The 57,671-nt window shown below is 76.0% G+C and carries 22 protein-coding genes and 2 pseudogenes (1 of these 24 running past the window's edge); 7 read left to right on the plus strand and 17 right to left on the minus strand.

Translation table 11 applies throughout. The features are described 5' to 3' along the window. The 13 genes and pseudogenes from OP18_RS62765 to OP18_RS53950 all read right to left on the minus strand — a co-directional run. Positions 1 to 3,032: pseudogene (locus OP18_RS62765) on the minus strand (type I polyketide synthase); the annotation flags it as partial. Positions 3,033 to 3,617: 585 nt separating this feature from the next. After that, positions 3,618 to 6,906, minus strand: a pseudogene (locus OP18_RS62770) (type I polyketide synthase); the annotation flags it as partial. A gap of 52 nt (positions 6,907 to 6,958) precedes the next feature. Further along, positions 6,959 to 18,835: a type I polyketide synthase gene (locus OP18_RS61405; protein ID WP_169788991.1), complete on the minus strand. Its 11,877-nt coding sequence runs from the start codon at positions 18,833 to 18,835 to the stop codon at positions 6,959 to 6,961. Then, positions 18,832 to 21,081, minus strand: coding sequence for a type I polyketide synthase (locus tag OP18_RS59330; RefSeq protein WP_063745753.1), 2,250 nt, complete (start codon positions 21,079 to 21,081; stop codon positions 18,832 to 18,834). The genes OP18_RS61405 and OP18_RS59330 overlap by 4 nt, the downstream gene beginning before the upstream one ends. Before the next feature lie 86 nt (positions 21,082 to 21,167). After that, on the minus strand, positions 21,168 to 24,179 hold the full coding sequence (locus OP18_RS53945; protein ID WP_052388234.1) for a non-ribosomal peptide synthetase: 3,012 nt from the start codon (positions 24,177 to 24,179) through the stop codon (positions 21,168 to 21,170). A gap of 164 nt (positions 24,180 to 24,343) precedes the next feature. Then, on the minus strand, positions 24,344 to 25,324 hold the full coding sequence (locus OP18_RS43890) for a Gfo/Idh/MocA family protein (protein ID WP_245635745.1): 981 nt from the start codon (positions 25,322 to 25,324) through the stop codon (positions 24,344 to 24,346). Positions 25,325 to 25,338: 14 nt separating this feature from the next. Further along, positions 25,339 to 26,127, minus strand: a complete 789-nt coding sequence (locus OP18_RS43895) for an FkbM family methyltransferase (protein ID WP_033365295.1) — start codon at positions 26,125 to 26,127, stop codon at positions 25,339 to 25,341. 25 nt (positions 26,128 to 26,152) lie between these two features. Then, positions 26,153 to 27,346: a macrolide family glycosyltransferase gene (locus OP18_RS43900; protein WP_033365296.1), complete on the minus strand. Its 1,194-nt coding sequence runs from the start codon at positions 27,344 to 27,346 to the stop codon at positions 26,153 to 26,155. A gap of 3 nt (positions 27,347 to 27,349) precedes the next feature. Next, positions 27,350 to 28,195, minus strand: coding sequence for an ABC transporter permease (locus tag OP18_RS43905; protein WP_033365297.1), 846 nt, complete (start codon positions 28,193 to 28,195; stop codon positions 27,350 to 27,352). Next, on the minus strand, positions 28,192 to 29,085 hold the full coding sequence (locus tag OP18_RS43910) for an ABC transporter ATP-binding protein (RefSeq protein ID WP_033365317.1): 894 nt from the start codon (positions 29,083 to 29,085) through the stop codon (positions 28,192 to 28,194). The genes OP18_RS43905 and OP18_RS43910 overlap by 4 nt, the downstream gene beginning before the upstream one ends. Then, positions 29,069 to 32,086, minus strand: a complete 3,018-nt coding sequence (locus OP18_RS43915) for a non-ribosomal peptide synthetase (RefSeq protein WP_052388235.1) — start codon at positions 32,084 to 32,086, stop codon at positions 29,069 to 29,071. The genes OP18_RS43910 and OP18_RS43915 overlap by 17 nt, the downstream gene beginning before the upstream one ends. Further along, positions 32,083 to 32,586 (minus strand): hypothetical protein, encoded by a 504-nt coding sequence (locus tag OP18_RS43920; protein ID WP_033365299.1) that lies wholly within the window; start codon positions 32,584 to 32,586, stop codon positions 32,083 to 32,085. The genes OP18_RS43915 and OP18_RS43920 overlap by 4 nt, the downstream gene beginning before the upstream one ends. A gap of 35 nt (positions 32,587 to 32,621) precedes the next feature. Then, positions 32,622 to 35,222: a non-ribosomal peptide synthetase gene (locus OP18_RS53950; RefSeq protein WP_162189910.1), complete on the minus strand. Its 2,601-nt coding sequence runs from the start codon at positions 35,220 to 35,222 to the stop codon at positions 32,622 to 32,624. Between the two features lie 634 nt (positions 35,223 to 35,856). On the opposite strand from OP18_RS53950, the gene OP18_RS43935 reads away from it, so the two are divergent. Genes OP18_RS43935 through OP18_RS43950 form a run of 4 tightly spaced genes read left to right on the plus strand, consistent with a single transcriptional unit; the run spans position 35,857 to position 40,789 of the window. Further along, positions 35,857 to 37,278 (plus strand): NDP-hexose 2,3-dehydratase family protein, encoded by a 1,422-nt coding sequence (locus OP18_RS43935; protein ID WP_245635746.1) that lies wholly within the window; start codon positions 35,857 to 35,859, stop codon positions 37,276 to 37,278. After that, complete coding sequence (locus OP18_RS43940; protein ID WP_156090206.1) at positions 37,257 to 38,000, plus strand: aspartate/glutamate racemase family protein; 744 nt, start codon at positions 37,257 to 37,259, stop codon at positions 37,998 to 38,000. Before OP18_RS43935 ends, OP18_RS43940 begins: the two co-directional genes overlap by 22 nt. After that, positions 38,000 to 40,576, plus strand: a complete 2,577-nt coding sequence (locus OP18_RS43945) for a non-ribosomal peptide synthetase (protein ID WP_052388238.1) — start codon at positions 38,000 to 38,002, stop codon at positions 40,574 to 40,576. Before OP18_RS43940 ends, OP18_RS43945 begins: the two co-directional genes overlap by 1 nt. A 15-nt stretch (positions 40,577 to 40,591) precedes the next feature. Then, entirely contained in the window at positions 40,592 to 40,789 is a 198-nt protein-coding gene (locus OP18_RS43950; RefSeq protein WP_033365303.1) for an MbtH family protein, read from the plus strand. A 70-nt stretch (positions 40,790 to 40,859) separates the two neighbouring features. Here the strand turns inward: OP18_RS43950 and OP18_RS43955 are convergent, their stop codons facing one another. The 4 genes from OP18_RS43955 to OP18_RS43970 all read right to left on the minus strand — a co-directional run bounded on the left by OP18_RS43955 (position 40,860) and on the right by OP18_RS43970 (position 54,290). Continuing rightward, the gene (locus tag OP18_RS43955; protein ID WP_033365304.1) at positions 40,860 to 41,084 is read right to left on the minus strand and encodes a hypothetical protein; all 225 of its coding nucleotides are present in this window, start codon (positions 41,082 to 41,084) and stop codon (positions 40,860 to 40,862) included. Next, positions 41,081 to 42,784: a carbamoyltransferase N-terminal domain-containing protein gene (locus OP18_RS43960; RefSeq protein ID WP_033365306.1), complete on the minus strand. Its 1,704-nt coding sequence runs from the start codon at positions 42,782 to 42,784 to the stop codon at positions 41,081 to 41,083. Before OP18_RS43960 ends, OP18_RS43955 begins: the two co-directional genes overlap by 4 nt. 107 nt (positions 42,785 to 42,891) lie before the next feature. Continuing rightward, positions 42,892 to 47,613: a non-ribosomal peptide synthetase gene (locus OP18_RS43965; RefSeq protein ID WP_052388239.1), complete on the minus strand. Its 4,722-nt coding sequence runs from the start codon at positions 47,611 to 47,613 to the stop codon at positions 42,892 to 42,894. Beyond that, the gene (locus OP18_RS43970) at positions 47,610 to 54,290 is read right to left on the minus strand and encodes a non-ribosomal peptide synthetase (protein ID WP_033365307.1); all 6,681 of its coding nucleotides are present in this window, start codon (positions 54,288 to 54,290) and stop codon (positions 47,610 to 47,612) included. The genes OP18_RS43965 and OP18_RS43970 overlap by 4 nt, the downstream gene beginning before the upstream one ends. Before the next feature lie 321 nt (positions 54,291 to 54,611). Between OP18_RS43970 and OP18_RS43975 the strand changes: the two genes are divergently transcribed. The 3 genes from OP18_RS43975 to OP18_RS43985 all read left to right on the plus strand — a co-directional run. Beyond that, the gene (locus OP18_RS43975) at positions 54,612 to 55,877 is read left to right on the plus strand and encodes an MFS transporter (protein WP_052388240.1); all 1,266 of its coding nucleotides are present in this window, start codon (positions 54,612 to 54,614) and stop codon (positions 55,875 to 55,877) included. 93 nt (positions 55,878 to 55,970) lie between these two features. Beyond that, entirely contained in the window at positions 55,971 to 56,633 is a 663-nt protein-coding gene (locus tag OP18_RS43980; protein ID WP_245635748.1) for a PadR family transcriptional regulator, read from the plus strand. Positions 56,634 to 56,680: 47 nt separating this feature from the next. Beyond that, positions 56,681 to 57,671, plus strand: the 5' portion of a protein-coding gene (locus OP18_RS43985) for a beta-ketoacyl-ACP synthase 3 (RefSeq protein ID WP_052388242.1). It continues 8 nt past the right edge of the window; only the first 991 of its 999 coding nucleotides appear in the window; the start codon lies at positions 56,681 to 56,683; its stop codon lies beyond the right edge, outside the window.

The raw sequence follows: 57,671 nt of genomic DNA on the forward strand, positions 1-57,671 counted from the left end.
CGAACCGCACCGTGCCCCGCAACTGGTCCAACCAGTAACCCGGTTGCGTCACGTCGCCGGTGGAGGTGGTGGCAATCGGGATAACTGGTGGGTGGAACGTCACCGTCGACAGCACCTCACGGAACGCCGCCAGCATCCCGTCCATCCGCGCGGAATGGAACGCGTGACTCACCCGCAGCCGCTTGGTCTTGGCGAACCGTGCCGCGACGGCGAGGACCGCGTCCTCGCCGCCCGAGACGACCACCGCGTCCGGAGCGTTGACGGCGGCGATCTCCGCACCGTCCACCAGTGCGGCGAGCACAGCCGACTCCGACGCCTGGATCGCCACCATCGCACCACCCGACGGCAGCGCTTGCATCAACCGACCCCGCGCCGCCACAAGCCTGCACGCGTCGTCCAAGGACCACACCCCGGCCACATGCGCCGCCGCCAGCTCACCGATCGAATGACCTACCAGGAAATCCGGGCGCAGACCCCACGACTCCAGCAGCCGATACAGCGCAACCTCGACGGCGAACAGCGCCGGCTGCGTCCACCGCGTCTCATCCAGCAGATCGCCCTCGACCTCGCGCAGACCGTCGATGTGCGCGCAGATCTCGTCATAGGCCGCCGCGTAGACCGGGTACGCCTCGTACAACCCGCGACCCATCCCCGACCACTGCGCGCCCTGGCCGGTGAACAGCATCGCCGTGCCGCCGTCGCGGGCCCGGCCCCGCAGGACCGTGTTACCGAGCACGACCGCCCGGTGCTCGAACGCCGCCCGGCCCGTCGCCAGGGAGAACCCGACGTCGACCGGGTCCAGGTCCGCCACGGCCCGCAACCGGGCCACCTGCGCGTCCAGGGCCTCCGGGGTCCGCGCCGACACCGGCCACGGCACCACCGGCAGCGCCGCCCGCTCCCCCGGCACCGCCGGCGGGGCGGGTGGTTCCTCGACGATCACGTGCGCGTTGGTGCCGGAGATGCCGAACGACGACACGCCGGCGCGGCGCGGCCGGTCGGCGGACGGCCACGGCCGGGCCTCGGTGAGCAGCCGCACGTCGCCGGCGGACCAGTCGACGTGCGAGCGCGGCCCGGATGACCCGCTGCTGCGACGGGCCGTTCGGGGCGGTGAGGCTGCTCGACGCGCCGTCCTGGTTGACCGCCGAACCCCGCACGACGCCGAGGACCTGGTGGCCGTTGGCGACGGCGTCGGAGAGCCGCTCCAGGAGCAGCAGGCCGACGCCCTCGCCCCAGCCGGTGCCGTCGGCGTCGTCGGAGAACGCCTTGCACCGGCCGTCGGGGGCGAGGCCCCGCTGGCGGGAGAAGCCGACGAACGTGCCGGGGGTCGACATGACGGTGACGCCGCCGGCGACGGCGAGGCCGCACTCGCCCCGGCGCAGCGCCTGCGCGGCGAGGTGCAGGGCGACCAGCGACGACGAGCAGGCGGTGTCGATCGTGACAGCGGGCCCTTCGAACCCGAACGTGTACGCGACCCGGCCGGACGCGACGCTCGGGGCGCTGCCGTTGCCGAGGTGCCCTTCCAGGCCGTCGGGGACGTCGTGGACGCGGGCGGCGTAGTCGCTGTACATGAGGCCGACGAACACGCCGGTCTGGCTGCCGCGCAGCGCGACCGGGTCGAGGCCGGCGCGTTCCAGCAGCTCCCACGACGTCTCCAGCAGCAGCCGCTGCTGCGGGTCGGTGGCGAGGGCCTCGCGGGGCGAGATGCCGAAGAAGTCGGCGTCGAACGCGGCCGCGTCGTACAGGAAGCCGCCCTCGCGGGCGTAGCTGGTGCCGCGGTGGTCGGGGTCCGGGTGGTAGAGCCGGTCGACGGGCCACCCGCGGTCCTCGGGGAACGGTCCGACGGCGTCGACCCCGTCGGCGACGAGCCGCCACAGGTCCTCGGGGGTGCGCACGCCGCCCGGGTACCGGCAGCTCATGGCGACGATCGCGACCGGCTCGTCGGTGGGCACCGCGACCCGGACGGCCTCGGCGGTCCTTGCCCCGCCGAGCTGCGACAGGAGCAGCCCGGCGAGGGCCTCCGGGGTCGGGTGGTCGAACAGGACGGTGGCGGGCAGCGTCAGCCCGGTCGCGGCGGCGAGCCGGTTGCGCAGTTCGAGGGCGGTGAGGGAGTCGAAGCCGGCGTCCAGGAACCCGCGGTGCGGGTCGACGTCGTCGCCGGCGGTGTGGCCGAGGACGGTCGCGGCCTCGCCGCGCACCAGCCGCAGCAGCGCCGGGAGCCGGTCGCCGTCGGGCAGGCGGTGCAGCCGCTGCCGGAACGTGTCGTCGTCCTGCCCACGGGCCGCCCGCCGGACCGCCGGGCCGGTGAGCCCGCTCAGCACGGGCGGGTACGCCGTGGCGGGCCGCAGCCGGGCCGGGACGGCGAGCGGGCCGGGTGCCGCACAGGCGGCGTCGAACAGGGCGAGCGCGTCGGCGGCCGGCAGGGGCGCGACGCCGTTGCGGGCGAGGCGCCGCCGGTCGGTGTCGCCGAGGTGGGCGGTGATCCCGCTGGCGGTGTCCCACAGTCCCCATGCCAGTGACAGCGCCGGCAGCCCTTCGGCGCGGCGGTGGGCGGCGAGGGCGTCCAGGGCGCTGTTCGCGGCGGCGTACCCGGCCTGGGCGGCGCCGCCGAGGATCCCGGCCAGCGACGAGTACAGCACGAACGCGGTCAGCGGCAGGTCTTTCGTCAGCTCGTGCAGGTGCAGGGCGCCGTCGGCCTTCGGGCGCAGGACGGCGGCGACCCGCTCGGCGGTGAGGTCGGTGACGACGGCGTCGTCGGCGACGCCGGCGGTGTGCACGACCGCGGTCAGGGGATGCTCGGCCGGCACCGCGGCGAGGAGGGCGGCGACGGCGGCCCGGTCGGCGACGTCGCAGGCGGCGACGGTGACGGTGGCGCCGTGCCCGGCCAGCTCGTCGCGCAGCGCGGCGGCGCCGTCGGTGCCGGGGCCGCGGCGGCCGGCGAGGAGCAGGTGCCGCACGCCGTGGGCGGTGACGAGGTGCCGGGCGACCAGCGCGCCGAGGCCGCCGAGGCCGCCGGTGACCAGGACGGTCCCGTCGCCGTCGAAGGTCGCCGCGGGCGGGTGCTGCGCGGCGGTGCCGGCGCGGCCGAGCCGGGGGACGAGGACCTCGCCGCCGCGCACGGTGACGGACGGTTCGTCGACGGCGACGGCGGCGGCGAGCGTGGCGCCGGCGGGTCGCTCGTCGTGGACCTCGACGGCGCCGAAGGTGCCCGGATGTTCGGCGTCGGCGGCGCGGATCAACCCGGCGACGGCGGCCGACGCGACCGCGTCCGCGCCGGTGGCGGACACGACGACGCGGAGTGCGGCGCCGGCGGGCGGGTCGGCGAGCCACTGCCGCACGAGGGCGAGCGCGGCGGCGGTCCGTGCGTGCACCGTCGCGGCGAGGTCGTCGCCTGCGGTGTCGACGGTGGCCACGACCCGGTCGGGGGCGGTGCCGGCGGCGCGGAGGGCGGCGAAGTCCTGGTACACGTCGACGGTGGCGCCGGCGGCGGTCAGGGCGGCGGCGGCCCCGGCCGGGTCGGCGCCGAGGACGGCGTACCGGTGGTGGGGTCCGCCGGTGGTGGTGGCCGGGACGAGGTCGAGCCGGAACAGGTCCGCGGCGCGGCCGGCCAGCTGGGCGGCGGTGACCGGGCGCAGGTCGAGGGCGTCGATCGTGGCCACCGGCCGGCCGGTCTGGTCGGCGACCTCCACGGCGACGGTGGCGGCGGCGGTGCGGGTGAGCCGGGCGCGGACGGCGACGGCGCCGGCGGTACGCAAGGAGACGCCTCGGAACGCGAACGGCAGCTGGGTGTCGTCGGCGCCGTCGCGGGCCAGGCCGAGGGGGTGCAGGACGGCGTCGAGCAGCGCGGGGTGCACACCGAAGCGGGCCGCGTCGTCGCGGGCCGTGTCGGCGAGCGCGACCTCGGCGAACAGGTCGCCGCCGCGGCGCCAGGCGGCGCGGACGCCGCGGAACGTGGGCCCGTAGTCGACTCCGGCGCCGGCGAGGGTGTCGTAGAGCCCGTCGACGGCGAGCGGGGTGGCGCCCGGCGGCGGCCACGCGGCGAGGTCGGCGGTCTCCTGCTGGTGCCCGGGGTGCAGGCGTCCGGTGGCGTGCCTGGTCCAGCCGGCGTCGGGGTCGTCGGCGGCGCGGGAGTGCACGGCGACGGGCCGGCCGCCGGTGTCGTCGGGTGCGCCGACGGTGAGCTGCAGGTGCACGGCGCCCGGGTCGGGCAGCGCGAGCGGGGTGTGCACGGCCAGCTCGTCGAGGTGCGCGCAGTCGAGCATGTCCCCGGCGCGCAGGGCCAGGTCGACGAGGGCGGTGGCGGGCACCAGCGGCACCCCGTGGACGGTGTGGTCCCGCAGCCACGGCTGGTCGCGCAGGCTGAGGCGGCTGGTGAAGACGAAGCCACCGCCGTCGGCGAGGCCGAGCGCGGCGCCGAGCAGCGGGTGGTCGACGGGCTGCAGGCCGACCGCGGCGGCGTCGGCGCGGGCGGCGGGGTCGTCGAGCCAGAACCTGGTGCGGCGGAAGGCGTACGTCGGCAGGTCGACGACGGTGCCGCCGCCGAGGACGCGGCGCCAGTCCGGGGACCAGCCGTCGACGTGCATCCGGGCGACGGCGGTCATCAGGGTGAGCGGCTCGTCCCGGCCCTTGCGCATCGCCGGGACGCCGTCGACCAGCGCGGACAGCACCCCGTCGGGGCCGACCTCCAGGAACCTGGTCACACCCTTGCCCCGGAGCGCCTCAACGGCATCGGCGAACCGGACCGTGCCCCGCAACTGGTCCAACCAGTAGCGCAGTTGCGTCACGTCCCCGGCCGAGGTGGTGGCGACCGGGATCGCCGGGGCGTGGAACGTCACCGTCGACAGCACCTCGCGGAACGCGTCGAGCATGCCGTCCATCCGGGCGGAGTGGAACGCGTGGCTCACCCGCAGCCGCTTGGTCTTCTCGAAGCCTGCCGCGACCGCGGTGACCGCTGCTTCGTCGCCGGAGATGACGATCGCGTCGGGGCCGTTGACCGCGGCGATCTCCGCGCCGTCGACCAACGCTTGCCGGACGTCCGCTTCGGACGCCTGGATCGCCACCATCGCACCACCACGCGGCAGCGCCTGCATCAACCGGCCCCGCGCCGACACCACCTTGCAGGCGTCCTCCAAGGACCACACCCCCGCCACGTGCGCCGCCGCCAGCTCACCGATCGAATGACCGACCAGATGGTCCGGGCGCAGACCCCACGACTCCAGCAGCCGGTACAGCGCCACCTCGACGGCGAACAGGGCCGGCTGCGTCCACCGCGTCTCGTCCAGCTCCGCGCCGTCGACCTCGCGCAGGCCCTCGATGTGCGCGCACACCTCGTCGTACGCCGCCGCGAACACCGGATAGGCGGCGTACAGCCCGCGACCCATCCCCGACCACTGCGCACCCTGGCCGGTGAACAGCATCGCGGACCGGCCCGGGGAGACGACGCCCCGCACGACAGCGGCGGAGGCGAGGTCGTCGAGGGCCGCCCGCAGCGACGACCGGTCGGCGCCGACGACGACGGCCCGGTGCTCCGTCGTCGTGCGCGCCGTCGCCAGGGTGAACGCGACATCGGCCGGGTCGAGGGCCAGGTCCGCGTCGAGGGCGGCGGCGAGCCGGCGGGCCTGCGCGGGGACCGTCGCCGCGGTGCGCCCGGACAGCAGCCACGGCACGACCGGCGGCGCCGGCGCGGTGACCTCCTCGGCGGGCGGGTCAGCGGGTGGGGCCTGCTCGACGATGACGTGGGCGTTGGTGCCGGACACCCCGAACGACGACACGCCGGCGCGGCGCGGCCGGTCGGCGGACGGCCACGGCCGGGCCTCGGTGAGCAGCCGCACGTCGCCGGCGGACCAGTCGACGTGCGATGAGCGCCTGTGCCTCGATCGGGTCGCCGAGGGTCGTGCCGGTGCCGTGCGCCTCGACGGCGTCGACGTCGGCCGGGGTGAGGCCGGCGCTGGCCAGGGCGGCCTTGATGACCCGCTGCTGGGAGGGGCCGTTCGGGGCGGTGAGGCCGCTGGACGCGCCGTCGGAGTTCACGGCGGAGCCGCGCAGCAGGCCCAGGACGCGGTGGCCGTTGCGGCGCGCGTCGCTGAGCCGTTCGACGAGGAGCAGGCCGGCGCCCTCGCCCCAGCCGGTGCCGTTGGCGTCGTCGGAGAACGACTTGCACCGCCCGTCGACGGACAGGCCGCGCTGCCGGCTGAAGCCGATGAACGTGTTCGGTGTCGACATGACCGTGACGCCGCCGGCGAGGGCGAGGGTGCATTCGCCGCGGCGCAGCGCGGTCGCCGCCAGGTGCAGCGCGACCAGCGACGACGAGCAGGCGGTGTCGACGGTGACCGCGGGTCCTTCGAGGCCGAACGTGTACGCGACCCGGCCGGACGCGATGCTGGGTGAGCTGCCGTTACCGACGTAGCCCTCCATGCCCTCGGGGATCTCGCGGAGGCGGGCGCCGTAGTCGTTGTACATGACGCCGACGAACACCCCGGTGCGGCTGCCGCGCAGGGTGGCGGCGTCCAGGCCGGCGCGTTCGAACGCCTCCCAGGCCGTCTCCAGCAGCAGCCGCTGCTGCGGGTCCATGCCGAGCGCCTCGCGGGGGGAGACCCCGAACGGGGCCGGGTCGAACTCGTCGGCGTCGTAGAGGAAGCCGCCTTCGCTGCCGTACGACGTGCCGCGGTGGTCCGGGTCGGGGTGGAACAGGTGCTCGAGGTCCCAGCCGCGGTTGCCGGGGAACGGGCCGATCGCGTCCCGGCCGTCGGCGACGAGCCGCCACAGGTCCTCCGGGGTGCGCACGCCACCCGGGTACCGGCAGCTCATCGCGACGATCGCGATCGGCTCCTGCGCACGGTCCTCGACGTCCTTGAGCCGCTCCCGGGTCCGGTGCAGATCAACCGTGACGCGCTTGAGGTAGTCGCGCAGCTTGTCTTCGTTCATCGGTGATCGGGACCTTTCTGGGCAACGGTGGGCGGCGCTACGACAGGCCGAGGTCGTTGTCGATGAACGCGAACATCTCGTCGTCGCTGGCCGAGTCGAGCCGCTCGGCGACGCCGGCGCCGGCGCCCGCGCCACGGTCGGTGAGCTTCAGGATCAGCAGCTGCAGCCGGTCCGCGAGCCGGTCGCGGGTGTCGGTGTCCAGCTCGGTGCCGAGCGTGGCCTCGAGGTCGTCGAGGACCGCGAACGGCGCGCCGGCGTCGTCCTGCACGAGGTGGCCGAGGACGTGCCCGGCCATCGCGTCCGGCGACGGGTAGTCGAACAGCAGCGTCGCCGGCAGCCGCAGCCCGGTCGCGGCGGCGAGCCGGTTGCGCAGTTCCAGGGCGGTGAGGGAGTCGAAGCCGAGCTCGAGGAAGCCGCGGTCCGGTTCGACGGCGTCGGGGCCGGGGTAGCCGAGCACGACGGCGGCCTCGGCCCGGACCAGGTCCAGGACGGTCCGCTGCCGTTCGGCGGCGCTGAGCCGGGCCAGCCGGGTGCCGAGCGTCTCCACCTGCTCGGCGGGGGCGCCGGTGGTGACGGCCTGCCGGGCGGGCCGGCCGACGAGGCCGCGCATGATGGCCGGCACCGCCTCGGTGCCCGCGGCCGCCCGGATCGCGTCGACGACGAGGCGGGCCGGGATGAGCACGGCCTCGTCGACGACGCAGGCGACGTCGAACAGGGCGAGCCCTTCGGCGTGCGACAGCGGCGCGAGCCCGCCGCGGGCCATCCGCCGCAGGTCGCCGCCGCCGAGCTTGGCGGTCATGCCGTGTCCCTGCTCCCACAGGCCCCACGCGAGGGACAGCGCGGGGAGGCCGGCGGCGCGGCGCTGGTGGGCGAGCGCGTCGAGGAACGTGTTCGCGGCCGCGTAGTTGGCCTGGCCGGTGCCGCCGAACGTGCCGGCCATCGAGGAGAACAGCACGAACGCGGTCAACGGCAGGTCGCGGGTCAGCTCGTCGAGGTTGAGGGCGGCGTCGACCTTCGGCCGCAGGACGGCGTCGACCTGTTCGCGGGTCAGCGCGGACACGACCCCGTCGTCGACGACGCCGGCGGTGTGCACGACGCCGGCGAGGGGCCGGTCCGCGGGGATCGCGGCGAGCACGGCGGCGAGGGCGGCACGGTCGGCGACGTCGCACTCGGCGATCGTCACGTCGGCGCCGAGGTCCAGCAGCGCCTGCCGCAGCTCGGCGGCGCCCTCGGCGGCGAGGCCGCGGCGGCTGGTGAGCAGCAGGTGCCGCACGCCGTGCTCGGCGGCCAGGTGCCGGGCGATGAGGCCACCGAGGTCGCCGGTGCCGCCGGTGATGAGGACGGTGCCGTCCGGGTCCCACGTCGCCGACGGGGTCACGCCGGGGGTGGCGGCGACGCGGGCGAGCCGCGGCACGTGGACGCCGCCGACGCGGACGGCGACGTTGCCCTCGCCGCACATGAGGGCGGCCGGCAGCGCCGCGTAGGACACGTCACGGTCGTCGAGGTCGAGCAGGACGAACCGGTCGGGGTTCTCGGTCAGCGCCGAGCGGACCAGGCCCCACACCGGCGCCCACGCCAGGTCGTCGACGGTGTCACCGCCGGTGCTGTGGGTGACGAACACCAGCCGGGAGCCGGTGAGCCGTTCGTCGGCGAGCCACGCCTGCACGAGGTCGAGCGCCCAGTACGTGGCGCTGCGGACCCGGGCCGCCATGTCGGCGCCCTCGGGCCGGTCTGCGCAGGAGACGACGACCCGGTCGGGGACGGCGGCGCCGGCGGTGACGGCGTCGCGCAGCGCGTCGAGGTCCGGGTAGCTCTCGACGGCGGCGCCGGTCGCGCCGAGCGCCTTGACGAGCTTGACCGGGTTGAGGCCGAGGACCGCCCAGCGCTGCCCGGTGTGGTCGCGGGCCGGGGCGACCGGGTTCATGACCATGTCGACCCGGAACAGCGAGTCGTGGTACTGGGAGCGGGCCGCCTTCACCTGGTCAGCGGTCACCGGGCGCAGGGCGAGGGCACCGATGGCGGCGAACGGCCGGCCGTTCTGGTCGGCGAGGTCGACGGCGACGGTACCGGCACCGCTGCCGGTGCCGCTGCCGGTGCCGGTGCCGGCGAGCCGGACCCGCACGGCGGTCGCCCCGACGGCGCTGAGCGCGACCCGCTCGAACGAGAACGGCAGGACACCGCGGCCGGCGACGCCGTCGGCGAACGCGAGGGTGTGCAGGGCGGCGTCGAGCAGCGCCGGGTGCAGCAGGTACCGGCCGGCCTCGGCGCGTTCGGCGTCGGCGAGGGCCGCCTCGGCGTAGACGACGCCGTCGCGGCGCCACACCCGGTGTAGCGCCCGGAACGCCGGCCCGTACTCGAACCCGGCGTCGGCGAGGGTGTCGTACAGGTCGCCGAGGTCGACGGGTTCGGCGCCGGCCGGCGGCCATTCGGTGAAGTCGGGGGCGTCCCAGGTGCGGGCGGCGCCGACCCGGCCGGTCGCGTGCGCGGTCCACGTGTCGTCGGTGCCGCCGGCGGCGCGGGAGTGCACCTGCACGGTGCGGGTGCCGAGGCCGTCGGCGGCGCCGACGGTGACCTGCAGCTGCAGCGCCCCGGGCTCGGGCAGGACCAGCGGCGCCTGCAGGGTGAGCTCCTCGAGCCGGTCGCAGCCGACGGCGTCGCCGGCGGACAGGGCCAGCTCGACGAGCGCGGTGCCGGGCAGCAGGACGGTGTCCATGACCCGGTGGTCGGCGAGCCACGGCTGGTCGGCGATCGACAGCCGGTTCGTGAACAGGTGGCCGCCGGTGTCGGCGAGGGGGACGCCGGCGCCGAGCAGCGGGTGCCGGACGGTGTCGAGGCCGAGCGCGGCGGGGTCGGCGGCGTCGGCGGGGGCGTCGAGCCAGTACCGCTGCCGCTGGAACGGGTACGTCGGCAGGTCGACGCGCTGTCCGCCGGTGAGGATCGCGGTCCAGTCCGGGGACCAGCCGTCGACGTGGGCGCGGGCGACGGCGGTCATCAGGGTGGTGGGTTCGTCGCGCCCCTTGCGCATCGCGGGGATGCCGTCGACCAGCGCGGACAGCACCCCGTCCGGGCCGACCTCCAGGAACCGCGTCACGCCCTTGGCCCGGAGCGCCTCGATCGCGTCGGCGAACCGCACCGTGCCCCGCAACTGGTCCAACCAGTAACCCGGTTGCGTCACATCGCCGATGGAGGTGGCGGCAATCGGGATAACTGGTGGGTGGAACGACACCGTCGACAGCACCTCACGGAACGCCGCCAACATCCCGTCCATCCGCGCGGAATGGAACGCATGGCTCACCCGCAACCGCTTCGACTTCTCGAACCCGGCCGCGACCTGGAGCACCGCATCCTCGTCGCCGGAGATCACCACCGCACCGGGGGCGTTGACCGCGGCGATCTCCGCACCGTCGACCAGTGCGGCGAGCACGGCGGACTCCGACGCCTGGATCGCGACCATCGCACCACCCGACGGCAGCGCCTGCATCAACCGACCACGCGCCTCGACGATCCTGCACGCGTCGTCCAAGGACCACACCCCGGCCACATGCGCCGCGGCCAGCTCACCGATCGAGTGGCCCACCAGGAAATCCGGGCGCAGGCCCCACGACTCCAGCAGCCGGAACACGGCCACCTCCACCGCGAACAACGCCGGCTGCGTCCACCGCGTCTCATCCAGCAGCTCGCCCTCGACCTCGCGCAGGCCCTCGATCCGGGCACACACCTCGTCGTACGCCACCGCGAAGACCGGGAACGCCTCGTACAACCCGCGACCCATCCCCGACCACTGCGCACCCTGGCCGGTGAACAGCATCGCCGTGCCGCCGTCGCGGGCCCTCCCCCGCACCACGGCGTCGCCGAGCAGCACCGCCCGGTGCTCGAACGTGGACCTGCCCGTGGCGAGGGAGAACCCGACGTCCACCGGATCGGCGGCCGGCAGGGCAGCCCGTACCCGCGACACCTGGGCGTCGAGGGCCTCCACGGACCGGGCCGACACCGGCCACGGCACGACGGGCAGCGCCGCCCGCTCCACCGGCGCATCGGCCCGGGCGGGCGGCTCCTCGACGATCACGTGCGCGTTGGTACCGGAGATGCCGAACGACGACACGGCGGCCCGGCGCGGACGGTCGCCCGCCGGCCACGGCTGCGCCTCGGTGGCCAGCTCGACGGCGCCGGAGGACCAGTCGATGTGCGGTGACGGCGCGTCGACGTGCAGGGTGCGGGGCACCGTCGCGTGGCGCAGCGCCAGGACCATCTTCATCAGCCCGGCGGCGCCGGACGCGGCCTGGGTGTGGCCGAGGTTCGACTTCACCGAGCCCAGCCACAGTGGACGGTCCGCGGGGCGGTCCTGCCCGTACGTGGCGAGGATCGCCTGCGCCTCGATCGGGTCGCCGAGCGCGGTGCCGGTGCCGTGCGCCTCGACGACGTCCACATCGGACGGTCGCAGGCCGGCGTCGGCGAGCGCGGCTCGGATGACCCGCTGCTGGGCCGGGCCGTTCGGGGCGGTGAGGCCGTTGGAGGCGCCGTCGGAGTTGACCGCCGAGCCGCGCAGGACGGCGAGGACCGGGTGGCCGTTGGCGACGGCGTCGGAGAGCCGCTCGACGAGGAGCAGGCCGACGCCCTCGGCCCAGCCGGCGCCGTCCGCGGCCGCGGCGAACGCCTTGCACCGCCCGTCGGGTGACAGGGCGCGCTGCCGGCTGAACTCGACGAACGTGTCGGTCGAGGAGATGATCGTGACGCCGCCGGCGAGGGCGAGGGTGCAGTCGCCGCGGCGCAGCGCCTGCATGGCGAGGTGCAGCGCGACCAGCGACGACGAGCAGGCGGTGTCGACGGTCAGGGCGGGTCCTTCGAGGCCGAACAGGTACGCGATCCGGCCGGACGCGACGCTGCCGGCGCTGCCGAGGGCGAGCTGCCCCTCGAAGCCTTCGGGTGCGACGTGCAGGCGGCACACGTAGTCGTGATAGTTGGAGCCGACGAACACGCCGGTGCGGCTGCCACGGGCGGCCGCGGGGTCGATCCCGGCGCGTTCGAACGCCTCCCACGCCGTCTCCAGCAGCAGCCGCTGCTGCGGGTCCATGGCGAGGGCCTCACGCGGGGAGATGCCGAAGAACGCCGGGTCGAAGGCGGCGGCGTCGTACAGGAAACCGCCCTCACGGGTGTAGAAGGTGCCGGGGCGTTCGGGGTCCGGGTCGTAGCGGCGGTCGACGTCCCAGCCGCGGTCGGCGGGGAACGGCCCGACGGCGTCGACCTCGTCGGTGAGGACCCGCCACAGGTCCTCGGGGCTGCTGACGCCGCCGGGCAGCCGGCAGGTCATGGCGACGATCGCGATCGGGTCGTCGTCGGCCGCCCGTGCCGTCGTCGCGCCGTCGCGGGCCGCGGCGCCTTCGTGGGCGGCCGCGCCGACGAGCTCGCCGAGCAGGTGGCGGGTGAGCGCGGTCGCGGTCGGGTGGTCGAAGACGAGCGTGACCGGCAGCCGCAGCCCGGTCGCGGCGCCGAGCCGGTTGCGCAGCTCGACGGCGGTGAGGGAGTCGAAGCCGAGGTCGCGGAACGCGCGGGCCGGGTCGACGGCGGTGTCGTCGGGGAAGCCGAGGACCGCGCCGGCGTGCCGGCGGACCAGCCGCAGCACCCGCGCCTCCCGCTCGGCGGCGGGCAGCCCGGCGAGCTCGCGGCCGAGGGGGACACCCTGCCCGGCGGTGGTGTCGGCCGGTGGTGCCGCCTCGGGCAGGTCGCGCAGCGCGGGACTGGGCCGGGACGCGGTGAACGCGGGCGCGTACCGGGACCAGTCGATGTCGGCGACCGCGATGCGGGTGTCGCCGTCGTCGAGGGCGCGGCGCAGCAGGCTGATCGCCTTGCCCGGGTCCATCGGCAGCATCCCCTGCCGGCGGGCGGCCGCGCCGACCTCACCGGCGGCCAGGCCGTCGCCGGCCCACACGCCCCAGGCGACGGCGGTGGCCGGGAGCCCGGCGGCGTGCCGCTGCTCGGCGAGGGCGTCCAGGAGGCTGTTCGCGGCGGCGTAGGCGCCCTGGCCGGGACCGCCGAGGGTGCCGCCGAGCGAGGAGAACAGCACGAACGCGGTCAGGTCCAGGTCGCGGGTCAGCTCGTGCAGGTGCAGGGCGGCGTCGGCCTTCGGCGCGGCGACGGCGGCGGCCCGTTCGGCGGTGATGCCGTCGATGACGCCGTCGTCGAGGACGGCGGCGGCGTGGAACACGGCCCGCAGCGGCCGGTCCGCGGGGATGCCGGCCAGGAGCGCGGCGAGGGCGGCGCGGTCGGCGACGTCGACGGCGGCAATGGTGACGTCACAGCCGGCGTCGCGCAGCTGCCGGGTGAGCTCGGCCGCGCCGGGCGCGTCGGGGCCGCGGCGGCTGGTGAGCAGCAGGTGCCCGGCGCCCTCGGCGGCCAGCCACCGGGCCAGGTGCGCGCCGATGCCGCCGGTGCCGCCGGTGATCAGCACGGTGCCGTCGGGGCGCCACCGGTCGCCGGCCGGTGCCGGGGAAGTGCCGGCGCGCACGAGGCGGCGGGCGTACGTGCCGGCGCCGCGGATCGCGACCTGGTCCTCACCGCCGGCGGCGCCGTCGGCGCCGGCGCTGTCGACGGCGGCGGCGAGGCGGGCGGCTGCGGCGGCGGTGACGTCGGCGGGCAGGTCGATGAGGCCACCCCAGCGGTCGGGGTGTTCGAGGGCGGCGATGCGACCAAGACCCCACGTCATGGCCTGCAGCGGCGCGATGACCGGATCGCCGGCACCCACCGACACGGCGCCGCGGGTCGCCACCCACAGCGGTGCGGGGCACGCCACGTCGCCGAGCGCCTGCAGCAGCGCGACGGTCGCGGTGAGCCCGGCCGGCAGCGCGGTGCCAGGGTGGTGCGGCCGCTCGTCGGCGGCGAGCAGCGACAGGATCCGGTCGGGGGCGAGGTCGCCGTGCAGGGCGGTGCGCAGGTGCGCCGCGGTCGTCGCCCGGTCCGCGCCGGCCGGCAGCGTCAGCACGTCGGCGCGGACACCGGCGGCGAGCAGCTCCGCGACGAGGTGCCCGGTCCAGGTGCCGGCCCGGTCGGCGGCCGGCAGCACGACCAGCCACCGCCCGGCCGCGGCGGCGGGCCGCGTGGGACGCGGGTCGGCCAGTGGCTGCCAGCGGATGCGGTACCGCCACGCGTCCAGCGCGGCCCGGTCGGCCTGCTCGCGCCGCCAGCGGGACAGCGCCGGCAGGAGCCCTTCGACGGCGTCGGGGGCGACCTCGAGGGTGGCGGCCAGCTCCCGCAGGTCCTGCTGCTCGACGAGCTGCCAGAACCGGGCGTCGACGCCGTCGCCGGCGGTGGCGGGTGGCGGCGCGTCGAGCCAGTACCGCTGCCGCTGGAACGCGTACGTGGGCAGGTCGACGACGCGCCGCCCGGCACCGAACACCGTCGTCCAGTCCACGGCGGCGCCGTGCGCGTGGTGGGTGCCCAGCGCGGTCAGCAGCCGCAGCGGGCCGCCGTCGTCGCGGCGCAGCGTGCCGGTGACCACGGCGTCGACCCGGGCGTCGTCGAGGGTCTCCTGGATGCCGGGTGTCACCACCGGGTGGGCGCTGACCTCGACGAACACGGTGACGCCGGCGTCGGCGAGGGCCCGCACGGCGGGTGCGAACTGGACGCTGTGACGCAGGTTGCGGTACCAGTACTCGGCGCCGCCGACGGTGACGCCGGTGAGGTCGGCGCCGACGGTGGAGTAGAACTCGACCGTGGCCGGGTGCGGCTCGATGGGGGCGAGGACGTCGAGGAGCCGGTCGTGGATCGCCTCGACGTGCGCGCAGTGGGAGGCGTAGTCGACCTCGACGCGCCGGGTCCGCACCCCGTCGGCGGCGCACGCCGCGGCGAGCGCGTCGAGGGCGGCGACGTCGCCGGAGACGACGACGGAGCCGACGCCGTTCACCGCGGCGACGCTGAGCCGGTCGGCCCACGGGGCGAGCCGCGCGGTGGCCTGCTCCGGCGGCAGCGCGACGGAGAGCATGCCGCCGCGGCCGGCCAGCACGGCGAGGGCCTGGCTGCGCAGGGCGACGACCCGGGCGGCGTCGTCGAGGGTGAGGACGCCGGCGACGCAGGCCGCGGCGATCTCGCCCTGGGAGTGGCCGACGACCACGTCGGGGGTGACGCCGCGGGACGTCCACCACGCGGCGAGGGACACCATGACGGCCCACAGGACCGGCTGCACGACGTCGACGCGGTCCAGGCCGGGCGCGCCGGCGTCGCCGCGCAGGACCCCGGTCAGCGACCAGTCCACGAACGGTGCCAGGGCCGCCTCGCACGCCTCGATCCGGTGCCGGAACACCGGTTCCGTGGCGAGCAGCTCCACGCCCATGCCGAGCCACTGGGAGCCCTGGCCGGGGAACACGAACGCGACCTTCCCACCCGGCCGGGCGACCCCGGTGACGGTGACGGCGGATGGTGTACCGGCGGCGAGCGCGGCGAGCTGCCGCGCGACGTCCTGCCGGTCGGTGCCGGCGACGACGGCCCGGTGGGTGAGCGCGGCCCGCGTGCGGTACAGCGACCAGGCGACGTCGGCGAGGTCGGCGCCGGTGGCGGCGAGGTGGGCGGCCAGCCGGGCGGCCTGGGCGCGCAGCGCCTCGTCGTTGTGCGCCGACAGCAGTACCGGCACGGCGGCCGGGGCGTCTGGCGGGGCGCCTGGCGGGGTGTCGGCCGGGGCGGGTGCTTCGGCGGCCTCCAGGATCAGGTGCGCGTTGGTGCCGGACACCCCGAACGACGACACCCCGGCCCGGCGCGGGCGGCCGGTGTCGGGCCAGTCGCGGGCCTCGGTGAGCAGCTCGACGGCGCCGGCGGTCCAGTCGACGTGCGTGGAGGGGCGCTCGGCGTGCAGGGTCCGCGGCAGGGTGCCGTGCCGCATCGCGAGGACCATCTTGATGATCCCGCCGATCCCGGCGGCGGCCTGGGTGTGCCCGACGTTCGACTTCAGCGACCCGAGCCACAGTGGACGGTCGCCGGGGCGGTTCTGGCCGTACGTGGCGAGCAGCGCCTGCGCCTCGATCGGGTCGCCGAGGGCGGTGCCGGTGCCGTGCGCCTCGACGGCGTCCACGTCGGACGCCGCCAGGCCGGCGGCGCGCAGCGCGGCGCGGATCACCCGCTGCTGCGCCGGGCCGTTGGGGGCGGTGAGGCCGTTGGAGGCGCCGTCCTGGTTGAGCGCCGAGCCGCGCACGACGGCCAGGACGCGGTGGCCGCGGGCCCGCGCGTCGCTGAGCCGCTCCAGCACGAGCATGCCGGCGCCCTCGGCCAGGCCCATGCCGTCGGCGTCGTCGGAGAACGCCTTGCAGCGGCCGTCGGCGGCGAGGCCGCGCTGCCGGCTGAACCCGATGAACGCGGCCGGCGACGACATGACGGCGACCCCGCCGGCGAGGGCCAGGTCGCACTCGCCGCGGCGCAGCGCCTGGGCCGCCAGGTGCGTGGCGACCATCCCCGACGAGCAGGCGGTGTCGACGGTGACGGCGGGTCCTTCGAGCCCGAACGTGTACGCGATGCGACCGGACGCGACGCTGCTCTCGGTGCCGATGATGAGGTGGCCCTCGGCGCCGTCGGGGACCTGCGGCAGGCGGCTGCCGTAGTCGCCGCCGGCGGCACCGACGAACACCCCGGCCGGGGTGCCGCGCAGCGTGGCGTGGTTGATCCCGGCGGCCTCGAACGCCTCCCACGCGACCTCCAGCAGCAGCCGCTGCTGCGGGTCCATGGCGACGGCCTCCCGCGGCGAGATCCCGAACAGCGCCGGGTCGAAGCGGGTGGCGTCGCGCAGGAACCCGCCGTCGCGCACGTAGCTGCGGCCGGCCCGGTCGGGGTCGGGGTCGTACAGGCCGTCGACGTCCCAGCCGCGGTCGGCCGGCATCGGGCCGATCGCGTCGCCGCCGTCGCGCAGCAGCGCCCACAGGTCCTCGGGGGATTCGACGCCACCGGCGAACCGGCAGCTCATGCCGACGATCGCGATCGGCTCGTCGGCGTCGCCGGAGGTGGGCGCGGCCGCGTCGGCGGGGCCGGCGCCGCCGAGCTCGCGGTGCAGGTGCGCGGCGAGCGCGTCGATGTTCGGGTGGTCGAAGATGACGGTGGCCGGCAGCCGCAGGCCGGTGCTGCGGGCGAGGGCGTCGCGCAGTTCGAGCGCGGTGAGGGAGTCGAAGCCGAGGTCGCGGAACGAGCGGGTGCCGTTGACCGCGTCGGCGCCCCGGTGGCCGAGCGCCTCGGCGGCGCCGGCCCGCACGAGGCCCTCCAGGTCGGCGAGGCCGAGGTGCCGGGCCCGCTCCGGGGCGGCGGGTGCCGCCGGGGGCGCCGACAGCGCGGCGACCTCGGGCAGGTCCGCGATGAGCGGCCGGTGCCGGGCGGCGGTGAACAGCGGCGCGAAGCGGGCCCAGTCGACGTCGGCGACGACGGCGGTGGCCGGGTCCCGGTCCAGGACGTGGTGCAGGGCGTCGAGGGCACCGGCGGGGTCCATGAACTCGATGCCGTGCCAGTTCGCCGACGAGTGCACGTCGGCGCGGGCCATGCCGCCGCTCTGCGGGCTCCAGATGCCCCACGCGATCGACGTGCCGGCCCGGCCCCGGGCGCGGCGGGCCCCGGCGAGCGCGTCGAGGTAGGCGTTGGCGGCCGCGTACGCGCCGTGGTCGCCGCTGCCCCAGACACCGGCGACGGAGGCGTACATGACGAACCGGTCGACGGTGTCGCGGTCGAAGACGGCGTCCAGGTTCGCAGCACCACCGAGCTTCGCCGCGGTCGCGGCCGCGAGGTCGGCGGCGGTGGTGTCGTGCAGGCGGCCGAGGGTGCCGACGCCGGCGGCGTGCACGACGGTGCGGATCGGGCCGTGCTCGGCCTCGACCGACCCGACGAGGGCGGCGAGGGCCGGCCGGTCGGCGACGTCGCAGGCGGCGACGGTGACGGTGGCGCCGAGGGCGGTGAGGTCGTCGCGCAGCGCGGCGACGCCGGGCGCGTCGTCGCCGCGGCGGCTGAGCAGCACGAGGTGGCTGGCGCCGTGCCCGGCGAGCCAGCGGGCGGTCTGCGCGCCGAGGCCGGTGGTGCCGCCGGTGACGAGCGCGGCGCCGCGCGGCCGCCACCCGGCCGGCGCCCCGCCGCTGCCGTCGGCCCGGGCGATCCGGCGGGCGTGGACGGTGCCGTCGCGGACGGCGACCTGGTCCTCGGCGCCCCGCAGCACCGCGGCGAGCGATTCCGGCGGCAGGTCGCCGGTGACGTCGAGGAGGCCGCCCCAGCGGTCGGGGTGTTCGAGGGCGGCGACCCGCCCGAGCCCCCAGACGGCGGCCTGCATCGGGTCGCGGACGGGGTCGCTCGGGCCGGTGGTGACGGCGCCGCCGGTGACGCACCACAGCGGCGCGCCGATGCCGGCGTCGCCGAGCGCCTGCAGCAGGGTGAGGGTGTCGGTGACGCCGGCGGTGACCGGGGCCGGCCCGGGCGCCGGGGTGGCGGACGCGGCGAGGGCCGACACGACGCCGGTGAGGCCCGTGCCGGCGGCGGCGACGAGGCCGGTCATCGCCGCCCGGTCGGTGTGCTCGGCGACCGTCAGGGTGCGGACGGTGGCGCCGGCGCGGGTGAGCGCGTCGTGCAGCGCCGCGTCGCCGGTGTGGGTGACGAGCAGCCAGGTCCCGTCGAGGGTCGTGGCGGTGGCGGGAAGGCGTTTCCAGGTCTCGCGGTAGAGCCACCTGTCCACCGTGGTGGCTTCGGCGGTACGGGCGAGCCAGAACCGCTCCCGCTGGAACGCGTACGTCGGCAGCTCGACCCGCCGGCCGGGCAGGAACGCGGCCCAGTCCGGCGACCAGCCCGCGACGTGTGCCCGGGCGACGGCGGTCATCAGGGTGGTGGGTTCGTCGCGTCCCTTGCGCATCGCCGGGATGCCGTCGACCAGCGCGGACAGCACCCCGTCCGGACCGACCTCCAAGAACTTCGTCACGCCCTTGGGAACGCGTGACTCACCCGCAGCCGCTTGGTCTTGGCGAACCGTGCCGCGACGGCGAGGACCGCGTCCTCGTCGCCCGAGATGACCACCGCGTCCGGAGCGTTGACCGCGGCGATCTCCGCACCGTCGACCAACGCGTCGCGGACCTCGGCCTCGGCCGCCTGGATCGCGACCATCGCACCACCCGACGGCAGCGCCTGCATCAACCGACCCCGCGCCGCCACAAGCCTGCACGCGTCGTCCAAGGACCACACCCCGGCCACATGCGCCGCCGCCAGCTCACCGATCGAATGGCCCACCAGGAAATCCGGGCGCAGACCCCACGACTCCAGCAGGCGGTACAGCGCGACCTCGACGGCGAACAGGGCCGGCTGCGTCCACCGCGTCTCATCCAGCTCCGCGCCCGTGACATCCCGCAGACCCTCGATCCGGGCACACACCTCGTCGTACGCCGCCGCGAACACCGGAAACGCCTCGTACAGCCCACGACCCATCCCCGACCACTGCGCACCCTGCCCCGTGAACAGCATCGCCGAGGCGGCCTCGAGGTCGGCCGTGCCGGTGACCACGGACGGATCCCGGTGCCCGGCCGCGAGGGCGTCCAGGGCGCTGGTCAGCGCGGGTCGGTCGGCGCCGAGCACGACCGCCCGGTGCTCCAGGTGTGCCCGCGCGGTGGCCCTGGTCCGGGCGACGTCAGCGGCGTCGACCCCCGGGTGCCCGGCGAGATGGGCGGCGAGCGCGGCGGCCTGCGCCGGCAGCGCCTCCGCGGTCCGCGCCGACAGGGTCCACGGCAGCACCGGCAGCGACGTCACCACCGCCGGCGACACCTCCGCCGGCGACGCCGGCACCGGCGGCGGGGGCGCCTGCTCCAGCACGACGTGGGCGTTGGTGCCGCTGGCGCCGAACGCCGACACGCCGACCCGGCGGGGGTGGTCCGCCGCCGGCCACGGCCGCGCGGCCGTCAGCAGCCGCACCGCGCCCGCGGACCAGTCGACCTTCGACGAGGGGGCGCTGACGTGCAGGGTGCGCGGCAGCACGCCGTGGCGCATGGCGAGGACGGCCTTGATGACCCCGGCGACACCGGCCGCGGCCTGGGTGTGCCCGAGGTTGGACTTGAGGGTGCCGAGCCACAGCGGCCGGTCGGTGGGGCGGCCCTGGCCGTACGTGGCGAGCAGCGCCTCGGCCTCGATCGGGTCGCCGAGCGCGGTGCCGGTGCCGTGCGCCTCGACCGCGTCCACGTCGGACGGCTCCAGGCCGGCGTCGGCGAGCGCGGCGCGGATGACCCGCTGCTGGGCGGGGCCGTTCGGGGCGGTCAGGCCGTTGGAGGCGCCGTCCTGATTGACCGCCGACCCGCGCACCACGGCCAGGACCCGGTGGCCGGCGGCGACCGCGTCGCAGAGCCGGGTGAGGAGCAGCACGCCGACGCCCTCGCCCCAGCCGGTGCCGTCGGCGTCGTCGGAGAACGCCTTGCACCGCCCGTCGGGGGCCAGGCCGCGCTGGCGGGAGAACTCGATGAACGACTGCGGGACCGCCATGACGGTGGCGCCGCCGACGACGGCCGTGCCGCACTCCCCCGCCCGCAGCGACCGCACGGCGAGGTGCAGCGCGACCAGCGACGACGAGCACATGGTGTCGACGGTGACGGCGGGGCCGCGGGTGCCGAACGTGTAGGCCAGCCGCCCGGACAGCACGGCGGCGGCGCCGCCGGTGAGCAGGTGCCCCTCGACGCCGTCCGGAGCCCCCGCCGCGGCGGCGCCGTACCCCTGGTGGCTGGCGCCGACGAACACCCCGGTCTCGGTGTCGCGGATGCGGGCCGGGTCGATCCCGGCGTCCTCCAATGCCTCCCACGTGGTCTCCAGCAGCAGCCGCTGCTGCGGGTCCATGGCGAGGGCTTCACGCGGGGAGATGCCGAAGAAGCCGGCGTCGAACGCGTCGGCGTCGTGGAGGAAGCCGCCGTCGCGGGCGTACGTGCGGCCGGGGCGGCCCGGCGTGGGGTCGTAGATGCGTTCGAAGTCCCAGCCGCGGTTGCCCGGCACCCCGCCGACGGCGTCCCGTTCGCCGGCCAGCAGGTCCCACAGCGCGTCGGGGCCGGTGACGCCGCCGGGGAACCGGCAGCCGATGCCGACGACGGCGATCGGCTCCCGGTCGCGCTCCTCGAACTCGCGGATGCGCCGGTTGGCCTGGCGCAGGTCGGCCGTCACGCGCTTGAGGTAGTCGCGGAGCTTGTCCTCGTTCGCCATCTCGCTCGGCTCCTCATGACAGCGTGCGGGCACCCGGCGGCCGGGGACGCACGGTGGGTGGTCGGTCGGTCCTGCGGTCCGGCGGGTCAGCCGCCGGCGCCGACCGGCTGCGGCACCCCGGCGGATGCTCCGGTGGCGGCGCGGGCGACGGCGGCGACCCGCGCGATCGTCGGCTCCCGCACGATCTCGCCGAGCCGGGCCATGAACAGCGGCTCGGCGTCGGCGCCGACCACGTCGCGGCAGACGGCGGCGACCATCGACAGCATCAGCAGCGAGTCGCCGCCGAGCTGGTGGAAGTCGGTGTCGTCGGCGATGCGGTCCGGCTCGACGCCGAGGGTGCCGGCCCAGACCGCGGCGACGGCCCGGGTGACCTCGTCGCGCGCGGCCGGCTCGGCGGCAGGCTCGCCGGCGCCGGCGAACGGGTCCGGCAGGGCCCGCACGTCGATCTTGCCGTTGACGGTACGCGGCAGCTCCGCGACCACGGTGACGGTGGCCGGCACCATGTAGCGGGGCAGCCGCTCGGCGACGAACGCCTGCAGCCGCGCGGGGTCGGGGTCGGCGCCGACGACGTAGGCGCACAGCAGCTTGTGCTCGCCGCCGGGGCGGCCGCGGGCGATGACCGTGGCCCGGGTGACCGACGGGTGGTCCTCGAGCGTCTGCGCGATCTCGGCCGGCTCGATCCGGTTGCCGAGGACCTTGACCTGGTCGTCGGCGCGGGTGAGGAACTCGACCACGCCGGCGTCGGTGACCCGGACGATGTCGCCGGTGCGGTACACGCGGGTGCCGTCGGCGAGGCGCACGAACCGGGTGCGGGTCAGGTCGGGCCGGCCGCGGTAGCCGCGGGCCAGCTGGACGCCGCCGACGTACAGTTCGCCGGCCTCGCCGGGGGCGACGAAGCGGTGCTGGGCGTCCAGGACGTGCGCGGTGCAGTTGTCCGGCGGCACGCCGATCGGCACGCCGGCCGCGGTGTCGGTGGCGGGGTCGAACGTGTGGGCGAGGCACTCGATGGTGGCCTCGGTCGGGCCGTACAGGTTCATCACCCGGCAGCCGGGCCCGAACATCTCCAGGGCGCGCAGGGCGAGGCTGCGGCGCAGCACCTCACCGGCGGCGGCGACGACCCGCACCGTGCCGGGGCGCACGTCGAGCTCGCAGATCAGCTCCAGCAGCGACGGGGTCATCGTCAGCACCGTCGGCGCGGCGTCGGTGAGCAGCGTGCGCAGCGTCGCGTGGTTGAGCTCGCCGGGCGGCAGCAGGATCGCGCCGCCGGCCAGCAGCGGCAGGAACAGCGACGTACACGAGACGTCGAAGGCGAACGAGGTCAGCAGCGGCATCCGGGTGGACGCGTCGACGCCGAGCGCGCGGGTCGCCCACGCGGCGTAGTTGGCCAGCGAACCGTGCTCGATCTCCACACCCTTGGGCCGGCCGGTGGAGCCGGAGGTGTAGATGACGTAGGCGAGGTCGCCGGGTGCGGTCGCCGGCTCGGTCCAGTCGGCCGGCGGCTCGCCGGTCAGCTCGTCGAGCAGCACCGTGCGGCAGCCGGCGGGGACGACGTCGCGGGTGTCGTGCGGGCGCTGCACGAGGCAGACGGGGGCGCCGGCGTCGGTGAGGATGTCGGCGAGGCGGGCGTCGGGGTGCTGCACGTCCAGCGGCAGGTAGGCGGCGCCGGAGCGCACCACGCCCCAGATCGCGGCGACCGCGGCGGCGGACCGGTCGGCGAGGACCCCGACGACGTCCTCGCGGCCGAGTCCGAGGTCCCGCAGGGCGGCGGCCACGACGCGGGAGCGCCGGTCCAGCTCGGCGTAGGTGAGGTCGCCGTCCGGGCCGCTGACGGCGAGCGCGTCGGGGGTGGCGGCGCACTGCGCGGCGAACGCCGGCAGGACGGTGCCCGGGCCCGGCACCGGCACGCTGGTCGCGTTCATCGGCGGGGTCCGCAGCGCCGGCGGGGACAGCGCCGCCTCGATCCGGTCCAGCAGGGCGGTCGCCGCGTCCTCGATGCCGGGGCCGTCGTGCCAGCTGAGCGTGATCTCGGTGTGCCCGGCGCACTCGACGACGTCGAGCTCGACGGGGCCGCCGGCGGGGCTGCTGGACAGCGAGTACACGGCGGTCGCGGCGAACCCGCCGGTGCTGAACTCCTCGACGTCGACCCGGCCGAGGTGGGCCAGGGACGCGTGGGACGGGTACAGGTCCTGCGTGGCCGCCTTGCGCTCCAGGGCGCCGTTGATGAACCGCAGCACCGGCTGCGGGATCTTCAGCACCGCCGGGTCGAGGCGGGCCTGCGCGTCGCGCTCCTCGGCGAGCAGCGTCAGGAGCCGTTCGTGGGTCGCCTCCCAGTCCTGTCCGGCCGGCACGGTGAAGGGCAGGCTGTGGGAGAGGCTCGCGGTCGAGCGGGTCTGCGGGGCGTACCGGCGCAGGTTCACCGGCACCGAGAACTGGGCGTCGCCGTCGCCGCACAGCGGGGCGATCGTGGTGGCGAGGCGGGCGATGAGGCCGGCGTGGTAGCCGTCGACGCTGCGCCGCAGCCACAGGGTGCGCCGCGGCCCGCCGGGTGCTCGCCTGCCGAGCAGCGCCGGGTAGCGCAGGCCGGGCGGCGTCGGCTTCTGCGTCAGCGGCGGCAGCAGGTCGACCTCGGTGACGGTGTCGGTGGCGCCGGTGAGCGGCTCGCCGCGCAGGGCGCGGAACACGTCGGCGGCCCACAGCAGCACCCCGCCGGCGTCCATGACGGCGTGGGAGGCGCGGAACACGACCGCCGGCTCGGGGCCGCCGACGTGCAGGACCTCGCAGGTGGGGCGGCCGCGGTGCAGCAGCGGCTCCTGCAGCTGCGGCAGCCGGTGGACGGGCACGCCGCCGGGCTCGACGGTGCGCACGGCGGGCGGCCGGCCGGTGTCGACCCACTCCCGCCCCTTGCGGGCCAGGCGGGTGCCGGGGCAGGCGTCCGACGCGGCGGTGACCGCCTCGGCGAGCCGGCCGGGGTCGAGCGCACCGGTGCCCTCGACCGCGACCTGCAGCACCGGCACGGCGCCGCGCGGGTGGGCGGCGATCCACCACTCGACGGGCGACACCGCCCGGCGGAACGTGGTGCTTCGATCGGTGGATGGCATGTCGGCCTCTCTTTCGCCGCGCCGGCGGCGGGCGACACACCGGTCGCGTCCCGCCCGCCCCTGTGGCACGTCCGCGCCGCAAGCGTGCGGCGACGTTCTCCGGACGAAGTATGGTGCGCGGAAATCGCCCGCAGCGGCGCCGAGGACGATCTCTAGGAGAACCCTTAAGCCGCGACGCGGGTCGCGGCGCGCATGACGTCCTCGACGAGCTCCATGGTGCGCACCATGGAGCGCAGCCCGGCCGCCTCGGCCGGGTGACCGGCGTGGTGGCCGGCGGCGACGGCCGTGGTGAACGAGGCGATCGCCGCGGACCACTGGTCCCCGGCGGGCAGGACGTGCTCCTCGGTGTGGTCCTGCTCCTCGATGCGCAGCACCGGCTGCCACGTCGCCGGGGGCGTGAACGCCCGGTCGACGGTCAGCCTGGCGGTGCTGCCCCACAGGGTGTAGGAGGCGCCGTAGGTGTGCTCGAACCCGAACTTGACGTCGGCGAGGACCCCGGCGGCGGAGACCAGCAGCGCGTGCCCGGCCACGTCGACGCCGGTGCGGCCGTCGACACGCAGGCTGCTGCCCGCGACGGTCAGGTCGTCGCCGAGCAGCAGCTGCGCGGCGCGGATCGGGTAGACGCCGGCGTCCAGGAGGCTGCCGCCGCCGAGGGCCGCGTCGTAGCGGATGTCGGTGGCCGGCAGTGGCGGGAAGCAGAAGGCGCCGCTGAAGGAGCGCAGCTGCCCGAGCCGGCCCTCGGCGAGCAGCCGCGCCACCGTGGCGTGCTGGGCGTGGTGCGGGAACGTGAAGTTCTCCCGCAGCACCAGGCCCCGGTCGGCGGCGGCCCGCACGAGCTGCCGGGCGCCGTCGGCGGACGTCGCCGACGGCTTCTCCAGCAGCAGGTGCTTGCCGGCGGCGAGGACCTTCAGGCCCCACGGCACGTGCAGCGCGGTCGGCAGCGGCAGGTAGACCGCGTCGACGTCGTCGCGGGTGAGCAGCTCGTCGTAGCCGGTGGCGGCGCAGCCGAGCTCGGCGGCGATCGCCTTGGCCTTCTCCGGGTCGCGGCTGGCGACCGCGGCGAGCGCCGCGCCGGGCTGCGCGAGCAGGGCCGGGATGCTGCGCCGCCGGGCGACCGACGAGCAGCCGAGGATGCCGAAACGCACCGCCTGCGGGCCCATCAGGCGCCGGGCCGCACGGCCGAGACGATGTGGACGCTGCCGCCGGCGAAGACGTCCTCCTGGAACACCTTCGTGCTGAACCCCTGGGCGTGCAGCAGCTCCACCACGGCGTCGAGGTTACCGTCCACGGCGTGGACCTCGGCGACGACCCGGCGGATCCCGGTCCACTGCTCGGCGCGCAGCCCGCGCAGCACCGGCAGCTCGCCGCGCTCGACGTCGATCTTGAGCAGGCCGACGTCGGTGACGCCCTCGGTGTCCAGGACGTCGGCGAGGGTCCGGACCGGCACGGGGTACCGCTCGGCGCCCTCGCGGAACTCCCGCCAGAACTGCTCGCGGGTGTCGTCGTCGACGCCGAAGTTGTCCAGCACGGCGGCCATGTTGCGCTCGTCGTCGGCGTCGTCGCTGACGATCGTGGCCATCATCGTGTGGTTGGGCAGGAACGTCAGCTCCGCGGTGCCCGGCTCGGCGCCGAGGGCCGCGGCGAAGACCCGCACGCCGGGCATCAGGCGGGCGGCGTTGTCGGCCAGGCACGCGTGGGTGCGGCGGGCCGGCTCGAAGGCCAGGACCCGCACGCCGGGGACCTGGTCGGTGAAGTGCAGGGCGGTGAGCCCGATGTGCGCGCCGACGTCGACGACGATGTCACCGGCGCGCAGCCCGGCGATGCCGTCGGCGTAGGGCGAGTCCTCGTTCAGGCTGGGCCAGACCAGGACGTCCTGCGGGTTGGTGACGGCGACGAGGCGGCCGTCGGGCAGCGCGACGCGCTGCGGCTCGGGCGGTGCTGCGGTCATGGATCGGCCCTTTCGCAGGAGGTGGTCAGCGGGTGGCGGGCGCGGCGGCGCGCAGCTCGGCCTCGACGCAGTCGGCGGCCGCGGCGGCGCCGCCCGCGGCCCGGGTGGCGTCGCGCAGCTCCAGGGCCCGGCGGCGGATCCCGGTGTCGGCGAGCATCCGCTCGATCTCGGCGCGCAGCGCCGGCGCGGTGAGCCCGCCGGGGTCGAGGACCCGGCCGGCGCCGACCTCGGCGATGCGGTCGGCGTTCGCCTGCTCCTCGGCCATCTGCGGCACGGCGAGCATCGGCACGCCGTGGTACAGCGCCTCCATGGTGCTGCCCATCCCGGCGTGGGTGATGAACAGGTCGGCGTGCTCCAGCACGTGCAGCTGCGCGACGAACCGGCGCAGCTCCACGTTGGGCGGCGGGGTGCCGAGCGCGTCGAGGTCGACGCCGTCGCCGACGGCGATGACGACGTGCCCGCCGAGGTCGGCGCAGGCGTCCATGCAGGTGCGGAAGAACCGCGGGTTCTGGTTGTAGATGGTGCCGAGGGTGACCAGGATCAGCGGCCGGCGCCCGTCGGTGCGTTCCCAGGTGCCGAGGAACTTGCGCTCGTACAGGCAGGGGCCGACGAACCGGTACGTGTCGTCGAACGTCTCGCCGCGGAACTGGAACTCCCGCGGGATGAACACCACCCGCCGGGTCGCGCCGTCGCCGGTGAGCAGCTGCTTCGGGGTGATGTCGGTGCCGAGCCGGCGCAGGAAGCCGCCGAGGCGGGCCAGGAACAGCCACAGCCGCGGCTGCAGGACGCTGAGCCTGGTGTACCGCTCGCTCATCGACCAGTGCTCGTTGGAGACCAGCATCGGCGACACCTGCACCGCCGGGGTCCGCCACTCGGCGGCGAGCAGCCGGCCCCACCAGGCGGCGCTGTCGTGCACGACGACGTCGGGCGGGCGCGGGAACGCGCCGCGCAGCACCGGCAGCAGGGCCTCGGTCTCGGCGAGGCTCGCGGCCATGGCGTCGACGAGGCTGCGGCCGGTGAACCGGAAGGAGCGGAAGTCGCCGGCGTGGCGCTCCTCGTACTCCACGACGTCGGAGCTGACCTCGCCGACCCGGTCGCGGTAGTCGGCGGTGGTGGCGTAGGTGACCCGGTGGCCGCGGCGCAGCAGCTCGGCGGCGAGGCCGAGGGTCGGGTTGATGTGCCCGGCCGACGGCGGGGCGAAGAACGCGACGTGGGCCACGGCTCAGCCTCCGTCCCGGGTCTTCGTCCAGCGGAACGTGGCCAGGCACAGGATGGCGCCGAGGACGACCCAGCCGGCGAGTGACGCGGCGACCCAGCCGAGCTGCCAGCTGTGCGCGGCCTCCTGCGCCGCGTAGCTGTCGGGCAGGAAGACCGAGCGCAGGCCCTGGCACATCCATTTGAGCGGAAAGGCTGACGCGATCCACTGCAGCCACGGCGGCAGGTCGGTGAAGACGAGCGCGGCGCCGGAGATGAACTGCAGCACGAACGCGAACGGCGCGACGACGGCCGGTGCGGAGCGGCTGTTGCGCGGCAGCGACGACAGGGCGATGCCGCACAGGGCGCAGGCGGTGACGCCGAGGAGGCTGACCCAGCCGAACGTGAACCAGGCGTCGGCGGTGCCGGGCAGGTGGGTGCCGTACAGCAGCACCGACACCGCGATGAGCACGGCGGTCTCCACGACGCTGGTGACCAGCACCATGATGACCTTGCCGATGAAGTACGCGGAGCGGGGCATCGGCGTCGCCGCGATCCGCTTCAGCCCGCCGCGGTCGCGTTCGATGGCGATCGAGATGGCCAGGGTCTGGAAGCCGGTGACCATGAGGCCCGTGGCGATGATGCCGGGGACCAGGTAGTCGCTGTAGGTGACGCCGGGCGCGATCTCACCGTCGAACATCGAGCTGAAGATGACCAGCGCGAAGACGGGGAACAGCAGGGAGAACACCACGGTCTCGGTGCCGCGGAAGAACTGCAGCAGCTCCAGTTGGCCGCGGTACAGGCCGAGGGAGGCGATGCGCCGCAGCCGGGCGCGGGGCAGGCGCCGGGGCGGTGCGGCGGTCAGGGTGGTCATCGGTCCTCCGTGGTGACGGCGGTGGGGGTCGCGGCGGCGCCGATCATCTGCAGGTACACGTCCTCGAGGCTGGGCCGGTGCACGGTGAGCCCGGGCGCCTCGCCGCCGAGGCTGGCGTGCAGGTCCGCGGCGAACTTCGTCGGCGTGGTGGTGTGCACCGTCCGCGGCCCGTCGGGGCCGAGCCACGACACGACGGTGGCCTCGGTGTCGCGCCCGCCGAGGGTCTGCGGCACGCCGATGTCGACGATACGGCCGCCGACGATGACCGCGACCCGGTCGGCGAGCTGCTCGGCCTCCTCCAGGTAGTGCGTGGTCAGCACGATCGTGGTGCCGCCGGCGGCGAGGTCGCGGATGAGCTGCCAGAAGTCGCGGCGGCTGGCCGGGTCGAAGCCGGTCGTCGGCTCGTCGAGGAACAGCACGTCGGGGCGGCCGATGATGCCGAGCGCCACGTCGAGGCGGCGCTGCTGGCCGCCGGAGAGCTTCGAGGCGCGGGCGGCGCGCTTCTCGGTGAGCCCGACCCGGTCGATGAGCGCGTCGGGGTCCTGGGCGTCGGGGTAGTAGCGGGCGAAGTGGCGCACCACCTCGCCCACGTTGAGGTCCTCGAACTCGCCGGTGGTCTGCAGCACCACACCGATGCGGGCCCGCCAGTCCTCCCCGGCCCGGAACGGGTCCTGGCCGAGGACCTTGACGGTGCCGCCGTCGCGCGGGCGGAACCCTTCGAGGATCTCCACGGTGGTGGTCTTGCCGGCGCCGTTGGGTCCGAGCACGGCGAAGATCTCCCCGCGGCGCACGTCGAAGTCGATGTCGTGCAGCGCGACGGTCTGGCCGTACAGCTTGCGCAGCCCGCGCACCTCGATCGCCGGGCTGCTGTCCTCACCGAGCGGCCTCATGGCGCCCCCCATCTGTCGTGGTGCGAAGCGTTTCCCGGGCAACGGCGCTGACCCCGTCGAGGGTCGGCCGGCGGATGATGCGGCCCAGCTGCGCCATGAAGACGGCCTCGCCGCCGGGGCCGACGACCTCGTCGCAGACGCCGGCGAGCATCGCCAGCAGCAGCACCGAGTCGCCGCCGAGCTGGTGGAAGTCGGCGCCGCCGTCGAGCCGGCCGGGGTCGGTGTCGAGGACCCGCGTCCACACCTTCGCCACGGCGTCGCGGATCTCGTCGGTCCGCTCGGGTTCCGGCGCCTGTTCCGGCGCCGGGACCGTGCCGTCGAACGGGTCCGGCAGCGCCGTCAGGTCGATCTTGCCGTTGGGGGTCTGCGGGAACGCGTCGACCCGGTGCAGGGCGGCCGGGAGCAGGTACCGCGGCAACGAACCGGCCAGGAAGGCCCGCACCCGCTCCAGGTCGGTGCCCGGGTCGGCGGCGACGTAACCGCAGAGGACCTTGCCGCGGCCGGTGGGTGCGGGGCGGGCCACGACGACCGCGCGGCGCACCTCGGGGTGTGCCTCCAGGGCCGCCGCGACCTCCGCCGGCTCGACCCGGTAGCCGGCGATCTTCACCTGGTCGTCGGCCCGGCCGAGGCACTCGATCTCCCCGCTGGGCAGGACCCTGCCGAGGTCGCCGGTGCGGTAGACGCGGCTGCCGTCGGCGAGGCGCACGAACCGTTCGCCGGTGAGGTCGGGCCGCCCCCGGTAACCGCGGGCCAGCTGGGCGCCACCGATGTGCAGCTCGCCGACCTCGCCGTCGGCGACCCGGCGCCGGTCGGCGTCCAGGACGTGGACGGTGCAGTTGGCGGCGGGCCGGCCGATCGGCACGGTCGCGGTGTCGTAGCGGCCCGCGCGGTGGGCGTGCACGACGCAGCCGATGGTGGCCTCGGTCGGCCCGTAGTGGTTGAACAGCCGGGTGCCGGGGCCGAACTGGGCCCGGGCGCGGGCGGCGACGGCCGGGCGCAGCGGCTCACCGCCGACGACCAGCAGCCGGAACCCGGCGGGGGCCACGTCGAGGCGGCCGATGAGGTCCAGGTGCGACGGGGTGAGCTTCAGCGCGTTCGCGCCGGACCCCTCCAGCAGGTGCCGCAGGGTGACGTGGCTGGGCTCGTCCGGCACGAGCACGAGCGTGGCGCCGGCGAGGGTGGACAGGAACAGCGCCGTGTTCGGCAGGTCGAACGCGGGCGAGGTGAACAGCGCGAAGCGGGTGTCCTCGTCGACGGCGAAGGCGCGGCCGGCCCAGTCGGCGTAGTTGGCGAGGGCGCGGTGCTCGATCTCGACGCCCTTCGGGGCGCCGGTCGAGCCGGACGTGTAGATCACGTACGCCAGGTCGCCGCCGGACGGCTGCGCGGTGACCGGCCCGGCGGCCTCGGCCGGCAGCTCGTCGAGGACGACGGTGGTGCAGCGGGCCGGGGTCCGCGCCTGCTGCCCGGCGCGGACCAGGCACACGTCGGCGCCGGCGGCGCCGAGCAGGGCGCCGATGCGGGCGTCGGGGTGCCCGGCGTCCAGCGGCAGGTATGCCGCGCCGGCCTTGAGCACGCCCCACAGCCCGGCGATCATCCAGCTGGAGCGGTCGGCGAGCAGGCCGACCACGCTGCCGCGCCCGGCGCCGAGCGCGGCCAGCCGGGCGGCGACGGCGTCGGAGCGGGCGTCGAGCTCCGCGAAGGTCATCGACCCGCCGGGCCAGCGCAGCGCTACCGCGTCCGGCCGGGCGGCGGCCACCTCCCGGAAGCGGTGCACGACGGTCCACTGCGGGGCGGGGCCCGGCCCGGCGGGGACCGCGACCGGCGGCGGCGGTGCCAGCGCCTCGGCGACGGCGTCCAGCGCCGCCTCCATCCGCGCGGTCACGCCGGGGCCGTCGCGCCACGTCAGGGTCAGCTCGGTGCGGCCGCCGCACTCGACGGTGTTGACCTCGGGCGCGCTGACCGCGGCGAGCAGCGGCAGCAGGTACGTGGTGCGTGCCTCGAACGTGGCCGTGGAGTGCTCGGCGAGGTCGGCGCGGCCCAGGTGCGACAGCACCGACGCCGACGCGTGCCGGTCGCGGCGGCCGGCCTCCATGCACCGGATCAGGGTCCGCAGCGCCGGGACGGGCATCTTGAGCAGGTTCGGGTCGAGCCGCCAGGTGACCTCCCGGCCCTGCGCCATCGCGGTGAGGAGCCGCTCGTGCAGCGCCTGCCAGGGCTCACCGGCGGCGACGTCGAAGAGCTCGGTCTGCAGCAGGTTTCCGGTGGTACGGGTCTGCGGCGCGTGCCGGCGCAGGTCGAAGGCGATCGCGAAGCGGGCGGTGTCCAGGCCGTAGGCGTCACGCAGCGCGGTCGCGACCTTCGCGGTCAGCGCCGGGTGGTGGCCCTCGACGGTGCGCCGGGCCCAGACGGTGCGGTGCCGGCCGCGGCCGGGCCGCCCGAGCGGCGACGGGAACCACACGTCGGGTTTGCTCTCGGCGTTGGTGATGCCGAGGCGGTCGAAGACGTCGCCGTCGGTGATGGTGCCGGTGGCGCCGGTGAGGGGTTCGCCGCGCAGCGCCCGGAACACGTCGGCGATCCACATCGACTTGCCCCGGCCGTCCATGACGGCGTGCGAGGCCCGGAACACCAGCGCGGGGCGGTCGCCGGGGCACCACAGCACCTCGCACCAGGCACCGTCGGCGCCCGGCAGCGGGTCGTGCAGGGCGGCGAGCGCGGTGACCGGGCCGGTGCCGCCCTCGATCACGCGGACCCTCGGCGGCCGGCCGGAGTCGACCCACCACTGCCCCTGCCGGTGCAGCCGCGTGCCGGGGTTCGCCGCTCCGGCGGCCGCGACGGCGGCGGTGAGCGCCGCGACGTCGACGGTGCCGGCGCCCTCCACGACGGTCTGGATGACCGGCGGGATCCGGCGGGGGTGGGCGACGAACCACCAGTCGGTCGCGGACACCGCCCGCTGGTAGCCGGCGGTCGCCGGCGCCGCGGCCCGCTGGGCCTGCGCCGTCATCGGCCGGCTCCGCCGGTGGCGACGCTGACCACCGCGGCGGTGAGCATGGTCTCGGCGCGGCGGCGGGCCAGCAGCCCGAACGCGGCGGTGAGCACGATCAGGTCCCAGCCGGGCAGGTCGCCCTGGACGTCGGCGTGCAACGGCCCACCACCGCCGGCAGGGGCGGTGACGACGATCCGCACGGCGCCGCCGGTACCGGTGCCGGTGAGCGTGCCGGTGAAGCCGCCGCGGTCGCGGGTGACCTCCCACCGGGCCCCGGGCAGGCCGGCGACGATCGTGCCGGACGGGTCCAGGCGCAGGGCCGGGGCGTGCTCGTCGCCGGCGCACGCGGCGCGGCGGCGCAGTCCGTCGCTGTGCACCGGGACGCTGCCGGCGGCGGAGACGGTCTCGCCGTGGCGGAACCGGCGGTCGGTGGTGAGGGAGCCGAGCACGGTGCCGTCGGGCCCGGTGAGCAGGTAGGCACCCCTGGCGTTGTCCCGGCTGAGTGTCAGTGCGGTCATGGTGCCTCCCCGGTGGTGCTGGTCGGTGGACGTGGTCAGCCGGCGGCGGGCACCAGTGCGCCGTCGCGGGCCTGCCGGGCGATGTCGCTGACGCGGGCGAGGGTCGGTTCGCGGATGATGCTGCCGAGCTCCGCCATGAAGGCCCGCTCGGCGCCGGCGCCGACGACGTCGCGGCACACCCCGGCGAGCATCGCCAGTAGCTGCACCGAGTTGCCGCCGAGGTGGTGGAAGTCGGCGGTCTCGTCGAGCCGGGCCGGGTCCACGCCCAGCGTCGCGGCCCAGACGCGGGCGACGGCCGTGCGCACCTCGTCGCCGGGCGCCGCCGCGGGTGTGCCCGCCGCGTGGGTCGCGTGCGGATCGGGCAGGGCGGCCGCGTCGACCTTGCCGTTGGCGTTGTACGGCACGGCGTCGATGACGGTGGTAGCGGTCGGCACCATGTACCGGGGCAGGTGCTCGCCGAGGTAGGCGTCCCAGTCGGCGGCCCGCGCGCCGGGCTCGAGCACCACGTAGCCGTACAGCTGCTTGTGCTCGGCGCCGGGCCGGCTCCGGGCGACGACGACAGCGGTGCGCACCGCCGGGTGGCGCTGCAGCACCTGGGCGATCTCGGCGGGCTCGATCCGGTAGCCGTTGACCTTCACCTGGTCGTCGGCGCGGCCGATGAACTCCAGCTCGCCGTCGGGACGCAGCCGGGCCAGGTCGCCGGTGCGGTACACCCTGGTGCCGTCGGCGAGGTGCCCGAACCGTTCCCGGGTGAGGTCCGGGCGGTTGCGGTACCCGCGGGCCAGCTGGGCGCCGCCGAGGTACATCTCGCCGGTCTCCCCCGCGGCGACGAAGCGCCGCTGCGGGTCGAGCAGGTGCACGGTGCAGTTGTCCATCGGCCGGCCGATCGGCACCGCCGGGCCCGCGTCGTCGGCGGCGGTGCACTCGTGCAGGGTCAGCCCGACGGTCGCCTCGGTCGGCCCGTACATGTTGAGGATCCGGCAGCCGGGGCCGAACATCGACCGGGCCCGGCCGGCGACGGCGGAGCGCAGCTGCTCACCGACGACGACGAGGACCTTGAAGCCGGCCGGTCGCACGTCGAGCTGGCCGATGAGGTCCAGGTGCGACGGGGTCAGCGACAGGGTGTCGGCGCCGGAGTGCTCCAGCAGGTGCCGCAGCGTGAGGTGGTTGGGTTCGTCGGGGACCAGCACGAGCGTGCCGCCGGCCAGCATCGGGGTGAACAGCGCGGTGTTGGACAGGTCGAAGGCGAGCGACGTGAACACGGCGAAGGCGGTGCCCGGGCCGCAGCCGAAGCGGGCGGTGGTCCAGTCGACGTAGTTGGCCAGCGCGGCGTGCTCGATCTCCACGCCCTTCGGCCGGCCGGTCGAGCCGGACGTGTAGATGACGTACGCGAGGTCGCCGAGGGCCGGCTCGACCCCGACCGGCGGTGCGCCTGCCGCGGGCAGCTCGTCGAGCGGCACGACGGTGCAGCCGGGCCCGGCGACGTCGCGTGCGGTGTAGGCGCCCTGGACCAGGCAGATCCGCGCGCCGGCGTCGGTGAGCAGCCCGGCGAGGCGGGCGTCGGGGTGCTGCACGTCCAGCGGCAGGTAGGCGGCGCCGGCCTTCAGCACGCCCCACAGGCCGACGATCGCCCACATCGACCGGTCGGCGAGCAGGCCGACGACGCTGCCGCGGCCGGCGCCGAGCTCCAGCAGCCGGGCCGCGACGACCTCGGAGCGGGCGTCAAGCTCGGCGAAGGTGAGGGTGCCGCCGGGCCAGCGCACCGCCTCGGCGTCGGGGTGTCGCGCGGCGACCCGGCGCAGCCGCTGCACCACGGTCGCCGGGTCGGCGGGCGCGCCGGTGGCGTTGCCGTCCCATTGCCGCAGCTCCGCCGGCGACAGGGCCTCGGCGACGGCGTCGAGGACCGCGCCCATCCGCTCGGCGGCGCCGTCACCGTCGCGCCAGGTGAGCGTCAGCTCGGTGCGGCCGCCGCACTCGACGAGGTTCACGTCGGGCGGGCTGGCCGCGGTGAGCAGCGGCACCGGGTACAGGGTGCGCGCCTCGAACCCGTCGGTGCACAGCTGCTCCGGCTCGATCCGGCCGAGGTGCGCCAGGACCGTGGCGGAGGCGTACCGGCGTTTCTGCGGCGGGCTCTTCTCCATCGCGGTGACCATCGCCCGCAGGATCGGGCGGGGCAGCTTCAGCAGCCCCGAGTCGATGCGGCCGCTGACCTCGCGACCCTCGGCCATCGCGGTGAGGACCCGCTCGTGGAACGCCTCCCACGGCTCGCCGGCGGTGAAGTCGAACAGTTCGACCTGCGACAGGTTGCCCGTGCTGCGCACGCCGGGGACGTGCCGGCGCATGTCGAACGCGACGGCGAAGCGGGCCGCGGGCAGGTCGTAGGCGGCGGTGAGGGCGGCCGCGACCTGGGCGACCAGGCCACGGTGGTAGCCGTCGACGCTGCGCCGGGCCCAGGCGGTGCGCCGCTCGCCGGTGGGCTGGCCCAGCGGCGACACCCACTCGATCCTCGGGTTGGGTGGGCGCCGCTGCGGTGCCGGGAACCGGGCGAAGACGTCGTCCTCGGTGAGGTCGTCGGCGGCACCGAGCGGCGTCTCGCCGCGCAGCGCCCGGAACACGTCGGCGATCCACAGCGCCATGCCCGGCCAGTCCATCACCGCGTGGGACGCCCGGCCAGTCCATCACCGCGTGGGACGCGCGGAACACGACGCTTGCCGGGTCGCCGGGGCACCACAGCACCTCGCACCAGGCGCCGTCGGGCGTCGGCAGCGGGTCGTGCAGCGCGGCGACGTCGGCGACCCCGACCCCGTCGGCGGTGCCGTCGACCACCCGGACCCGCGGCGGGGTGCCGCCGGCGAGCCAGCCCTTGCGGGTGTACCGCAGCGCCGTGTCGGGGCAGGCCGCGGCCACGGCGGTGACGGCGGCGCGCAGGGCGGCGGCGTCGATGGACCCGGTGCCCTCCACGACGGTCTGGATGACCGGGGACACGGTGTCGGGGTGCGCGAGCCACCAGCGGTCGCTGGCCGACACCGGTTTTCTGGACGCACGGCCCCGAACGCTCATGCACCGTTTCTAACAGCGCCGGTCTGGTGGATTCCTTAGAGCGCGCGCCGATCCGGCCGCCCTGGACGGCCAAGACTGTGAAGACGACCAGTCGTGCTGTGCATCCCGCTGCCGGGCGCGCGGCGACGTCGTAGCGTGCGGTCGGCGTGGTGGGCCAGGTCGCCGCGCCTGCCCTGTAGCCGTGCGGCGGCGGGCCCGAGGAGGTGGCGCGTGAATCGACTGTCTTCAGTGCTGGACCGCGGCTCGCCGGCCGAGCGGTTCACCGCGTCGGCATCGGCGCAGGGCCGGTTCCGCTCGACCGAGGACTGCCTGCACTGGCTCGACGAGCAGCGGGCGCTGCAGTCCTACGCGGTGGAGCGGGTCCCGTTCGACCGGCTGCAGGGCTGGCGCTTCACCGACGACACCGGCAACCTGGTGCACCACAGTGGACGGTTCTTCACCGTCGAGGGGCTGCAGGTCGGCCTGCGGCCGTTCCGGGTGCCGACGTGGACGCAGCCGATCATCGTGCAGCGGGAGATCGGCATCCTCGGCATCCTCGTCAAGGAGTTCGACGGCGTCCTGCACTGCCTGATGCAGGCCAAGATGGAGCCGGGCAACCGCAACCTGGTGCAGCTGTCGCCGACGGTGCAGGCGACCCGCAGCAACTACATGCGGGTCCACCAGGGCCGGGCGATCCCCTACCTGGAGCACTTCGTGGCGCCCCGGCGCGGGCGGGTCGTCGCCGACTCGCTGCAGTCGGAGCAGGGCGGATGGTTCCTGCACAAGCGCAACCGCAACATCGTCGTGGAGGCCGAGGACGACGTCGAGGTCCTGCCCGGCTTCTGCTGGATGACCATCGGGCAGGTGCAGCAGCTGCTGCGGCTGGACGACGTGGTCAACATGGACGCCCGCACGGTGCTGTCCGTCATGCCGTTCGCCCGGCCGGCCGCCGACAGCGGCGGCGCCGACCCGTTCCGCTCGGCGCTGATCCGCTCCCTCGACCCGGAGGCGGCGAGCGTGCACACGGTGACCGACGCGATCAGCTGGCTGACGGAGAACAAGGCCCGCTTCGAGCTGACGCAGCGGCGCATCCCGCTGCTGGACACCGCCGGGTGGCACCGCGGCGCCGACGAGATCGCCCACGTGTCGGGCGGCTACTTCAGCATCGTCGGCGTCGACGTGCGCGCCAGGGACCGCGAGGTCGCCGCCTGGATGCAGCCGCTGCTGCGGCCGGCGGCGCCGGGCCGGCTGGCGATGCTGGTCCGGCGCATCGACGGCGTGCTGCACGTGCTGCTGCAGGCCCGGCCGGCCGCGGGCGCGCTGGACATCGTCGAGGCCGCGCCGACGCTGCACTGCACGCCGCAGACGTTCCGGACGCTGCCGACCGCGGACCGGCCGCAGTTCCTCGACTACGTGCTCGACGCGCCGCAGCGGCAGATCCGCTTCGACACGTGGCTGTCGGAGGAGGGCGGCCGGTTCCTGCACGCCCTGAACCGGTACCAGATCATCGAGGTCGAGGACACGTTCCCGACCACGCCGCCGCCGAACTTCATGTGGCTCACCGTGCGCCAGCTGATGACGTTGCTGCGCTTCGGCAACTGCCTCAACGTCGAGGCCCGCAGCCTCCTGGCGTGCCTGCACACCCTGTGGTGAGCGCGGCACCGGTCCTCGGCGTGCTCGGGGGTATGGGCCCGCTGGCGTCGGCGGCGTTCCTGCAGACGGTCTACGAGGTGGCCGTCGAGCAGGTCGCGCCGGCGGCGGAGCAGCAGCTGCCCCGCTGCCTGCTGGACTCCGACCCGGCGATGCCGGACCGCACCGAGGCGATCCTGTCCGGGCGCACCGACGAGCTGACCCGGTTGGTCGCCGAACGCGTCGAGGCGCTCGTACGGCTCGGCGCGACCCGCGTGGTGATGACGTGCGTGACCGCGCACCACGTCGTCGACCGGCTCGACCCCGGCCTGCGCGCCCGGCTGCTCTCCGTCGTCGACGCGGTCTTCGCCGAGCTGGACGTGGCCGGCGAGGGCCGCTTCCTCATGCTCGCCACGACCGGCACCCGCCGGGTCCGCACGTTCGAACGCGCACCGCGCTGGCCGGCGGTCGCCCACCGGGTCGTGATGCCGCCGCCGGACGCCCAGGACGAGATCCACTACCTGCTCTACCGGCTGAAACGCGAGCCGGTCGGCGCGGAGCTGGCGCAGCGCTTCCAGCGCCTGGCGGACCGCTTCGACTGCCAGGGCGTCATCGCCGGCTGCACCGAGATGCACCTGGTCACCCGCTGGCGGCGGGCGCACGGCGGGGGGCCGGTGCTCCTGGACCCCTTGCTCGGCATCGCCACCGGCCTGAGCAAGCTCACGGACGACGAGGAGACCGACTGATGTTACCCACCGCTTCGCAGTACTGGCGGGAGCTGCTGCACGACTTCGACGAGCCCACGACGCTGACGCCGCTGCGGCTCCCCCGCCGGCCCGGCGCCACCGTGCACGCCGCGTCCGTCGACTGGGACCGCGCGCAGGCGGCCGCGCTGGCCGCCGCCGCGCGGCGGGTCGGCGTGCGCGCCGAGGACGTCGTCGTGGCCGCGTGGGGGCTGCTGCTGGCGGTGCGCGCCGGCACCGACGACGTCGTGCACGGCGCGTACGTCGACGGCGACGCCGACGGGCCCGTCCCGGTGCGCGTCCGCCCCGTCCCGGCGCGGCTGCTGTCGGCGCACCTGCGCGACACCGCCGAGCAGTACGCGGCCAACGTCCGCCACGCCGGCGTCCCCGCCGAGCAGCTGGTCGCCGCCTCCGGCGTCGCCGAGGGCACCGCGCTGTTCGGCACGCTGGTGCGCTGCGGCACCCCGGTGCCGGACCCGGCCGACCTGGTGCAGCTGCAGGTCGACCTCGCCGGCCCGGGCGCCCGGCTGCGCCTGAGCGCCCCCGCCGACCAGCTCACCGAGGCCGACGTGCGGCTGCTGCTGGTGCACGCCAGCCAGCTGCTGGCCGCGGTCGCCGCCGCACCGGTCACCGCCCGCCTGCGCGACGTCGGCCCGCTGTCGCCGTTCGAGCGGCACCGCGCGGTGCGGCAGTGGAACGCCACCGGCATCGGCCGGGAGGCCGGCCGCTGCATTCACGAGCTGTTCGAGCGGCAGGCCGCCCGGACCCCCGACGCGGTCGCCGTCCTCCAGGGCGCCGACAGGCTGACCTACGCGCAGCTCGACGCCGCCGCCGACCGGCTCGCCCGCCGGCTCGCCGCCGCCGGCGTCGGCCCCGGCGACTTCGTCGCCCTGCACCTGTCCCGCACGGTGCAGACCGTGGTGGCGCTGCTCGGCGTGCTCAAGGCCGGCGCCGCCTACGCGCCCGTCGACCCGGCGCAGCCGGTGGAGCGCATCCGCGGCCTGCTGCGGACGCTGCGGGTGCCGGTGGTGCTGACCGACCCCGCCGCGCTGCCGACCGTGCACGCCGTCACCGAGTCCGTGCCCGGGGTGCGTGACGTGCTGTGGCTCGGCGCGCCCGGCGCCGGCCCCGACGGCAGCTGGGGTCTCGCCGAGCCGCCCGCAGGGTCGGCGGCGCCGCGCCGGGCGCTCGACACCGACGTCGCGTACGTCATCTTCACCTCCGGCTCGACCGGCACGCCGAAGGGCGTCGTGCTCACCCACGCCCCGGTGGTCAACCTCATCGACTGGGTCAACGACACCCACGGCGTCGGACCTGCCGACCGGGTCCTGTTCGTCACGTCGCTCGGCTTCGACCTGTCCGTGTACGACGTGTTCGGCGTCCTCGCCGCCGGTGGCAGCGTCCGCGTCGCCTCCGACGCCGAGGTCCGCGACCCGCAGCGGCTGCTGTCCGTCCTGGACCGCGAGCCGATCACCTTCTGGGACTCCGCCCCGGCGGCGCTGCAGCAGCTCGAGCCGCTGTTCGCGCTGCGCGCCGCGAACCCCGCCGGCCGGCTGCGGCTGGTGTTCCTCAGCGGCGACTGGGTCCCGCTGACGCTGCCCGGCGCGGTCCGCGACGCGTTCCCCGGCTGCGCGGTCGTCGCGCTCGGCGGCGCCACCGAGGCGGCGATCTGGTCCAACGCCTTCCCCGTCGGCGCCGTCGACCCGGCGTGGACGAGCGTGCCGTACGGCCGCCCGATCGACAACGCCCACTACTACGTGCTGGACGCGGCGCTGCGCCCGGCCCCGGTCGGCGCCCCCGGCGACCTGTTCATCGGCGGTGACTGCCTGGCGCTGGGCTACCACGGCGACGCCGAGCTCACCGCGGCGAAGTTCGTCCCCGACCACCTGTCGGGGCGCCCGGGTGCGCGGCTGTACCGTACCGGCGACCGGGCCAGGTACTGGCCCGACGGCACCATCGAGTTCCTCGGCCGCCAGGACCAGCAGGTGAAGGTCCGCGGCTTCCGCATCGAGCTCGGCGAGGTCGAGGCGGCCCTCGCCGCCCTGCCCGGGGTCGCGACCGCCGTCGCCGCGGTCCACGGCTCGCGCGCCGACGCGCAGCTGGTCGCCTACGTGGTGCCGGAGCCCGGCGTGTACCCCGACCCGCGCGACGTCCGCGAGCAGGTCGCCGCGCTGCTGCCCGCGTACATGGTGCCGGCGCACGTGATGACCCTCGACGAGCTGCCGGTGACCGCCAACGGCAAGCTGGACCGCCGCGCCCTGCCGGAGCCCGGCGACGACGGCCCGGCCCGCCCGCCGTACGTCGCCCCGTCGACCGCGGCGGAGCAGGCGATCGCCGCGACGTGGGCGGAGCTGCTGCAGGTCGACCGGGTCGGCCTCGACGACAACTTCTTCGACCTCGGCGGGCACTCGCTGCTCATCACCCAGCTCATCGCCCGGCTGAAGGCGACCCTGGAGATCGACGTGCCGGTCCGCGCGGTCCTGGACCACCAGACGGCCGGCGCGTTCGCCGCGGTCGTCGAGGCGGCCCTGATCGCGGAGCTGACCGCACCCACCGACGCCGCCGTGGCGACGGTCTGAGAAGGGAACCGGCAGATGAACGACACGTTCCGCGTGGTCCGCAACGACGAGGAGCAGTACTCCATCATGCCCTCGGACATGATGAACCCGCCGGGCTGGCGCGACGAGGGCACCGTCGGCTCCCGCGCCGCCTGCCTGGCCCGCATCGGCGAGGTGTGGACCGACCTGCGCCCGCGCAGCCTGCGCGAGTCCGTGGCAGCGCGCACCGCCTGAGCACGGCCAACGGGCCGGCACCACCGACCGGAGGGTCGGGGTGCCGGCCCGTCGCCGTGCGCCGGGGCGGTCAGTCCGGGGGGACGACTGGCCGGTCCCGGGCACTGATCAGGGCGGTGCGCAGCGTCGCGGACAGCGCCCGCGCCTGGGCGAGCGCCTCCTCGATCCGCTCGGCCCGGCCGGCGCCGCCGCCGCACCGAGCGGCCCGCACGGTGCCACGCAGCTCGTCGAGCAGCTGCGTGGCGTGGCACAGGGCGGCGTCGTCCAGCGACGGCAGCAGCGCGGGCGTGGTCACGTGGCGCGCCGGTACAGCGTGCCCTCTTCCCACACCAGGTCGACCTTGTCCCAGCCGATCGCGGTGGCGGCGTCGGGGAAGAAGCCGCTGCCGTTGAAGTTGGCGCTCGTGTTGCACAGCACCGGCACGCCGCTGGCCTCGTGGTACGCGCGCAGGATCTCGGTCAGGTCGGGGTCCTGGGCGGGGCTGACGGTCTGCAGCCGGGCGGTGCCGTCCAGGTGCAGCACGGCCGGGATGCGCTCGACCCAGGCCGGGCGCACGTCGTGCTCGAACAGCATGTACGGGTCGGGGGTGCCCGGGGAGAAGATCTCCGGGGCGTGCTCCTCCAGGCAGATCGGGGCGACCGGGCGGAACGGCTCGCGCCGCTTGATGTCGTTGAGCCGGTCCTTCATCCGCGGGTCGACCGGGGCGGCGAGGATGCTGCGGCCGCCGAGCGCGCGCGGGCCGAGCTCGGCGCGGCCGTTGAGGACCACGACCGGCTCGCCGGTGGTGTGCAGCAGCCGGCCCAGCTCGGCCGGGGTGCACGGGGCCGCGGACCAGCCGTCCGGGATCTGCGGCGTCGGCAGCAGGCGCGGACCGGAGCGCACGTGCCAGTCGATGGCGCGCAGGCCGCCGGTGACGCCGAGGTGCGCGCAGGCGGTCCCGATCGCCGAGCCCGAGTCGTCGGGGAACGGCGGCACCCACATGGCGCGGATCATCGGGTGCCCGCGCAGCGCGCTGTTCCACTTGATGTTCAGCGCGCATCCGCCGGCGAAGCACAGGTTCCAGGGCTGGTCGCCCTTCCACGCCCGGATCTTCGCGGTGACCCGGTCCATGAGCAGTTCCTCGAGGAACTCGTGGACGGTGGCGAGGACGTCGTCGTCGCCGGCGCCGATGCGCCGCACGTCGGCGGCGACGTCGCTGAGGAACGCGTGCACGTAGGCGTGCGACGGCTCGCCGTTGCTGCCGCAGCCGATGATGGCCGCGCGGTAGTCGCGGACCCGCTGTGTGTCGGCCTCGAAGTGCTCGTGGAACCGTTCGGCGAGGATCGCCTTGACGGCGTCGTTCGGCGTGCCGTAGGCGATGTACGCCATGAGCTTGCCGGCCACCGACAGGTCGTCGACGTTGCGGGACTTGTCCCGCCGCGCGTACGGGCCCCAGTGCTGCGAGGCCATCGAGTAGGTGTGCCCGATGAGCGGGAACACCTCGCCGCCGGGCTCGATGCGGCCCTTGCCGTCCACGCAGTACAGCCGCGGGAAGCAGCCGCCGTCCCAGACGAGCACCATCGACGGCTCCTGCCGGACCGCGAACGGGCTGGTGCTGTACGCGACGCAGAGGTGGCTGGCGACGTGCACGAAGCTGGTGAACGGCCGGACGGTGCCGTCGATGTTCAGCTCGCCGCGGTGGGCGGGACGCCCCGGGTCGGGCACCGCCGGCGTCTCCCGGTAGGGCGCGACGGTGAGGTCGACGGCCCCGGCGATCGTCTGCACCTTGATGTGGCCGTTGCGGGCGCCGTCCCAGCCGTCCACGACCCAGTGGTCCACATCGGACACCTGGTAGCCGTACTCGGCGAGAATCCTCGGCACCAGCTGCAGGTCGTCGAAGTTGCTGTACCTGGAGTTGTTGTCGAGCTTCTGCATCTCGATGTTGAACTCGAGCCGGTCGCCGTCGATCAGGGCGATGCCGCCGCTCTGCGTGAATTTGAGCCCGGCTGTGATCACGTAGGCCTCCCTGTGCCGTGCCGCGCGGTGCGTGTGGTTGGGTGGGTCGCCTGGCGTGCGGCACCGCCGACCTTGACCATTGGACCGGCTTTGAGCTTGGGAAATTGCTAAGCCCGTCCGGCGGCGCGGACCAGCGCCGCCAGCCGCGGCACGGTGGCGGCGCCGCCGGTCAGCCAGGCGGCGAGCGGCACGCCGGCCCCGCAGCGGGCGCGGATCAGGTCGAGGACCCGCAGGGCGGCGAGGGAGTCGCCGCCGAGGGCGAAGAAGTCGGCCGCCTCGTCGATGTCGCCGCCGACGACCTCGGCGACGACCTGTCGCACGGTCTCGCGGACGGGATCGGTCGGCAGGAGCTGCCGGACCGGCACGGTGGCGTCGGCCGCGACGGTGCGCAGGATCCGCTGGTACGCCTCGGCGAGCCAGGCGATGCTGTCCGGCGCGAACAGGTCCGCGGCGTAGGTGACGTCGCAGCGCAGCACGTCGCCGTCGGTGCGGATGTCCAGCTCCAGCTCGTGCCGGGCCTGTGCCGGCCCGGCCAGGTCGAGTGGGTGCAGGCGCAGCGGGCCGGCCCGCCGTACCGGAGGCGGGGTGTTGTGCAGCGTCATCGCGACCCGGAAGAGCGGGTTGCCGCCCGGGGGCCGGTCCGGGGCGAGGTGACGCACGACCGTGTCGAAGGGGACCTGCTGGTGCTCGTACGCCTGCAGCAGGCGCGGGACGGTGCGCGCCAGCAGGCCCGTGAACGGCTCGTCCGGTATCACCTCGCCGCGGAGCACCACGACGTTGGCGAGGAAGCCCACGACGTCCTTGACCTCGTCGTGCGGCCGGTTGGCGACCTGGGTGCCGAAGCACACGTCGGTGCGGCCGGTCCAGCCGGCGAGCAGCACGTGCAGCGCCGCCGCGAGGACCATGAACGGGGTCGCGTCGTGCGGGTCGAGGCACCCGCGCGGGATGGTGAACCGGTGCGTGCCGGACCGCAGCGGCAGCGCGGGCGGCCAGGGCAGGTCGTAGGGCAGCGGGGTGTCCCGCAGGCCGGCCAGCTCCCGCCGCCAGTGCGCGAGGCTCTCCCGGGCGGCGGGTCCCTGCAGCCATTCCTGCTGCCAGCGGGCGTACTCGCCGTGCTGCGGCACCGGCGGCGGGAGGGTGGCGCCGCCGTAGTGCGCGGCGAGCTCCTCGGCGAGGACGCCGATGGACCAGCCGTCGATGACGGCGTGGTGGAACGTGAGCAGCAGCGCCGCGTCGTCGGCGGCGAGCCGGACCAGGTGGGCCCGCACGAGCGGCCCGGTGGCGAGGTCGAACGGTGCGTCGTCGGCGGCGAGCCCGCGCAGCTCCTCGGCGGCGGCGGCCGGGTCGAGGGCGGTCAGGTCGGTCACCGGCAGCGGCACCGGGCCCGGCGGCTGGACGAGCTGCACGGGCTGCCCGTCGTGCAGCCGCAGGACGGTCCGCAGCACCTCGTGACGGTGCACGACGGCGGTGTACGCGGCGTGCAGCCCGCGCACGTCGAGCGGGCCGGTGAGGCGGGTGTGCGCGGTGGTCAGGTACGCGGTGCCGCCGGGGGTCAGCCGGTCCAGGAACAGCATGGCCCGCTGGCCGCCCGACGCGGGCGCCGGATCGCGGGGCGCGGTCCCGAGGTCGGTGACGCCGTGCCGCCAGGCGCGCAGGCGCAGTTCGGCCCGCTCGTGCGGCGGCCGGGTGGCGGCGTCGTCCGGCAGCGTGTCGGCGGTGGTGCTGGTGCGCCCGGCGAGGAGCGCGGCGAGCGCCGCGACGGTCGGGTGGGTGAACAGCTCCCGCAGGCTCAGCTCGACGCCGAGGGTGCGCCGGACGGTGGCGGCGGCGGTGGCGGCCAGCAGCGAGTGCCCGCCGTTGGCGAAGAAGTCGTCGTCGACGCCGAGCTCGTCGACGCCGAGCAGGTCGGTCCAGATGCCGAGCAGGGCCCGTTCCCGGTCGTCGCGCGGGGGGCGACGGGGCGCGCCGGCGGCGGTGACGGCCGGCAGGGCGGCGCGGTCGAGCTTGCCGGTGCGGGTCAGCGGCAGCCGGTCGAGCACCACGACGTGCGCGGGCACCAGGTACCCCGGCAGCTGCCGGGCGAGCGCGTCGCGCAGCGCGGCGCCGTCCAGGGTCGCGGGACCGGCGACGTGGGCGACGAGGCGCGGGTCGCCGGCGACCTCGACCAGGCTGACCGCGCACTCGGCGACGCCGTCGAGGCGGCGCAGCGCGGCCTCGATCTCGCCCGGCTCGACCCGGTGGCCGCGCAGCTTCACCTGCCGGTCGGCGCGGCCGACGAAGACCAGGGTGCCGTCGGCGCGGCGGCGCACGAGGTCGCCGGTGCGGTACAGCCGGCCGCCGGGCGTGGCACCGAACGGGTCGGGCACGAACCGGGCCGCGGTGGCGGCGGGCCGGCCGAGGTAGCCCCTGGCCACCCCGGCGCCGCCGACGAGCAGTTCCCCGACGACGCCGGCCGGCACGGGACGCAGGTGCCGGTCGACGACGTACGCGGTGGTCCCGGCGACGGGCAGGCCCATCGGGACGGCGTCGTCGAGGTCGCCGGCGGTGACGGTGTGCGCGGTGGCGGTGACGGTGACCTCGGTGGGCCCGTAGGCGTTGACCAGCGACCCGGGCGGGCCGGCGGCGAGGACCCGGCGGATGCGCGCGGGGTCGGGCACGTCACCGCCGACGACCAGGCACCGGACGCCGGCGAACGCGGCCGGGTCGGCGTCGGCGACCAGGTGGAACAGCGCCGGGGTCAGCCGGACCACGCTCGCCCGGTGCACGGTGACGGCCGCGCGGACCGCGGCGGCGTCCAGCGGCCGGTCGGCGGGGACGACGGCGAGGTGGGCGCCGTTGAGCAGCGCCGCCCACACCATGAACGTGGTGGTGTCGAACGACGGGTTCGCGGTGAGCAGCACGACGTCGCCGGCGCGCACCGGCGCGTGGCCGCCGGTGACGAGGTTGACCACGCCGCGGTGGGTGACGGCGACGCCCTTCGGCACGCCGGTCGACCCGGAGGTGTAGACGACGTTCGCCAGGCCGTCCGGGTGCCCGCCGGCCCGTCGCCACGAGGTGCGCGACGGGGTCACCAGCGGCACGTCCGCCGGGAAGGGCTCGCCCAGCACGGCGCGGACCCCGGCGTCGGCGGCGAGCATGCGGCGGCGGTCCTCGGGCAGGGCGGGGTCGAGCACGAGGTAGCCGGCGCCCGTCTTGAGCACGCCGAGCATCGCGACGACGAGGTCCGGTGAGCGGTCCAGGTGCAGCCCGACCCGGTCGTCGGCGCCGACCCCGGCCTCGTGCAGCGCCGCGGCGACCCGGTCGGACGCGGCGTCGAGGTCGCGGTACGTCCACCGGCGCCCGTCCCCGCTGAGCGCCACCGCGTCCGGGCGCCTGGCGACCTGCGCGGCGACGCCGGCGTCGAGGGTGCCCGGCCCGGCGACGCCGGCGTCGAGGGTGCCCGGCAGCGTGCGGGGCGGCGGGTTCCAGGCGTGGACGGCGGCGGTGAGCTCGGCCGCGGACATGAGCGGCACCTCGTCGGCGCCGATGTCGGGGCGGGCCGCCATCGCCCGCAGGACGCGCACCCACGCGTCGAGCATCCGCCGCACCGACGGCTCGTCCCACAGGTCGGTGGCGTACTGCAGCTCCGCGGCGAGGGTACGGCCGGTGTCCACGACGGTGCACGACAGGTCGAACTTCACGGTGTCCCCCGCGCCGTCGCGGGCCCGGACGGTGGCGCCGGGCAGGCTGAACCCGCGCAGGTCGTCCTCGAGGACCTGGAACAGCACCTGGAAGAGCGGGTGCCGGTCGGCGGCCCCGTTCGCGGCGACGGCGGCGACGACGTGGTCGAACGGCGCGTCCTGGTGCTCGAAGGCGGCGGTGCAGGTGGCGGCGGCGCGGCGCAGCACCTCCCGCAGCGTCGGCGCGCCGCCGAGGTCGACCCGCAGTGCGAGGGTGTTGACGAACAGCCCGATGATGTCGTGCAGCTCGCGGCGCGGCCGGTTGGCGATCGGGGTGCCGACGACGACGTCGGTCTGCCCCGCCCACCGGCCGAGCATCACGGTGAAGCCGGCGAGCAGCGTCATGAACAGGGTGACGCCCTCGCCGCGGCTGAGCCCGCGCAGCCGGTCGGCGAGGGCCGGTTCGAGGTCGACGCGGACGCCGGCGCCGCGGTGGGACGGCTCGGCGGGGCGGCGCCGGTCGGTGGGCAGGGCGAGGGTGGCGGCGCCGTCGAGCCGCTCCTGCCAGAACCGCAGCTGTTCCCGCACGGCGCCCTGCTCGACGAGGTCACGCTGCCAGGCGGCGTAGTCGGCGTACTGCAGCGGCAGCGTCGGCAGCCGGTGCGCGACGGTCGCGCTGAGCGCGGTGTACACGGTGCCGAGCTCGCGGGTGAAGATGCCCAGCGACCAGTCGTCGGTGACGATGTGGTGGAAGGTGAGGGTCAGCACGTGCCGGCGGGGGGCGAGCCGCAGCAGCACGAACCGCGCGAGGGGCAGCCGTTCGAGGTCGAACGGCCGGGCGACCTCGGCGGCGACGACCCGGTCCGCCTCGGCCTCCGCGGCGGCGGGGTCGAGGCCGGTGAGGTCGACGTGGCGCAGGTCGGGTTCGGCGGTGTCGTGCACGAGCTGCCGGACGCCGGTGTCGGTGGCCTCGAAGCAGGTCCGCAGGGCCTCGTGCCGCCGCACGCACACGCGCAGCGCCTCGCTGAGGTGCCCGGCGTGCAGGGTGCCGTCGATGTCGACCGCGCCGCCCAGGTTGTAGGTGGCGGTCCCCGGCACCAGCTGCTCGAAGAACCAGATGCGGTCCTGGGCCAGGGAGGTCCGGCAGGCGAAGACCGTGGGCGCGGTCACGGGCGGCGTTCGCGGGCCACGGGCGTGATCCCGGCGGTGGCGAACGCCGACACCGGCGCCGACGGCGCGGCCAGGTCACCGGCGATCGCGGCGATGGTCGGGTGCCGGAACAGCGTGGCGAGCGGCAGGTCGACGCCGAGCTTCTCCGCGGTGCGGGCCACGAGCCGCATCGCGAGCAGCGAGTGGCCGCCGAGGGCGAAGAAGTCGTCGTCGACGCCGACCCGTTCGACGCCGAGGACCTCGGCCCACACGTCGGCGAGCTGCTGCTCGACCGGGGTGCGCGGCGCGGTGTACGGGCCGGCGGCGACGGTGATCTCGTGGTCGGGCCGGGCCCGCAGCGCCTGCTCGTCGACCTTGCCGTTGCCGCTGAGCGGCAGCCGGGGCAGCACGACGAAGCCGTCGGGGACCATGTACCGCGGCAGCCGCCGGCCGAGCGCGGCGTGCCAGTGCGCGATGGGCGCGTCGGCGGCCGTGTGGCCGGAGGCGACGTACACCACGAGCCGGTCCCCGCCGCCGGGTCCCGGCCGGGCCACGACGGCGACCGCGTCGACGCCGGCGACCTGCCGGACCGCGGCGGCGACCTCGCCGGTCTCGATCCGGTAGCCGCGGAGCTTGACCTGGTGGTCGGCGCGGCCCAGGTACTCCAGGACGGCGTCGCCGCCGACCTGCCGCCACCGCACGACGTCCCCGGTGCGGTACAGCCGCTGCCCGGGCCGGAACGGGTCCGGCACGAACCGGTCGGCGGTGAGGCCGGGCGCGCCGAGGTAGCCGCGGGCGACGGCGGCCCCGCCGACGTGCAGCTCACCGGGGACACCGGGTGGCACCAGCCGGTGCCGCTCGTCGAGCACGACGACCTCGGCGTTCGGGTACGGCCCGCCGATCAGCGCGCGGTGGTCGCCCGCGCCGCCGGCGTCCACGGTCATCCAGGTCGAGTCGACGGTCGCCTCGGTGAGGCCGTAGGAGTTGACGACGTCGGCGTCGGCGCCGAGCAGGTCGCGCATCGCGGCGAGCTCGTTGCGGTAGACGGTGTCGGACCCGACGACCATGAGCCGCAGCCCGTCGAGGCGGGCGCCGACGGCCTCGGCGTGCGCCGTGAGCGCCCGGGCGACGGCCGGCACGAACTCGGCGAAGTCGATGCGTTCCCGGCGGATCAGGGACAGCAGCGCCGGCGGGTCGAGCAGGATGTCGCGTGGGCACAGGACCAGCCGCGCGCCGGTGCCGAGGGCCCGCACGAGGTCCCCGGCGAACACGTCGAACCCGAACGCCGCCATCTGCAGCACCGACGTGACCCGCCGCGGCAGCCGGTACGCGGCGACCCAGCCGTCGAACACCGTCCGCAGCCCGCGGTGGTGCACCATGACGCCCTTGGGCCGGCCGGAGGATCCGGAGGTGAACAGCACGTAGGCGAGCGCGTCCGGCGGTACCGGTGCCGCCGCGGCGTCCACTGTGGACCAGGTGGCGGCGTCGTCGAGGCACAGCACGGTCGCCGCGGTCGGTGGCAGGTCGCCGAGCCGGGCGCGGGAGGTGAGGACGGCGACGGGTGCGGCGGCGGCGAGCACGTCGGCGCGGCGCGCCACCGGCCAGTCAACGTCCAGGGCGGTGAACGCGGCGCCGGCGCGCCACACCCCGAGGACGGCGGCGACCGTGTCGGCGGACCGGTCCAGCAGCACGCCCACGACGTCGTCGGGTCCGGCGCCGGCCGCGCGGACCGCGGCGGCGATCCGCCCGGCGCGCTGCCACAGCTGCCCGTAGGTCAGGGTCGCGGTGCCGTCGGTGACGGCCGGCGCGTCGGGCGCCCGGCGCACCTGCTCCTCGACGGCGGTGAGGACCGATCCGGCGGGACCGTCGCCGGCGGCGGCCCCGCGGCCGGCGACCAGCAGCAGCCGCGCCTCGCCGTCGGCGAGCACGGGCACGTCGGCGACCCGCAGCCCGGGGTCGGCGGCGACGGCAGCGAGCACGCCCTGGAACCGTTCGACGAGCAGCCGGGCGGTCCGCGCGTCGTAGAGGTCGGTGCTGTACTCCAGCTCGCCCTCGATGCCCGCGGCCGGGCCGCGTTCGCGCAGCGAGAAGGTGAGGTCGAACTTCGCGGTGGTGGACGGGTGCGGCTCCTCGCGCAGCGTCAGCCCGTCGAGGGTGATGTCCACCGGCGTGGTGTTCTCCAGCGACATCATGACCTGGAACAGCGGGTGCCGGGCCGCGACCCGCGGCGGGTTCAGCGCCTCGACGAGCCGCTCGAACGGCAGGTCCTGGTGGGCGTACGCGGCGAGGTTCCAGTCGCGGACCCGCCCGAGCAGCTGGGTGAACGTGGGGTCGCCGGCGGTGTCGGTGCGCAGCACCAGCGTGTTGACGAAGAACCCGACGAGGTCGTCGAGGGCCGGGTCCAGGCGCCCGGCGACGGGGCTGCCGACGGGGATGTCGGTGCCGGCGCCGAGCCGGGTGAGCAGCACCGCGAGGGCCGCCTGCAGCAGCATGAACATGCTGGCGTCGCCGGTGCGGGCGAGCGTCTCCAGGCGGGCGTGCAGGCCGGCCGGGACCTCGAACGTGACGACGGCGCCGTCGTAGCTGGGCTCCGCCGGGCGGGGCCGGTCCGCCGGCAGGGTCAGCTCGTCCGGTACCCCGGCGAGGGCGTCGCGCCAGAACGCGAGCTGGCGGGCGGCCTCGCTGTCCGGGTCGCTCTCGCGGCCGAGGAGCCGGCGCTGCCAGACGGCGTAGTCGGCGTACTGCACCGGCAGCGGCGCCCAGCCGGGTTCGCGGCCGTCGCGGCGGGCCGCGTAGGCGACGGCGAGGTCCCGGGCCAAGGGCTCCATCGACCAGGCGTCGCCGGCGACGTGGTGCACGACGACGGTGACGACGTGCTCCTCGGCGGCCGTCTGGAAGACCCACACCCGGATCGGTGCCTCGGCGGCGAGGTCGAAGGCGTACTCGCCGGCGGCCGCGACGGCGGCCGGGACGCCGTCCGGCGCGACGTCGACGACGGTGACCTCGGCGGGGAACGCACCGGGCGCCGCGATGCGCTGCCTGGGGGTGCCGTCGACGTCCTCGACGGTCGTGCGCAGCGTCTCGTGGCGGGTCATGAGGTCGCCGAACGCGCGGTGCAGCGCGGCGACGTCGAGCGGGCCGGTGAGCCGCAGCGACATGGCCATGTTGTACGTGGAGCCGGCGCCGAACATGCGGTGCAAGAACCACAGGCGCTGCTGGCCGTAGGACAGCGGCAGCACCGCCGGCCGCTCCCCCGCGACGACGGCCGGCCGGCCGGTCACGTCCGGCCCGCCGGCCGTCGTCGCGTCGGGGGCGACGGCGCGGGCCACGCCGGCGACGGTGGGCGCCTCGAACAGCGCGCGCACCGGCAGCTCGACGCCGAACGCGGCCCGGACCCGGCCGACGAGGCGCGTGGCGAGCAGCGAGTGCCCGCCGAGGGCGAAGAAGTCGTCGTCGACGCCGATGTCGTCGCGGCCGAACAGGTCGCGCCACAGTCGCAGGATCTCGTGTTCGGCGGCGGTACGGGGGGCCCGTCCGGCGGTGCGCGGCGGCGCCTCCAGCGGCAGGGCGGCGAGCGCCTGCCGGTCGGTCTTGCCGCTGGTGAGCTGCGGCAGGGCGGGCAGCGTCACGAACCGGGCCGGCAGCATCGCCGGCGGCAGCAGGCCGCTGAGCCGCCGCAGCAGCGCCGCGGGGTCGGCCGCGACGGCCGGGTCGGCGGCGAGGTAGGCGACGAGCTGCCGGTCCCCACCCGCGCCGGTGGAGCGGGTGAGCACGGCCGCGTCGGCGACCTCCGGCAGGGTCCGCAGGGCCGCCTCGACCTCGCCGAGCTCGACGCGGACGCCGCGGACCTTGACCTGCGAGTCGGCCCGGCCGATGAACTCGAGGTCGCCGGCGGTGTCGCGGCGGACCAGGTCGCCGGTGCGGTACATGCGGGTGCCGGGCGCGCCGAACGGGTCGGGCACGAACGCGGCGGCGGTCAGGTCGGGCCGGTTCAGGTAGCCGCGGGCCAGGCCGGCACCGGCGATGTACAGCTCGCCGACGGCGCCGGGGCCGACGGCGCGCAGGTCGCGGTCCAGCACGTACAGGTGGGCGCCGGTGACCGGCCGGCCGATCGGGGCGGTCGTGGTGCCCGGGTCGGGGCGGCAGGGCCAGAACGTCGACTCGATCGACGCCTCGGTCGGGCCGTACAGGTTGTACAGCGGCGCGTCCAGCACCTCGAAGTGGCGGCGGACGAGCCCGATCGGCAGGGTCTCCCCGCCGCACAGGACGTGCCGCAGGGTCGTGCAGGAGCCGGCGCCCGGCTCGTCGAGGAACTCGCGCAGGGTGCTGGGCACGAACTGCACGGAGGTGACCCCGGCCCGCTGGATCAGCGACACCAGGTACCGCGGGTCATGGTGGCCGTCGGGGGCGGCCACGACGAGGACGGCGCCGACGGACAGCGGCCAGAACAGCTCGTGGACCGACGGGTCGAAGGTGAGCGGGGTCTTGAGCATCGTGCGGTCGCGGCCGTCGAGCGGCTGCTCGCCCTGCCACCAGCGCAGGGTGTTGACGATCCCGGCGTGCGGCACGACGACACCCTTGGGCCGGCCGGTGGATCCGGACGTGTAGATGACGTACGCGGGGTGCGCCGGCAGCAGGCCGCGTTCGGGCTCCTCGACGCGGGGCGGGTCCGTGTCGAGGCGGGTGCGCACCGCGGGGTCGTCCAGGACGACGACGTGCCGGCCGGGGGCGGCGGGCACCACGGGGGCGGCCGCGGCGACGGTCAGGACCACGACCGGCCGGGCGTCGTCGAGCAGCGCGGCGACCCGGTCGGCGGCGTGCTCGGTGTCCACCGGCAGGAACGCCGCGCCCGCCTTGCCGGCGGCGAGCGCACCGACGACGAGGTCGGTCGAGCGGGGCACGGCGAGCGCGACGGCGGTCTCGGGGCGGGCGCCGTGCTCACGCAGCAGCCGGGCCAGCCGGTCGGCGCGCCGGTCGAGCTCGGCGTAGGTGAGGACCTCGTCGCCGCAGATCAGCGCGACGGCGGTGGGGGTGCGCCGGGCCTGCGCCTCGAACAGCCCGGGCAGCGTGGCAGCGGTCATCCCGGCCGGCGCGCCGGCGCTCGTGGCCGGCGCGGGCGCGGCGGTGTCGCACGGGACGAGCAGCGGCCGGACCGGCGCGGACGGGTCGCGCAGCAGGTCCCGCACGAGCAGCTCGTAGCGGCGCAGGTGGTCGCGGACGGTGGCCTCGTCGAACAGCTCCGCGTCGTACTCGCAGGTGATGATGTACGAGCGGGGCATGGCGAGGATGTCGACCTCGAAGTCGGCCTTGGCGAACCGGCGGGTGGTGCGCAGCAGCGCCAGGTCCAGCCCGGCGACGGACGGGATGCGCAGCGGCCGGTCGAGGTTGAAGAACGAGCCGAACAGCCGCTCCCCCGGCGCGAGGCTGACCGGCAGCCGGTCGCGGACCGCCTGCACGCAGAAGCCGGGGTGCTGGTAGTCCTCGGCGAGGGCGCGCTGCACGGCCCGCAGGTGCGCCTGCACGGTGCCGTCCTGCGGCACGCGGCTCAGCACGGGCAGCACGGTGCTGCAGTTGCCGACGAGGTGGGTGCCGCCGGGCAGGTCCCGTTGCGCCAGCGGGACCCCGACGACGAGCGCGTCCTGGCCGCTGAGCTGGTGCAGCAGCCCGGCGTACGCGGCGAGCAGCACGGTGAACGGGGTGCAGCCGAGCTTCGGCCCGATCGCCGCGACCAGCGCGGACACCTCGGCGGACACGGTGTGCTCGACGCGGCCGCCGGCGCGGGCGGTCTTCGCGGTGCGGGGCCGGTCGGTGGGCAGCCGCAGCACCGGGAACCCGTCGGCGAAGCGCCGGTCCCAGTACGCGGTGTCGGCGGCGCCCTCGGGGCCCGCTTCGCGGCGGCGCAGGTGCTCGACGTAGTCGCGGAACCTGGGTGCGGGGCCGAGCGCGGCGCCGGTGCCGTCGCGGTGCGCGGCGTACAGGGTGAGCAACTCGTCGATGAGCACGCCGAAGGACCACCCGTCGATGACGCTGTGGTGCACGGCCAGGTGCAGGTGGTGCAGGTCCGGGGCGAGGTGCAGCAGGTGCGCCTTGCACAGGGGGCCGGCGGCGAGGTCGTACGCGTCGCCGGCCCGCTCGTCGAGCCACGCCTCGATCGCCCGCGGGTCGCCGGTGAGGTCGACCACCGGCAGGTCGGGGTCGGCGGCGGGCAGGGCCCGCTGGCTGCCGCCATCGGTGGCGAAGACGGTGCGGAGGCTGTCGTGGCGGGCGACGACGTCGGCGAGCGCGCGGCGCAGCGCGGGCCGGTCGAGGTCGCCACGCATCACGATCATCACGGACTCGTTGTAGGCGCGGGAGTGGTCGGCGCCCATCTGGTCGAGGAACCAGATGTCGCGCTGCGCCGGGCTGAGCGGGTACGGGCCGGCCACCGGCGCGGGGACCGCGACCGGCGGCGGGGCGGCGACCGGCGGGGCGACGGCGGCCACGGCCGGCGGGGCGACGGCGGCCACGGCCGGCGGGGCGACGGCGGCCACGGCCGGCACGGCCGGCACGGCGAGCGCGGTCACGGCCGGCGGCGCCGGCGCGGCGGCCGGGTGGGCGGCGGTGAGCAGCGCGTGCGCCTGGCTCATCACCCGCGAGTGGACCTCGAGCATCCGCAGCACCGGGTCGGTCCGCTCCGGCGGCAGGGGGCGATCGTCCACAGTGTCCCGACCTCTCCGTGGTGGCTTCGCTGGCGCCCGCGTGCGCGGCGGGCCCGGGCGGTCCCGGGCCGGCGAACGGCTCGGCCGGCCACCGCTCGTGGCAGGTGACCGGCCTGGCACCTCACGTCCGCCCGCGGCGACACCCAGGCCCGGCGGGGCGCGATGCCGCCATCAGACCCCAGCGGCCCGCGCCGCTCAAGCCGCCGGCGGCAGCACTAGGCGAATCGCTAGGCCCGCCGCCCGGGCGGCCGCCGGGTGGGCGGGACGCGCCGCGGCGGCGGTATGGTCGGCCTCCGGACGGCTGCGGAGTAGGACGGTGTGATGACGCGGTCTGGAAGCGACCTGCACCCTCCGGCGCCGGTGCCGCTGCGGCACAACCGGGACTTCACCGTCTTCTGGACGGTGCAGGCCCTGTCGACGCTCGGCAGCTCGTTCTCCCTCGTCGCGATCCCGCTGCTGGTGCTGCACGCGACCGGTTCGGTGGCGCAGATGGGGCTCATCACCGGCATCGCCGGGGCCGGCACGGTCGCCAGCGGCCTGTTCGCCGGCGTGCTCGTCGACCGGGCCGACCGGCGGCTGCTGATGATCTGGTGCGACCTGGCCCGGCTGCTGCTGTACGCGGCGGTCCCGGCCGTGTGGTGGACCGCGGGCGAGCACGTGTGGCTGCTGTACCCGGTGATCGGTGTCGCCTCGGTGTTCCAGATGGTGTTCGATGTGGCCTGCTCCGCGGCGGTGCCCGGCATCGTGGCGCGGGAGCAGCTCACCGCCGCCAACAGCCGGCTGCAGGCCACCTACGGCGCGGGGTTCGTGCTCGGGCCGATGGCCGCCGGGCTCGTCGCCGGGCTGGCCGGCCCGGTGACCGCGATCGCCGTGGACGCGGCCACGTTCGGCGTCTCCGTGGTGGGGCTGCTGCTGATCCGGGTGCGTCCCGTCGCCGGCGCGTCCGGCGGCGCCGACGACGGGCGGCCGCGGGCGGTGTGGCAGGACCTGGCCGTCGGGGTGCGGTTCCTGTGGCGGACCCCGGTGCTGCGGGCGATCACCCTGCTGTACACGCCGGTCACGTTCCTCAGCCTGGGCCTGGTCGACGTCTTCATCTTCTACGTGCGGCACGACCTCGGCCAGGGCGACCGGGTCGTCGGCGGGCTGCTCGGCGCGGCCAGCGTCGGCTCGATCGTCGCCGCGGTGATCACGCCCGCGGTCCGCCGCCGGGTCGGGTTCGGCCCGGCGTGGCTGTCGGCGTACCTGGCCTGTGGTGCCGCCATCGCCGCCGCGGGGCTGGTCTTCAACCTGGCGGTGGTGCTGGTCGCGGCGGTGGTGTTCGCGTTCGGCGAGACCATGGCCGCGATCAGCTCGGCGTCGCTGCGCCAGACGGTGACCCCGGAGCACCTGCTGGGCCGCGTGACGGCCGGGTTCTGGATGATCCATCACGCGTTCGGGCCGGTCGGGGCGCTGGTCCTGACGTCCGCGGTGGCCCGCGTGGGGGTGCACGGGCCGCTGATCGCGGTGGGGGTATCGTTCCTCGCGGTCGTCGCCGCGGGGCTGTTCACCCCGGTCCGGGCCAGGCACGTCCAGCCCGCCGACCGATGATCGATCTCTGGCGTAACGCCACACCTTCTGTGGTCCACCCGCGCATCGCGCCGCTGGACGCGGGTCGCTGTCTATGCTCCGCCGGTGTCGACCATGCGACTGATGGTGCTCGGGCTGGTGTCGTCGCTGCAGCCCGTGCACGGCCATGACATCCGCCGCGGCCTGTTGGCGTACGACGGAAGACCAGCGATGAGCGTCCCCGCCGGGTCGGTTTACCACGCGCTGCGCAAGCTCACCGAGGAGGGCCTGCTGGAGCCGGTGACGCGGGAGCGTGAGGGCGCCCGACCGGAGCGCACCACCTACCGGACCACCCCCGCCGGGGTCCGCGAGTTCCGGGTGCTGTTGCGCCGGTACTGGTGGCAGTACCAGCTGCCGAGCGACCCGTTCCTGGCGGCGCTGCCGTTCCTGCCGTCGCTGTCGCGGACCGAGGCGGTGATGGCGCTGCGCACCCGCGCCGGCGTGCTGTGGTCCTTCGCCGAGCAGCAGCGCCGCGACCTGGCCGACCGCACCGCCGGGCGGCCGCAGCACGTAGACTGGCAGCTGGAGCGGGCCCTGCGTTGGTTCGAGTGCGAAGCCGACTGGTGCGTGGAGATCGCCGACCGTATCGAGGACGGGATGGGCGTGCACGACACGGACCTGCTGCCGTATGCGCCCGCCGACGCCGGCGAGGCGCCGCACCCGGCCGTGGACGGCGAACTCGCCGCACGCCCGCGACGCCGCACCACGCCGGGCAAGCGCGCGACCGCGCGGGCCTGACCGCAGGCCGGTCCGCGATCCGGACGGCCGTACCCACGAGGAGATGCATGCCTGCCGTCCTGACCCGCCGCCCACCCGGTGGCACCCGGCTGCTCGGCGTCGGCGCCTACCGCCCCGACCGGGTGGTGACCAACGACGAGGTCTGTGGGCCGATCGACTCCTCCGACGCCTGGATCCGCCAGCGGTCGGGGATCGTGTCGCGCCGCCACGCCCGGCCGGACGAGACCGTGGTGAGCATGGCGGCCGGCGCCGCCCGCGACGCCCTCGCGTCCGCCGGGGTGCCCGCCGCGCGGGTCGACACGGTCATCGTCGCGTCGATGTCGAACCTGCAGCAGTCCCCGCCGATCGCGCCGGAGATCGCGCACCGCACCGGCGCGCAGTCCGCCGCGGCGCTGGACGTCGGCGCCGCCTGCGCCGGGTTCTGCCACGGCCTGGCCGTCGCCGACGCCCTGGTGCGGGCCGGGACCGCCGGGTACACCCTGGTCATCGGCGCCGAGCGGATGACCGACATCATCGACCCCCGGGACCGCTCCACCGCGTTCCTGTTCGGCGACGGCGCCGGCGCGGTGCTCGTCGGCCCCGCCGCCCTGCCCGGGATCGGGCCGGTGGTGTGGGGCTCCGACGGCGCCCGCAGCGGCCTCATCGCGCACACCGACTCGTGGCTCGCGGTCCGCGACAAGCCCGACTACTGGCCCACCATGCGCATGGCCGGGCAGGAGGTGTTCCGCTGGGCGATCCAGCAGGTCGCGCCGACCGCCCGGGCCGCCGTCGGCGCGGCCGGTCTCGACGTGGCGGACCTCGCCGCGTTCGTGCCGCACCAGGCGAACCTGCGCATCGTCGACAAGCTCGCGACGGCGCTGTGCCTGCCCGACACCGTGCGCGTCGCCCGCGACGTGGTGGACACCGGCAACACCTCGGCGGCGTCGATCCCGCTCGCGCTGCACGCCATGCTCACCGGCGACGCGCCGGCCCCGTCCGGACCGGCGCTGCTGACCGGCTTCGGCGCGGGCCTGTCCTACGCCGCGCTCGTCGTCGACC

The organism is Dactylosporangium aurantiacum (assembly GCF_000716715.1).
GTDB classification, from domain to species: Bacteria; Actinomycetota; Actinomycetes; order Mycobacteriales; family Micromonosporaceae; genus Dactylosporangium; species Dactylosporangium aurantiacum.

Excerpts from the sequence above, each read along its gene's own strand:
- OP18_RS43920 (WP_033365299.1), bottom strand. The coding sequence starts at position 32,586 with ATGACCGCACTGACACTCAGCCGGGACAACGCCAGGGGTGCCTACCTG.
- OP18_RS43950 (WP_033365303.1), top strand. The coding sequence starts at position 40,592 with ATGAACGACACGTTCCGCGTGGTCCGCAACGACGAGGAGCAGTACTCC.
- OP18_RS53945 (WP_052388234.1), bottom strand. The coding sequence starts at position 24,179 with ATGCCATCCACCGATCGAAGCACCACGTTCCGCCGGGCGGTGTCGCCC.
- OP18_RS43910 (WP_033365317.1), bottom strand. The coding sequence starts at position 29,085 with ATGAGGCCGCTCGGTGAGGACAGCAGCCCGGCGATCGAGGTGCGCGGG.
- OP18_RS43905 (WP_033365297.1), bottom strand. The coding sequence starts at position 28,195 with ATGACCACCCTGACCGCCGCACCGCCCCGGCGCCTGCCCCGCGCCCGG.
- OP18_RS43975 (WP_052388240.1), top strand. The coding sequence starts at position 54,612 with ATGACGCGGTCTGGAAGCGACCTGCACCCTCCGGCGCCGGTGCCGCTG.
- OP18_RS43895 (WP_033365295.1), bottom strand. The coding sequence starts at position 26,127 with ATGACCGCAGCACCGCCCGAGCCGCAGCGCGTCGCGCTGCCCGACGGC.
- OP18_RS43945 (WP_052388238.1), top strand. The coding sequence starts at position 38,000 with ATGTTACCCACCGCTTCGCAGTACTGGCGGGAGCTGCTGCACGACTTC.
- OP18_RS43915 (WP_052388235.1), bottom strand. The coding sequence starts at position 32,086 with ATGACGGCGCAGGCCCAGCGGGCCGCGGCGCCGGCGACCGCCGGCTAC.
- OP18_RS59330 (WP_063745753.1), bottom strand. The coding sequence starts at position 21,081 with ATGGCGAACGAGGACAAGCTCCGCGACTACCTCAAGCGCGTGACGGCC.
- OP18_RS53950 (WP_162189910.1), bottom strand. The coding sequence starts at position 35,222 with ATGGCGCTGTGGATCGCCGACGTGTTCCGGGCGCTGCGCGGCGAGACG.
- OP18_RS43980 (WP_245635748.1), top strand. The coding sequence starts at position 55,971 with ATGCGACTGATGGTGCTCGGGCTGGTGTCGTCGCTGCAGCCCGTGCAC.